The sequence below is a fragment of the Corallococcus sp. CA047B genome (assembly GCF_003612065.1).
GTDB classification, from domain to species: domain Bacteria; phylum Myxococcota; class Myxococcia; order Myxococcales; family Myxococcaceae; genus Corallococcus; species Corallococcus praedator.
Genome location: NZ_RAWD01000030.1, coordinates 1 through 47209 on the forward strand (window position 1 = coordinate 1; position 47209 = coordinate 47209).

Annotated in this window: 33 protein-coding genes and 1 pseudogene; 18 read left to right on the forward strand and 16 right to left on the reverse strand. The window is 69.9% G+C overall.

Features of this window, described 5'->3' with window-relative positions:
• Window positions 1-265 precede the first annotated feature (265 nt).
• The 10 genes from D7X74_RS07810 to D7X74_RS07855 all read left to right on the forward strand — a co-directional run bounded on the left by D7X74_RS07810 (window position 266) and on the right by D7X74_RS07855 (window position 14076).
• The gene (locus tag D7X74_RS07810) at window positions 266-2125 is read left to right on the forward strand and encodes an ATP-binding protein (RefSeq protein ID WP_120532296.1); all 1860 of its coding nucleotides are present in this window, start codon (window positions 266-268) and stop codon (window positions 2123-2125) included.
• A gap of 267 nt (window positions 2126-2392) precedes the next feature.
• The gene (locus tag D7X74_RS07815; protein WP_120532297.1) at window positions 2393-4273 is read left to right on the forward strand and encodes a cytochrome C; all 1881 of its coding nucleotides are present in this window, start codon (window positions 2393-2395) and stop codon (window positions 4271-4273) included.
• A gap of 34 nt (window positions 4274-4307) precedes the next feature.
• Window positions 4308-5468: an FIST signal transduction protein gene (locus D7X74_RS07820; protein ID WP_120532298.1), complete on the forward strand. Its 1161-nt coding sequence runs from the start codon at window positions 4308-4310 to the stop codon at window positions 5466-5468.
• Window positions 5469-5472: 4 nt separating this feature from the next.
• Window positions 5473-8439 (forward strand): response regulator, encoded by a 2967-nt coding sequence (locus D7X74_RS07825; RefSeq protein WP_120532299.1) that lies wholly within the window; start codon window positions 5473-5475, stop codon window positions 8437-8439.
• Complete coding sequence (locus D7X74_RS07830) at window positions 8432-8851, forward strand: response regulator (protein WP_120532300.1); 420 nt, start codon at window positions 8432-8434, stop codon at window positions 8849-8851. Before D7X74_RS07825 ends, D7X74_RS07830 begins: the two co-directional genes overlap by 8 nt.
• A 219-nt stretch (window positions 8852-9070) precedes the next feature.
• Window positions 9071-10039: a tryptophan 2,3-dioxygenase family protein gene (locus D7X74_RS07835; RefSeq protein ID WP_233602016.1), complete on the forward strand. Its 969-nt coding sequence runs from the start codon at window positions 9071-9073 to the stop codon at window positions 10037-10039.
• Window positions 10036-11181: an aminotransferase class V-fold PLP-dependent enzyme gene (locus D7X74_RS07840; protein ID WP_120532302.1), complete on the forward strand. Its 1146-nt coding sequence runs from the start codon at window positions 10036-10038 to the stop codon at window positions 11179-11181. Before D7X74_RS07835 ends, D7X74_RS07840 begins: the two co-directional genes overlap by 4 nt.
• On the forward strand, window positions 11178-12239 hold the full coding sequence (locus D7X74_RS07845; RefSeq protein ID WP_120532303.1) for a methyltransferase: 1062 nt from the start codon (window positions 11178-11180) through the stop codon (window positions 12237-12239). Before D7X74_RS07840 ends, D7X74_RS07845 begins: the two co-directional genes overlap by 4 nt.
• Window positions 12240-12414: 175 nt before the next feature.
• Entirely contained in the window at window positions 12415-13215 is an 801-nt protein-coding gene (locus D7X74_RS07850) for a dienelactone hydrolase family protein (RefSeq protein WP_233602017.1), read from the forward strand.
• A 456-nt stretch (window positions 13216-13671) separates the two neighbouring features.
• A complete protein-coding gene (locus D7X74_RS07855) occupies window positions 13672-14076 on the forward strand; it encodes a response regulator (RefSeq protein WP_120532305.1) in 405 nt (134 codons plus the stop codon).
• A gap of 18 nt (window positions 14077-14094) precedes the next feature.
• On the opposite strand, the gene D7X74_RS07860 is transcribed toward D7X74_RS07855, so the two are convergent.
• The gene (locus tag D7X74_RS07860; RefSeq protein ID WP_120532306.1) at window positions 14095-15405 is read right to left on the reverse strand and encodes an AarF/ABC1/UbiB kinase family protein; all 1311 of its coding nucleotides are present in this window, start codon (window positions 15403-15405) and stop codon (window positions 14095-14097) included.
• A gap of 75 nt (window positions 15406-15480) precedes the next feature.
• Window positions 15481-17409: a serine/threonine-protein kinase gene (locus D7X74_RS07865; RefSeq protein ID WP_120532307.1), complete on the reverse strand. Its 1929-nt coding sequence runs from the start codon at window positions 17407-17409 to the stop codon at window positions 15481-15483.
• Window positions 17410-18131: 722 nt separating this feature from the next.
• Here D7X74_RS07865 and D7X74_RS07870 point away from each other — a divergent pair.
• Together D7X74_RS07870 and D7X74_RS07875 are read left to right on the forward strand one after the other, a co-directional pair.
• The gene (locus D7X74_RS07870; RefSeq protein WP_120532308.1) at window positions 18132-19736 is read left to right on the forward strand and encodes a CocE/NonD family hydrolase; all 1605 of its coding nucleotides are present in this window, start codon (window positions 18132-18134) and stop codon (window positions 19734-19736) included.
• 185 nt (window positions 19737-19921) lie between these two features.
• Window positions 19922-20416, forward strand: coding sequence for a hypothetical protein (locus D7X74_RS07875; protein WP_120532309.1), 495 nt, complete (start codon window positions 19922-19924; stop codon window positions 20414-20416).
• A 32-nt stretch (window positions 20417-20448) separates the two neighbouring features.
• Here D7X74_RS07875 and D7X74_RS07880 read toward each other — a convergent pair whose 3' ends face one another.
• Complete coding sequence (locus D7X74_RS07880; protein ID WP_158622195.1) at window positions 20449-22827, reverse strand: TonB-dependent receptor; 2379 nt, start codon at window positions 22825-22827, stop codon at window positions 20449-20451.
• Between the two features lie 178 nt (window positions 22828-23005).
• On the opposite strand from D7X74_RS07880, the gene D7X74_RS07885 reads away from it, so the two are divergent.
• A complete protein-coding gene (locus D7X74_RS07885) occupies window positions 23006-24532 on the forward strand; it encodes an aldehyde dehydrogenase family protein (RefSeq protein ID WP_120532311.1) in 1527 nt (508 codons plus the stop codon).
• Between the two features lie 2 nt (window positions 24533-24534).
• A complete protein-coding gene (locus D7X74_RS07890; protein WP_120532312.1) occupies window positions 24535-24924 on the forward strand; it encodes a DUF779 domain-containing protein in 390 nt (129 codons plus the stop codon).
• Between the two features lie 27 nt (window positions 24925-24951).
• Here the strand turns inward: D7X74_RS07890 and D7X74_RS07895 are convergent, their stop codons facing one another.
• The 8 genes from D7X74_RS07895 to D7X74_RS07930 all read right to left on the reverse strand — a co-directional run bounded on the left by D7X74_RS07895 (window position 24952) and on the right by D7X74_RS07930 (window position 33040).
• Window positions 24952-28095, reverse strand: a complete 3144-nt coding sequence (locus D7X74_RS07895; RefSeq protein ID WP_120532313.1) for a GAF domain-containing protein — start codon at window positions 28093-28095, stop codon at window positions 24952-24954.
• Between the two features lie 158 nt (window positions 28096-28253).
• Entirely contained in the window at window positions 28254-29210 is a 957-nt protein-coding gene (locus tag D7X74_RS07900; protein ID WP_120532314.1) for an aldo/keto reductase, read from the reverse strand.
• 27 nt (window positions 29211-29237) lie between these two features.
• Window positions 29238-29513, reverse strand: a complete 276-nt coding sequence (locus D7X74_RS07905; RefSeq protein ID WP_120532315.1) for a DUF5985 family protein — start codon at window positions 29511-29513, stop codon at window positions 29238-29240.
• A gap of 14 nt (window positions 29514-29527) precedes the next feature.
• The gene (locus tag D7X74_RS07910; protein ID WP_120532316.1) at window positions 29528-29785 is read right to left on the reverse strand and encodes a DUF5985 family protein; all 258 of its coding nucleotides are present in this window, start codon (window positions 29783-29785) and stop codon (window positions 29528-29530) included.
• On the reverse strand, window positions 29778-30185 hold the full coding sequence (locus D7X74_RS07915; RefSeq protein ID WP_120532317.1) for a hypothetical protein: 408 nt from the start codon (window positions 30183-30185) through the stop codon (window positions 29778-29780). Before D7X74_RS07915 ends, D7X74_RS07910 begins: the two co-directional genes overlap by 8 nt.
• Window positions 30186-30313: 128 nt before the next feature.
• Window positions 30314-31135: a hypothetical protein gene (locus D7X74_RS07920; RefSeq protein ID WP_120532318.1), complete on the reverse strand. Its 822-nt coding sequence runs from the start codon at window positions 31133-31135 to the stop codon at window positions 30314-30316.
• A 31-nt stretch (window positions 31136-31166) separates the two neighbouring features.
• Complete coding sequence (locus tag D7X74_RS07925) at window positions 31167-31553, reverse strand: response regulator (protein WP_120532319.1); 387 nt, start codon at window positions 31551-31553, stop codon at window positions 31167-31169.
• Window positions 31554-31567: 14 nt separating this feature from the next.
• A complete protein-coding gene (locus tag D7X74_RS07930; protein ID WP_120532320.1) occupies window positions 31568-33040 on the reverse strand; it encodes an ATPase domain-containing protein in 1473 nt (490 codons plus the stop codon).
• A gap of 76 nt (window positions 33041-33116) precedes the next feature.
• Between D7X74_RS07930 and D7X74_RS07935 the strand changes: the two genes are divergently transcribed.
• Complete coding sequence (locus D7X74_RS07935; protein WP_120532321.1) at window positions 33117-34463, forward strand: short-chain fatty acid transporter; 1347 nt, start codon at window positions 33117-33119, stop codon at window positions 34461-34463.
• A gap of 98 nt (window positions 34464-34561) precedes the next feature.
• Window positions 34562-35065: a hypothetical protein gene (locus tag D7X74_RS07940; protein ID WP_120532322.1), complete on the forward strand. Its 504-nt coding sequence runs from the start codon at window positions 34562-34564 to the stop codon at window positions 35063-35065.
• A gap of 83 nt (window positions 35066-35148) precedes the next feature.
• On the opposite strand, the gene D7X74_RS07945 is transcribed toward D7X74_RS07940, so the two are convergent.
• From D7X74_RS07945 to D7X74_RS07960, 4 genes are all read right to left on the reverse strand, one after another.
• Window positions 35149-36897: a DUF4397 domain-containing protein gene (locus tag D7X74_RS07945; protein WP_158622196.1), complete on the reverse strand. Its 1749-nt coding sequence runs from the start codon at window positions 36895-36897 to the stop codon at window positions 35149-35151.
• A gap of 89 nt (window positions 36898-36986) precedes the next feature.
• The gene (locus D7X74_RS07950; protein ID WP_233602018.1) at window positions 36987-39620 is read right to left on the reverse strand and encodes a hypothetical protein; all 2634 of its coding nucleotides are present in this window, start codon (window positions 39618-39620) and stop codon (window positions 36987-36989) included.
• A gap of 261 nt (window positions 39621-39881) precedes the next feature.
• Complete coding sequence (locus D7X74_RS07955) at window positions 39882-40925, reverse strand: Virginiamycin B lyase (protein WP_120532325.1); 1044 nt, start codon at window positions 40923-40925, stop codon at window positions 39882-39884.
• Window positions 40926-41043: 118 nt separating this feature from the next.
• Window positions 41044-42033, reverse strand: coding sequence for a substrate-binding domain-containing protein (locus D7X74_RS07960; protein WP_120532326.1), 990 nt, complete (start codon window positions 42031-42033; stop codon window positions 41044-41046).
• A gap of 555 nt (window positions 42034-42588) precedes the next feature.
• Between D7X74_RS07960 and D7X74_RS07965 the strand changes: the two genes are divergently transcribed.
• Entirely contained in the window at window positions 42589-44001 is a 1413-nt protein-coding gene (locus D7X74_RS07965) for a hypothetical protein (RefSeq protein ID WP_233602019.1), read from the forward strand.
• A 314-nt stretch (window positions 44002-44315) separates the two neighbouring features.
• Complete coding sequence (locus tag D7X74_RS07970; RefSeq protein WP_120532328.1) at window positions 44316-46823, forward strand: sodium-translocating pyrophosphatase; 2508 nt, start codon at window positions 44316-44318, stop codon at window positions 46821-46823.
• Between the two features lie 95 nt (window positions 46824-46918).
• Here D7X74_RS07970 and D7X74_RS07975 read toward each other — a convergent pair.
• Window positions 46919-47209, reverse strand: a pseudogene (locus D7X74_RS07975) (hypothetical protein); the annotation flags it as partial.

Below are 47209 nucleotides of genomic sequence, written 5' to 3' on the forward strand. Positions count from 1 at the left end.
CCCCACCGCCGGCCCCGTGAGCGGCGGCCCCTCTCTGGATCTCCGCCCGATTTCCAGGTGTCCACCGGTGGACACCCCGGCAAGAACCCGCCTGCCAGGAACTTTTCTTCTCTGGCGGCGCCGGGCATCCTACCCCGGTATTCCTGGAAAGCATGGGTTAATGACTACCCTGCCCGGGAGTGCGATGTCATTCGCCCTACTTTTTCAGTGATGCTGCGGGTCCTTCTGCACAGAAGCGCTCGGTGCCGTCGGGGGGGAGTGCCACATGCTGCGTCGCTGGACCTTCGCTCAGCGGGTCGGGGCGGGTCTGTCCGTGTGCCTTCTGGCCGGACTCATCCTGCTCGCCACCATGGTGTCCGCGGCCCACACGCTGGCGGCGGGTGACGCCCTCTCCACGCAGCGCGACTCCGACCTGCGCACGCTGCTGGTGGCGCTGCTGGGCCTGGGCTGCGTGGCCGCGCTGGGCATGGTGCTCAGAAACGCCCTGGGCCCCATGCACGCGGAGCGGCTGCAGAGTGAACAGCGGTTGCACCTGTTCATGGATGGCGTGTCCGACTACGCGCTGTGCTTCCTGGAGCCGGACGGCAAGGTGTCCTGCTGGAGCACCGGCGCGGAGCGGCTCACCGGCTGGACGTCCGAGGACATCGTGGGCCAGGACGTGGAGTTGCTGCACGTGCCGGACGCGGTGTCCCGCGCCGTGCCCGCCTCCTACCGCGAGCGCGCCGCCCGCGAGCGGCGGTTGCAGTCCGAGGGCTGGCGGATGCGCAAGGACGGCTCGCGCTTCTGGGCGGAGAGCCTGCTCACCGCGCTGTACGACGACGCGGGCCGCCTGCAGGGCTTCGCGGAGGTGACGCGCGACATCACCGAGCGCAAGCGCACCGAGCGCATGCAGGCCCTGCTCGCCGAGGCCGGCCGCGTGCTGCAGCCCCAGGCCGGCGCGGAGGCCCTGGGCGCCGACCTCACCCGCCTGTGCGTGCCGGAGATCGCGGACGCGTGCGTGCTCTACCTCCCGGGCGAGGACGGCCACGTGCGCCCCGGCGCGGTGACATGCGCGGACGCGGCCACCCAGACGCGGCTGTGGGAGCCCCTCCTGCGCCGCCCCGCGCGCGACGAACCCGGCCCCGCCCGCGTCGTCTACACCGGCCGCGCGGAGCGCTTCGCGGAGGTGGATCCAGAGCGGCTGCCCGCGTCCGTCAACGACAGCACCTACGGCGAGCTGTGGCGCGCGCTGGGCGTGCGCTCCGCCCTGAGCGTGCCGCTCATCGTGGACAACCGCGTGCTGGGCGCGCTGTGCCTCTTGTCCACCCGCCCGCACCGCCACTACGGCGCCGCGGACCAGGCCTTCCTGGAGGAGCTGTCCGCCCGGGCCGCGCTGGCGCTGGACAACGCCCGCCTGCTCGCCGCCACGCAGGGGGCGCTGGAGCTCATCGGCGTCGCGGCGCACGACCTGGGCAACCCGCTGAGCTCGCTCCAACTGCGCCTGCGCCGCCTGCGCCTGCAGTGCGCCCCCGCGAACGCGGAGGACCCCCGCCTGCGCGAAGGGCTGCTGCTGGCCGAGGACGAGACCAAGCGCCTGGGCCGGCTGGTGCACAACCTGCTGGACCTGTCGCGCCTGTCCGGAGGCCGGCTGGAGCTGGAAGCGCGCACCATGGACCTGGCGGAGCTGGCGCGCGAGGTGGTGGCCCGCCACGAGGACCAGGCCACCGCCGCCGGCTGCGCCCTCACCGTCCACGCCCGGGGCGCCGCGTGCGGCCGCTGGGACCGCCAGCGCCTGGACCGCGTCCTCACCAACCTGGTCAGCAACGCCCTCAAGTTCGGCCGGGGCCAGCCCGTGGAGGTGCGCGTGGAGCACGACGCCCACCGGGCCCGGCTCGTCGTGCGCGACCACGGCGCCGGCATCCCCCTGGAAGACCAGCAGCGCCTCTTCGCCCGCTTCGAGCGGGTCACCACCGACAGCCGCGCCCCCGGCTTCGGCCTGGGCCTCTACATCGTCCGGCAGCTCGTGGAGGCCCACGGCGGCACCATCCGCGTCCACAGCTGCCAGGGCGAAGGGGCCGAGTTCATTGTCGAACTCCCGTTCATCCCGGAATCCCCGGCGGATGTCGCCGCCGCGATTCGGGCCTGACCCGTCCGGGTGGGTTGTGCCCCAGGCACCCCTCCCATCCAGTCCCAAACAATCGGGTTCTCCTCTGAGCGGAAATATTCTCAGAAGTTGAATCGATCTGTTCGTTGTGGATATTCTTCGTACGGCTAAAAGTACTCGCTCCCGGTAAAAGCCGGTTTTGAGTCGGACCTCATCCGCCACCGTCCCCCCGACGGAAGGGCTACCGGGTCCCCAGAACGCGACGCTGTGACTGTAAGCGTCCGCAATCAAGCCTTCGAGGAGTCCCCCATGGTCGCAGTTGGAGCTTTCAGGGCGCGGTGTACTCGTACTTCTTCCCGCGTGGGTTCCGCGGGCCGCGCGAGCTTGCTGGCAGCGATGGCGGGCCTGGCGCTGGCGTGCGGCGGACAGGACGCTTCAGGTTCGGAGGACTCCACCTCCCTGGACGGTCAGGTCGCCCCGCTGGAGCTCGCGTCCCAGTCCCAGGCGGTGACGGACGACGACGCCCGCAGGGGCGGCGGCAACGGCGGGTCGGCCCCCGTGGCGCTGGCGCTGGAGGTGGACAACGGCGAGGGCGTGCCCCTGAAGGTGAAGGCCGGGCAGACGTTCTGGGTGAACCAGATCGACCTGCGCGCCTCCATCAACGCGACCGTGGACGAGGGCGTGAACGGCCTGCGCCAGAACAGCGACTTCCTGGCCATCGGGTGGGGCGGTGTGCGCCAGGCGGACGAGGAGTTCGTCGGCCTGTCCAACCCGGACGGGACCTTCACCCGCCGCCGCTTCTACCGCGACGCGGCCTGGATGAAGGCGACCAGCCTCTTCACCGTGGAGCCCGTGGACGCGCGCGGCATCCTCACCGGTCCGCCGGTGCTGCTGAACATCGGCAGCGAGGAGACGCGCCGCACGGAGCGCGACGACTTCTTCATCCGCCGTCTGCGCGCCATCCAGTGGACGCGCGACTGTCGCAGCCTCACGGACTGCTCGGGCGCGAAGGCCTTCGAGGAGGAGGCGCTGGTGGAGGTGCGCAACGCGTACGAGCACGCGAAGAAGCAGACCCTCACCTTCACGTCCAAGACGAAGGGCCTGCGCCTGCGCTGGAGCCTGCGGCCGTTCGCCCCCTACTACATCCCCGTGCAGCAGGTGGCGTCGCCCTCGTACGACTACGGCTTCGCCATCGACATCAAGCCCCTGACGGCGCCCCGCAAGGACGGCACGTATGCCCCCGGGTCGGATGTCACCTTCCAGCTCACCCTGAAGGACGGAAAGGGCAAGCGGCTGCACCCCGCGGGCAGCCTTCCAACCTACAATGAGGTCGCACCGCCGGGTGCTCCCGGCCACCCCGCCGGGATCCAGTACTATCAGGCCTTCTTCGACCCGACCGCCACGTACTACCGCCGCAAGCACCGTGAACGGATGATGATGACGCAGCTCATCGGGCCTGCGCAGGACATCAAGCCCATCCGGAGCATCGTCGACCTGGACGCGTTCCTCGACGACTCCCAGGACGTGCAGACCATCGCCACCCCGGCGCGCGACGGCGTCTACGCCCAGTTCATGACCTTCCCGCCCGCCAACAAGCTCTTCGGCGGCGCCTTCTTCCCCAATGACGGCCGCTGGGACGCGCCCGTGAGCGACACCTGGACCTACCACCTGCCCGCGGACGCCAAGCCGGGCACGTACCTGGTGACGGCCAAGGGCCGCCGCGTGTTCCTGGGCGAGGACCTGCCCGCCTCCCGCACCATCGAAATCCAGGTGGGTACCAAGACCCACACCGAGGCCAGGCTGACCACCGGTCCCTGCAACAGCTGCCACAGCAAGGGCGGCGAGCTGGGCACCGTGCTGCATGCGAACGACAACCGCGCCGCGTGCGCGTCGTGCCATGCTCCGCTGGGCTTCGAACTGGAAGGCCCCATCTTCGTGCGCACGCACTTCATCCACTCGCGCTCCAACCGCTTCGACGCGCCCCTGGAGAAGTGCTCCTCCTGCCACCTGGACAAGGAGACCACCCAGCGCACCAGCAAGGCCGCCTGCCTGTCGTGCCACAAGAGCTATCCGGACAGCCACGTGAAGTCCTTCGGCCCCATCGAAAGCATGTATGTCGGTGGCGGTCGCGAATCGTTCCAGCAGTGCACCGGCAGTTGTCACAAGACACACCCGGGCAGCGGCCTCTAGCCGCCCAAGCCCGGTTCGCAAGGGAAGGTCCTCCATGGCCAGCGTGAAGATGCAGACGGCTCGCTCCACCCTCACGGATCCAGTCGCCGCCGCGGAGGACCTCCTACGACAGCTTCACGGCCCCCCGCCGAAGCTGGTCACGCTGTTCGCCTCCCGCCAGCGCGACCAGCGCGCGCTCAACCGCGCGGTGCGGGAGCGGCTGCCCAAGGACACCCGGCTCGTGGGCGCCACCACGGCCGGGGAGCTGGACAACAACGGCATCCACACCAACAGCGTGGTGCTGGGCGCGCTGTCCGGCGACTTCGAGGTGGGCCTGGGCCTGGGCAGCGGCCTCACCGGCGACGCCATCGCCGCGGGCGCCCAGGCCATCAAGCGCGCGTGCGAGGAGCTGGGCGTGCGCCAGCAGGACCTGGACGCGCGCCGGTACGTGGGCCTCGTGATTGACGACGGCTTCCGCTACAAAAAAGAAGAGCTGCTGCTGGGCATCCTGGAGAAGAACCAGACGCTGGTGCTGGTGGGCGGCGGCGCCAGCGACTCGGAGCCGGACCCCTCGCGCCAGTCCGCGCTCATCCACGTGGATGGCGAAGTGGCCGGCGACGGCGTGCTCGTGGCCCTCTTCAAGACGAACGCGCCCTGGGCCGCGCTGCGCTCGCACTGGTACGTGCCCACCGGCCAGCGGCTCACCATCACCAAGGTGGATGAGACGCACACGCGCGCGCTCGAAATCGACGGTTTCCCGGCCGCCAAGCGCTACGCCGAAATCCTGGGCGTCACCCCGGACGAGCTGGAGTTCGGCAAGCCCAAGGGCTTCGCCGTGCGCCCCACCGCGCTGAAGGTGGGCCGCGAGTACTTCATCCGCGCCGCGTGGCGGCCCCTGGAGGACGGCTCCATCCTGTTCGCCAACCTGCTGGAGGAGGGAAGCGAGCTGGATTTGATGAAGGCAGGCGACCTGGCGGGTATGACGCGCGACTTCTTCGCCGAGGAGCTGCCCAGGCGGGTCCAGAACCCCCAGGCCGCCCTCCTGTTCCACTGCAGCGGACGCATGTGGTACGCGAACGCGACCGGTGTGGTGCCCCAGCTCTCCGAAGCGTTGAAGCTCGCACCGTCCGCTGCTGGGATGAACGTGCAGTTCGAGATCTACTCAGGCTTCCACATCAACACCACGCTGACCGTGCTGGCGTTCGGTTCCAACTAGACACATGGCCAACCAACCGTTCGACGTGGCGCTCGCGGAAGCACCGCTGGGGTACACCTTGTCGTTGCTCCTGGTGGGCAGCGAGCGCGAAACGCGCGCCATGCGCGACGCGCTGGAGCGCGAGGACATCCTCTCCATGCTCACGCTGGAGCAGGCGTGCTCGCAGGCGGCGCTGGAGCAGGCCCTGGCGCGGCCCTACGCGCTCGTGCTCGTGGGCACGGAAGTGCCGGGGCTGTCCTGGGAAGCCGTCCACGCGACGTGGCAGCAGCGCGGGCTGTCGCTTTCGTTCGTGGTGAGTTCGCCCGCGTGGAACCCGGCCACGCTGGACACCGCCATGCGGCTGGGGGCGCTCGACTACGTCACCGAGGACCGCTACGGACACCTGCCCTTCGTCGTCGCGCGCGAGCTGCGCCTGCACGCCGAGCGCGCCCAGCACCAGGCGACGGGCGTGGAGCTGAAGCGGACCAACTACCTGCTGAGCAACATCATCGACGCGCTGCCCTTCGTGCTGTTCGTGAAGGACGCCCAGACGCGCCGGCTGGTGGTGGCCAACAAGACGTTCGCGGACGCCTTCAAGGTCACCAAGGAATGGCTGCTGGGGAAGCTGGACCACGACTACTTCCCGCATGACCAGGCGGACTCGTTCGTCGCCATCGACACGGAGATCCTCGAGACCCGGAAGATGAAGACGTTCGAGGAGGTGGCCCGCGCGGACGGCGAGGACCGCATCTTCGCCACGCGCAAGATTCCCCTGCTGGACGAGCACGGCATCGCGCGCTTCGTGATGGGCGTCACCGACGACATCACCGAGCGCAAGCAGAACGAGGCCATGCTGCGCGCCTCCAAGGAGGAGCTGGAGGCCGCGAACCTCCAGTTGGCCGCCAGCCTGGAGGAGATCAAGAAGACGCGCGCGGTGTCCGCCCGGTCGCTGGCCAGCTACCAGCAGCGCGCGCTGCAGATGGAGATCATCCGTCAGCAGAACGAGGACCTGGACCGTCTGGCCCAGGAGCTCTCCGTCGCCAAGCGCAACGAGGAGGAGCGCGCGCGCGAGGCGGAAGGCGCCGTGCGGCTCAAGAGCGAGTTCCTGGCGAACTTCAGCCATGAGATCCGCACCCCGCTCAACGGCATCATCGGCTACTGCGACCTGTTGATGCGCGAGGAGGGCAGCCGCCTGACGCCGCACGGCCGGCGCGACCTCAACGTGGTGAAGACGAACGCCAAGACGCTGCTGGCGCTCATCAACGACATCCTGGACCTGTCCAAGATTGAAGCCGGCCGCGTGGAGGTCGTCACCGAACCGGTGGACGTGCAGGAGCTGGCCGACGAGTGCATGGCCACGGTGAAGGAGTACCTGAAGGGCAAGGACGTCGCCCTCACGGTGCACGTGGACCCGGAGGCGCACGAGGTGCGCACGGACGCGCTCAAGCTGCGGCAGATCATGCTCAACCTCCTGAGCAACGCGGCCAAGTTCACCGACACGGGCGAGGTCGCCCTCACGGTGGTGCCCGCGGGTTCGGGGGAGATGCTGATGACGGTGGAGGACACCGGCGTGGGCATCCCCGCGGACCAGCTGCCCTTCATCTTCGAGAAGTTCCGCCAGGTGGACGGCTCCACCACGCGCAAGGTGGGCGGCACGGGGCTGGGGCTCGCCATCGTGCGCGAACTGACGCGCGTGCTGGGCGGCACGGTGGATGTGACGAGCACGCTGGGCCGGGGCTCCACCTTCACCGTGCGGCTGCCGGACGTGCTGGCGACCACGGTGGGCGCCAACAGCCCGCATGCGACGGAGCGGCTGGTCCCCATCCAGGACGTGGCGCAGAAGCTCGCGCCCATGGCGCGGCCGGGCAGCACGGTGCTGGTGGTGGATGATGATCCGCTCATCCAGCAGCTCGTCACGGGACAGCTGGAGCCCGCGGGCTTCAAGGTGGTGACGGCGGATGACGGCATCGCCGCGCTGAAGCTCGCGCGGGAGCTCAAGCCGCAGGCCATCCTGCTGGACATCCACCTGCCCCGGATGGACGGCTGGTCGGTGCTGAGCCAGCTCAAGAGCGAGCCGGGCCTGGCGGGCATCCCGGTCATCCTCGTGTCCGTGGAGGAGCAGCGCGCGCGCGGCTTCAGCCTGGGCGCGTGCGAGTACCTGGTGAAGCCGGTGGAGCCGGAGCGGCTGGTGGAGGTGGTGCAGAAGAGCCTCGCCTCCGCGGGCGCCACGGCCGCCACGGGCGACGTGCTGGTGGTGGACGACGACGCGGCCACGCGCGAACTGGTCAGCCGCAACCTGCGCCGCGCGGGCTTCTCCACCAACGAGGCGCGCAACGGCGAGGACGCGCTGCTCAAGGCGCGCGTGTCCCCGCCGTCGCTGGTGGTGCTGGACCTGATGATGCCGAACCTGGACGGCTTCGAGGTGCTGCGCCGGCTGCGCGCGGAGAAGCTGTCCGTGCCGGTGGTGGTGCTCACCGGCAAGACGCTCACCGGCGAGGAAGAGACGCTCCTGCGCGACGGCTTCGCCGGCTTCGTGCGCAAGGGCGGCACGGCCCTGGAGGACGTCATCTCCCAGGCCAAGGGCCTGCTCATGTCCCAGCGGGCCGCGAGCGCCGGCAAGCTGCCCCGCGTGCTGTACGTGGAGGACAGCGAGCAGAACCGCGACATCGTCCGCCGCTACCTGGGCGGGCTGTATGACCTCATCGAGGCGGAGGACGGCGAGCAGGGCCTGGAGCGCGCGAAAGCCGACGTGCCGGACCTCATCCTCATGGATTTGTCCCTGCCGAGACTCGACGGCTGGGAAGTCACCCGCAGGCTCCGGGCGTTGCCGGATGGGCAGAATGTGCCCGTCATCGCCGTCACCGCCCACGCGGGGCGCGAATACCAGGACAAGGCCCAGGCGGCCGGCTGCACGGCCTACCTGACCAAGCCCCTGGATCGCGATCAGTTGATCGAGACGATTCGTCAGTACCTAGGGAGAAGCCATGGCTGAACCAAAACCGCGCGTCCTGGTGGTGGACGACGACCCGGACCTGCTCGACCTCGTGCAGCGCTCGCTGAGCGCGTACGGGTTCGAAGTGCAGACCCATACGTCCGCGTTGGGTGTGTCCAACATCGTGCGCGCGTCCGAGCCGGACTTCGTGCTCATCGACGTGAACTTCCCCGCCCTCAAGGGCGACAAGGTCGTGGGGCTGGCGCGCCAGTACGCCCCCCCCGGCACCCGCTTCATCCTCTACTCCGCGTCAGATGAGGCGAAGCTGCGCTCGCTGGCCATCGCCTCCGGCGCGGACGGCTACATCTCCAAGAGCGTGCAGGGCGCCGACCTGGCCCAGAAGCTCAACGCGATGCGCCTGAAGCCCCGGCCCGCTACGCCGGGCCGGAATCCCTCACCTGTTGAGGGGTGAGCAGCACCCTGGGTGCGCCCGACCCCTCGGGCCACCCTGCCTTGCAGTGCGAGAAAAATCTCGGAAAGTGATAACCAAGTAGGGCTGACATCTTGAACTCTACAGAAAGCCCTGTAAGGTAGTCGCTTCTAGAGTTTTCCGCGCTCACTGTTCCCGCCGAACCGGGGCGCATTCCACCCAGCACTCATACGTTCCTGCACCCCGGAGGGAGCTATGTTCATGTCCACTGATTACAGCCACGCGGAAAAACTGAAGCACGAGCTGACTCAGCCGCTCTTCAACCCGATGCTGAAGAAGTGGGTGGGCAAGGGAGAGCTGGACTACGAGCGCTACCTGCACACGGGGACGCTGCTGGGCCTGCAGTCCGCGGAAGCGGAGCGCGTGTCGCACGACGAGCTGATGTTCCAGATCGTCCACCAGTCCCAGGAGCTGTACCTGAAGCTGGCGTCGCGGGAGATCGTGGAAGTGGTGGCGGAGCTGGACCGGGACGCGCTGTGGGCCGTGGTCGCCCGGCTGGCTCGGGTGCAGCGCATCCTCCAGTGCATCACCTCTGAGATGGCCATCCTGGAGACGATGACGCCGGAGGCGTACCAGGTCATCCGCCGCAGCCTGGGCAACGGCAGCGGGCAGGAGTCGCCGGGCTACAACACGTTCCGGCTGGCGGCCACGGGGCTGGAGTCCGCGATGGAGCGGATGCTGGAGCGGCGGAATGTGACGCTGATGCAGATCTACACGGCCGGGGGGCACGAGGATCTGAAGCACGTCTGCGAGAACCTGGTCACCATGGACGAGGCCTTCCAGGGCTGGCTGTACGCGCACTTCCAGCTGGTGCGCCGCACCATCGGCGTGGACCGTTCGGTGAAGGCGCTGGACGGCCTGCCCACGCAGGTGCTGGCCGGGCGCATGACCCTGCCGCTGTTCCGCGCGCTGTGGGACGTGCGCGTGGAGATGACCAACAGCTGGAAGCGCGAGGGGGGCTACGCGACGGGCGCGGCGCGCGGGACGGATGCGCACGCGGCGCCTCGCGGGGGCGGATGCCCGATGATGCACGCCCACGGCGCGCCGACCGCGATGCACGCCCACGACGCGGCGGCCGCGATGCACGCCCACGGCGCACCGGCCCCGATGCACGCCCACGGCGCGCCGACCGCGTATCCCCATCCCCACGAGCTGAGGAACCAGACGTGAGCGGAGGGGTGCTCCCGGGGGCCCTGCGCGCGGAGTATCCCCTGCTTGAAACCTGCACCTACCTCAACAGCAACTCCACCGGGGCGATGCCCCGGGCCGTGGAGGGCGTGCTCGCGCGGTACTGGACCACGATGCGCACGTGGCGCGACGCCGTCTGGGATGAATGGCTGTCCCAGATGCAGGGCTACGCGGACGCGGTGGCGGAACTCATCAACGCGCCGCCCGCGTCCGTGGCGTTGGACTTGAACCTGAGCGCGCACCTGTCGCGCCTGGGCACCTGCCTGGACTTCAGCGGCGAGCGCCGCCGCGTCGTCGTCACCGACCTGGAGTTCCCCACGGTGCCCTTCATCTGGAAGGGCTTCGCGCGCTACGGAGCGGAGCTGGTGGTGGTGCCGTCGCGCGACGGCCGCGTGGATGAGGCCGCGCTGGAGGCGGCCATCGACGAGCGCACGCGGCTGGTCTGCGTGTCGCACGCCGCGTTCTCCACTGGCGCGCTGCTGGACATCGCGCGCGTGGCGAAGGCGGCGCACGCGGCCGGGGCGCTCATCGCCACGGACGCGTACCAGTCGGTGGGCACGGTGCCCGTGGACGTGCGCGCGCTGGACGTGGACTTCCTCATGGGCGGCGCGCACAAGTGGCTGGGCGGCTCCGAGGCCGCCTTCCTGTATGTGCGTCCGGAGCTGCTGCCCACGCTCCGGCCCGCGAGCACCGGGTGGCTGGCCGGCGCGACGCCGCTGGCCTTCCAGGCCGCGGAGGACTGGGCGCCGGATGCACGGCGGATGATGGGCGGCACGCCCGCGCCGCTGATGGTGCTGCTGTCGCGGCCGGGGCTGGAGCTCCTGAAGGGCGTGGGCATCACCGCCGTGCGCGAGCACTCGTTGAAGCTCACGTCGCGGGTGATGGCCCGCGCGGATGAAGCGGGCCTGCGCGTGGTGACGCCGCGCGAACCGCACCAGCGCGGCGGCATCGTGGCGCTGAGCTTCCCCGGCGACGTGAGCGTGATGCAGCGGCTGGTGGCGCGCGGCTTCATCTGCAGCCACCGGGGCTTCCTGCGCGTCGCGCCGCACTTCTACAATACGCTGGAAGAAGTGGACGGTTTCATGGACGCGCTCCTCCAAGAGCAGCGCAAGGAGGCCGCATGAGCGCGGCGCTGTCATCCTCCCCTTCCGCCCTTCCCCCGCGCGAGCCCACGTCGCCGCGTGCCCTGCTGCACCTGCTGTTCAACGGCGCGCGCGCATTGGACGTGGTGGAGACGGCGCTGGGACTGGGCCTCCTGGACGAACTGGAGCCCGGGCCGGTGACGCTGGGGACGCTGGCCACGCGGCACGGCTTCGTGCCGCAGCGGCTGTACAAGTTCCTCGACTGCCTGGAGAGCCTGGGGCTCGTGCAGCGCGAACAGCCCACCGACGCGCTGGAGGACACGCGCTACCGGGGCGTGGCAGGGCTGCGCGCGGCGGCGGAGGCGGTGCTGGGGCCTCGCGCGCTGGAGCGCGACCGGGAGAAGTACGACTGGAAGGCGCTGCATGGCCGGCTTCCGGAGGTGCTGCGCGGACAGCACTCCATGTCCGCCGCCTCCTTCGACTGGCCTCCGCGCACGCCCGAACAGGTGGAGGGCTTCGAGGCCAGCATGGCCGCGGGCCTGGGCCCCATCCTGGAGACGTTCCGCGCGCACGCGGGCGCGCTGTGGCCTTCCGGGGCGCGGCTGCTCGACGTGGGCGGCGGTGACGGGACGCTCGCGGAGCACCTGCTGCGCGAACACGCGGCGCTCTCCGTGGACGTCTACAACCTGCCCGCCACCGAGGCGCTCGTCACGCGCACGCGCGAGCGCGCGGGGCTGCCGCAAGAGCGCCTGGGCTTCGTGGGCGGGGACTTCCTGCGCGAGCCGCTGCCGCAGGGCTACGACGCGCTGTCGTTCGTGCGCGTGCTCCACGACTGGCCCGCGGAGGTGGCGCGCCAGTTGATGCAGGCCGCCTTCGCCGCGCTGCCCTCCGGGGGCCGCGTGCTCATCTGCGAGGAGTTCCGCACGCCGGAGCGACTGGCGGCGCAGTTCTTCTGGTCCTACTTCCTCATCGGCGTGGACGCGTGCTCCAGCCGGCTGCGCGAGGTGGAGTTCTACCTGGACGCGCTCACCGCCGCGGGCTTCCGCGACGCGCACGTGCGGCCCGGCCCCTTCGAGCTCGTGGTGGCCACGAAGCCCTGAAATCCGACAGCGGCCCCACCCTCCGGGGTGGGTCGTTCCCCCGGGCCTCCTCCCTCCCTACAATGCGGTGTCGGACGGCGGACAACCTGGACCTTCCGACAGGTCACAGCGGCCGGGCGGGTGCTCAACTTGCCCTCAGTCGCAGGTCAGCCAAACGCAGACGGGAGGAGCCTGTATGACAGGTCCCCGGTCACGAACGGGGTTGAGGGCAGCACGGCAGGACCACGCGTCGTCGGAGCAGCAGCGGGAAGCTCCCGCGACACGGGGAGGAACACCGGCGGCGCGCACGCACCTGGAGCGCGAGGTGATGGTGCCGGTGGATGACGCCGTCCTCCTGCGGGGGCGGTTGGCGGTGCCCGCGGGCGCTCGGGGCGTGGTGGTGCTGGCGCGAGGCAGCGACAGCAGCCGCCAGAGTCCCCGGCTCGCGCAGACCTCGCGCCTGTTCCAGGCGATGGGACTGGGCACCCTGCTGTTGGACCTGCTCACCAGCGAGGAGATGGAGGAGCGCCGCACGCGACAGCTGCGCTTCAACATGGGCCTGTTGGGCCTGCGCATGGCGGGCGCGGCGCGGTGGCTGCAACGCGAACCCCACACCACCGGCCTGAGCGTGGGCTACTTCGGCGCGCACACCGGCGCGGGCGCGGCGCTGTCCGCCGCGGCCAGCCGTCCGGAGCTGGTGGGCGCCGTCGTCTCCCGGGGCGGCCGGCCCGACCTGGCCGGCGCGGTGCTCCCCAGGGTGCGGGCGCCCACGCTGCTGCTGGTGGGCGGCGCGGACACGCTGGGCCTGGACATCAACCGCCGGGCCTACGCCGACCTCCAGGCCCAGAAGCACATGGAGATCATCCCGGGCGCGACCCACCACTTCCAGGAGGACGCGGAGCTGGAGCGGGTGGCCGAGCTCGCCGGGGAATGGTTCCTCCAACACCTGGGCCAGCCCCGGCACGACGCGGAGACGGACCCCGCGCTGGCGCCCTGAAGCAGCCCGGCTTCATCGCTTCACGCCAGGGTCCCCCGTGCCAGCCACGGGGGACTCCCGGTGTCTGTCATTGCGACAGCACGGGACGGTCCACGCAGAGGGCATTCGCGTGGGCGCGGCGTCCATCGCCGAGCGCCCGGCCGCACTCCGCGTCATCCCTGGGAGTGCTGGCGGCCGGCCAGGCGCTGGCTGCGTTGGCGCAACCTGGAGACGACGTCCTGGGTGGACATCGGGAGTCCTCGTGGGAGGCGATCCACGAGAAGTGAACGATGAGCGGCACGAACGGCCCGACCCTCCAGGTACAGGGGCCCCATCCAGGATGAAACATTCCAGAAAATTCCAGGGACGCTGGTCAGGCGGGAGACGCTTGGGCGATACTCCGGGGGTGCCTGACGCGCTGGTCTCTGGGGCGGCGTGATCGGGACACCCCAACTGTCGGTTCCAGGGGGAGCCACCATGTCGTCGGAGTCCAAGATTCGCGTCCTCATCGTGGACGATGACCCGGACCAGCTCGCGCTGGCCGAGCGGACGCTGTCTTCCTACAACTTCGAGGTGCGCACGCACCGCTCGTCGTTGGGGGTCTCCAACCTGGTGCGCACCACCGCGCCGGACCTGGTGCTCCTGGACGTGAACATCCCGGCGCTCAGCGGCGACAAGGTGCTGGCGCTGGCGCGGCAGCAGGCCCCGGAACACACGCGCTTCGTCCTCTACTCCGCCTCCGACGAGGCCAAGCTGCGCGCCCTGGCGCTGGCGGCGGGCGCGGACGGCTACCTGTCCAAGAGCACGCAGGGCGCGGACCTGGCGCGCAAGCTGGAGCGGCTGCACAAGCGCCCGCGCGCCGCCGAGGCCCCCGCGAAGTAGCGCCGTCCCCGCGCGCCCTCACGCCTCCACGAGGGCGCCGACCTCCAGGAACACCTGCCGGAAGTCGCCGTGCGCGCCCAGCAGGCGCAGGTTCTGCGCGAGCCCGCCGGTGGCGCGAAAGAACATCATCGCCTCCGGGGGCGGCTTGATGCGCAGGAAGCGCGCGGCGTTGCGCGTGAAGTGGTTGCGCAGGTCGCGGTTGATGTCGCAGGTGCCGTAGTCATACGGCGACGCGCGCATGGGCCGCCCGGCGATGTGCAGCACCTCGCGCAAGAGCGCCTCCGCCTCCGGCTCCGGCAACTCCACCGTGAAGCCGACCTCCCGGCACAGGGCCAGGACGTCCAGCGTCTCCAGTCGCAGCGCCTGGTGGAACATGCGGCGGTTGGAGGCGACGAAGCCCGGACTGAAGCGCTTGATGGAGCCGAAGTCCAAGAGGCCCATGCGCCCGTCCGGCATCACCATGAAGTTGCCCGGGTGCGGATCCGCGTGGATCTCCCCCGCGTCCAGGAAGGGCCCGTAGGTGGCGCGGATGAGCTGGCGCGCGACGCGGAAGCGCGCGGCGTTGTCCGGGGACGTCGTCACCCAGTCCTTGAGCGTCTGGCCTTCCAGGAACTCCAGCGTGAGGACGCGCCGGGCGCTCCGGTCCACGATGACCTGCGGCACGTACAGGTCCGGCAGCTTCGCCACGCTCTGGGCGAAGCCCGCGGCGAGCATCGCCTCGCGGCGGTAGTCCAGCTCCAGCATGAGTTCGTCGCGGAACTCCTGGAAGTACGCGGTGCCGTCCATCATCCGCGACGTCTTCGACACCGTCTTCACGACCAGGCCCAGGTTGTCCATGTCGTGGACCATGGACGCGTCGATGCCCGGGTACTGCACCTTCACCGCCACCGCGCGGCCGTCGTGCAGCACCGCCTTGTGCACCTGCCCCAGCGACGCGGCGGCCAGCGCCTCACGGGAAAACTCGCGGAACAGCTCCTCCGGCGGCGCGCCCAGTTCCTCCTTCACCACGCGCGACACCTGCGCGTAGGACATGGCGGGCGCCTGGTTCTGCAGCTTCGCCAGCATCTGCCGCACTTCGGGCGTGAGCAGGTCCTGGTCCATGGAGAGCGCCTGGCCCAGCTTCATGGCCGCGCCCTTCATCTCCCCCAGCGTGGCCACCAGCTTCTCCGCGGTGCCCAGGCTGAGCAGCTCAGACGGGCTGGAGCCCGCGAGGTGTTTGGCGCCCGTCTTGAGCACCTCCGAGCCCACGTGCATGGAGAGGCCCGCCAGCTTGCGCAGGCGGTTGAACCGCCCCTGGGGCGGAAGCTTGTCGTCGGGTTCGGAAGCCATGGAAGAGGAGAGGATTAACGAGGACTCCCCTCCCATACGCAAGGCGACCCCACTCCAGATGCGGGGCCGGCCCCCCTACCGGGGAGCAGCCGAGCCCTGGACCCGGGCCCGGAGGAAGCGCCAGCGCTTGAGGCCTTCCAGGTCCAGGGGGTCCGCGCGGACGGCCTGTTCGTAGGCGGCGAGCGCCTCTTCCAGCCGGCCCACCGACGCCAGCGCGTCCCCGGACAGCCGGTGCACGGCGGCGCGGCCCTCGCGGCCGGTGTTGCCCGCGAGGAAGCGGCGGCGGCACTGCTCCAGCATCGTGGCGGTGAGGCCCGCGGCGAGGCACCGCTCGATGCCCTCCACGTTGCCCAGCGTCGCGTCGTACTCCACGCGGCGCTCCACGTGTCCCAGCGTGTGGAGGGCCCCTGCGACGCGCTCCAGGGCGCGCTCCACCTGGGCGCGCTGGGCGTCCGACAGCGGGCGGGCCTTGAGCAGCTCCAGGGCCCCGCGCGCGCGCTGGGCGGCGGTGCGCACCGACTCCAGAGTGGCGTCGCGCGGCAGCTCCAGCACCGCGTACGGGTCCCCGGCGAGCCGGCGACGGAAAGCCTGGAGGACGGTTTCCGCCTGGGTGTCCTCCGGCGTGGGCAGGGCGGCGGCCGCCCCGGCCTGCGCGGACAGGGGGCGCGTGGCGTGGCGCAGCTGGGCGAGCGAGGCCTGGAAGCCGGGGCCGCTGTCGCGCAGCTGCACGCCGAAGCCCGGGGACATGTGCCACGCCTGGGCCTGTTCGGCCGTCACATGGCGCACCACCTGCGCGGTGCAGGGCAGCTCGCCGCCGGGCAGCCGGAGCAGCAGCGACACGTCCGACAGGAGCGCGGGCGGAGGGGAGGCCAGCGGGAAGAAGAGGCCGGTGCGGCCCACCCACTCGCCCTGGAGCTCCAGGGAGGCCTGCGCGCCCGTGCCGCGCAGGAGCGCGGACAGCTTCGGCACCTGCGGCGCGGGCGGCGGGGCGAGCGAGGCCTCCAGGGCGGCCTTCAGCTCCGCGGCGGAGGCGAAGCGGTGCTCGGGGCGCTTGGCCAGGGCGCGCAGCAGCACCTTGGAGAGGGCCTGCGGCACGGCGGCGCACACCTCGTGCGGCGGCACCGGCTCCTTCTGCAGGTGGCCGACGAGGATCTCCGCCGCGGTGCGGCCGAAGAAGGGCACCTGCCCGGTCAGCAGCAGGTAGGCCAGCACGCCCGCCGCGTAGATGTCGCTGCGGGCATCCACCAGCCCGTCGCCGCACTGCTCGGGGGCCATGAACTCCGGCGTGCCCAGCAGGACGCCCACTTCCGTGGTCATCTCACCGGCGGGCCGGGACAGCAGCTTGGCGATGCCGAAGTCGAGCAGCTTCACGCGGTGCCGGCCACCGGGGCCAGGCACGAGGAAGACGTTCGCGGGCTTGAGGTCGCGGTGGACGATGCCGTGCGCGTGCGCGGCGCCCAGCGCGTCACACACCTGCGTCATCAGGTCCACCACCAGCGCCGGGGCCATGGGGCCGCGCGCGAACTGGGCCAGGCTGTCCCCCTCCAGGTACTCCATCACCAGGTACGGGCGACCGTCGCGCGAGTCCAGGTCGTAGAGCGTGACGACGTTCTCGTGCTGCACCAGCGTGAGCGTGCGCGCTTCGGACAGGAAGCGCGCGACCAGCTCCGGCGCCTGCGCCAGGTGCGCGTGCAGCACCTTGATGGCCACGCGCTTCTGGATGAGCGTGTGCTCCGCGAGGAACACCGTGCCCATGCCGCCGCGCCCCAGCTCGCGCACCACGCGGAAGCGGCCGAACTCCTGGCCCACCAGCGACGGGACGATGGGCGTGGGCGACGACAGGGGCGAAGGCGTCAGGGGCAGCGCCGCGACCGGTCCCGGAGGAGGCGTGCCCGCGTAGAGCAGGGTGCCACCGGTGTCGAGCCCCCGCATCAGCGTGGGACACGCCTCCGCGTCGGAGTGGGGCTGACCACAGGAACAGGTGAAGGACGACGAAGCGAGCACGGAGGGGGACCGGGACCTGCCGAAGCGAAGCGGGGGTTGGGACAGCGTCAGGAGCGGATGCCAGCGGTGTGCCAGGACCCGGGATTTTCAGGGTTGCGCGGACGGTCGCGCCAAACGGTTGATCCGCTTCGCTTTTCCGACACTCCTTCGCGACCCGTGTTCCAGCGCATCCGGAGACACCCTTCGGTTTCGGGGAGTTTTTACAGCCCCGGGACGGGATAATTTTCCGCCCTGCTACTCAATACGTTCAGTCCGCCCAACCTTGACCGACTTCCGCCTTCACGCCCCTTCAACGTCGCCACCGCGACGCGCAGTCCCACACGATGACAGGCGTGCGTGCGGGTTTCCAGTGTTCATCAACATCACCAACGAGAGCGGAAAACACCTCGTTCACTCGCGAAGAAAGCCGTGTTCGCGCGGCTCCCGGTGGACGCGTGGAAGCCGCTGACGCCGTGCGAGGGGCGCGCGGATCCGCGACCTGTTCGAGGCACGACAAAGCCCGCAGGAATGAAGAGTCTTCCGTGGATGCCGGGGGCTCCCGGGCTTCGGACCGACCAGGACCGACGGTGCCCTGCCATGCCTTGAAACATTTGTCTGCGATTGGGATGGACCCCTGCCGGGGCCTTGATTCGGGAATCAATCTGCTCATACCGTGAGTGCGCCTCTATCTAATCTTAGAGGTCTTCCCCTCTTCTCAAGGCTTCCCCCACTTGAGGTGTCCCATGTCGCAGCGTGTTCCATCGCGGGTCCTCCCGCTGCCGTTCCTCCTGCTGGCCTTGCTCGCGCCGTTCGCGGGCGTCGCGCTTCCCGTCCAGGCCACGGCCGCGCGTGCCGTCGTGGCCGCGGTGCCGACCACCGGCTTCAAGTTCGTGGACATCACCGCGGGCGACGGCACCGTGCTCAAGGCCAACTACATCGCGCCGACGACGCCGGGGCCGCACCCGGCCATCGTCTTCATCTCCAGCTGGGGGCTCAATGACCTGGAGTACCTGGCCCAGGCGAGCGCGCTGGCGCAGCGGGGCTACGTGGCGCTGTCCTATACGCCGCGAGGCTTCTGGGCCTCGGGGGGTGGCATCGACACGGCAGGCCCCGCGGACATCGCGGACACGTCGCGCATCATCGACTGGCTGCTCGCGAACACGTCCGCGGACGGCTCGCGCATCGGCCTCGCGGGGGTCTCGTATGGCGCTGGCATCTCGCTCATCGCGTCCGGGTTCGACCCGCGCGTGAAGGCCGTGGCCGCGCTGTCCGGCTGGACGGACCTGGTGGCCTCGCTGTTCGGCGGGGAGACCCGGCGACCGCAGGCGGTGGGCCTGCTGGACTTCACGTCACGGCTGCTGGGCAGGCCTGGCCCGGAGCTGCGCACGACCATCGACAACTACTACGCCAACCGCGACATCGCGGGCATCAAGGCCTGGGGCCGGGTGCGCTCCGCGAGCACCTACCTGTCCCGCATCAACGCGAACGCGCCCGCCATCCTCATCGCCAACGCCTATGGCGACAGCCTCTTTCCGCCCAACCAGCTGGTGGAGTTCTACGGCCAGCTCACGGGGCCCAAGCGACTGGAGCTCGCGCCGGGTGACCACGCCGTCGTGGAGGCCACCGGCCTGTTCGGGCTTCCCAACCACGTCTGGAGCAGCGTCACGCGCTGGATGGACGCGCACGTCGCGGGCGTGGACCCCAGCATCACCCACGAGGCGCCCATCGTGCTGCGCACGTACAACGGAGCGGTGGAGGGCTACGCGTCATGGGCCGCCGTCGCCTCCAGCACGCAGCGCTACGGACTGGGCGCCATCCGCCTGCTGGATGGCACCGGCACGCTGGGTGGCACGCCCTCTTCAAGCGCCGCGAGGACCGTCTGGGCGTTCGACACCACCGCCGACGCGGGCGTGGCGCTCTTGACCAACGGGCTCCAGGCGCTGACCGGCATTCCGCCCATCGTCTGGCTGCCGGGCGTCAACCGCCTCAACGCGGGCGTCTGGACGTCGGCCCTTTCAACCCGGTCCATCGCCATCCGTGGCTCGGCCACCCTGCGCCTGCGCATCACGCCGTCCGCCTCTTCCGGGACCGTGGTCGCGTACCTGTATGACGTCACCGGCGACTTCGGTGGCCTCATCACCCACGTGCCGCTCACCTGGACCGGCGCCACGCCCGGCACCCCCGTGGACCTGGACCTGAAGTTCCCCGCCACGGCCTATGACGTCGCGGCGTTGCACCAGCTCGCGCTCGTCGTGGACACCCAGGACCCGCTCTACCTGGGCGCCAACAACGTCGGAGCACAGCTGTCGCTCCGCGGCCCGTCCTGGCTGGACCTGCCGCTGCGCTGATGGGAGTCCCGTGCCGGCGCGCGCCGGTGCTGAAACCGCGCGCGTCGGCCTCCGGGCTTGGGCGAAGACACGGCGGATGGTTGCGTCTTGAAGGGTAGTCGTCCCGACCGTGTCCGGAGGCTTGGCGCTTGGGCCCCGCGCCAGGGACAGTCCTGGCGCCACCTTCCCAAGGAAACAGGAACGCCATGAAGCCATCCTTCCGAACCGCCGCGTTGCTGGCATCCACCGTCTTCTCGCTGGCGGGCTCCGGCTGCGCCGCCGTCCGCCAGCAGGTCGCTCAGGAAGACACCGCGCGCGACCACGTGTACCGCAAGCCCCTCGCGGAGGTCTGGCCCGAGGCCCTCGCGCTGATCAAGGACAAGGGCTTCTCCATCAAGACCCTCGATGAGCGCTCCCGCGAAGGCTTCATCGCGCAGACCGAGTGGCTCCTCATCGGCACCCCCACGTCCCTGGGCACCACCTGGGCGCGCTACTCCGTGACGGGCGTCGAGCGCGTCCCCGGCCAGAGCACCGTCCACTTCCAGCGCGATGAGCGCACGCAGACGCGCGAGGCCGACGGCCGCAACGTGTACAAGAACGACGTCATCCAGAACGCGGGGCTGTACCCGACGACCCGCGACACCGACCTGGAGTGGGAGCTCATCCAGAAGGTGGAGTCCGCCACGGTCGCCGCGAAGTAGGACCCACTCCCTCCACGCTCCGCCCTGAAGGCTCAGAAGGTGTACCGGACCCCGATTCGCACCTGCCGGGGAAGCGGGTACCGCAAGGGCGCTCCCGCGACATCCAGACGGGTCTCCGCCTGGCCATTGAGCAGGTTGAAGACATCCAGGCTGAAGGAGGCATTGGCCACGCGGTCGACGCGGTAGCGCACGTCCACATGGACATTGACGGTGTGGCTCCACGGCAGGCGCTCGGCCACACCGTCGACGGGGGTACCGGAGCCTCCGAGATAGGACAGGCCCAGGACCGACTTCAGGCGGTGGGAGTGTTTGAACTCCCGGGAGCCGAACGCCTTGAGGATGTGGGTACGGTCCGCCGGCAGCAGGGCGTCCGGCTCACGGGCCTCGGTGTCGGTGACGAGCCGGGGCACGCCCCGCGCATCCGACAGCAGCATCAGTCCCGCGTCGTTGCCGCGCAGCCGCGACCACGTGTAGCTGACCTGGGCCTGCCAGCCGAAGCGGAGCGTGCGTCGCCACTCCAGCATCACCGCCTCGTAGGTGCGCCGCGCCTCCGGCAGGTCCGCCCCCAGGCCCGTCCCTGGATTGACGAGGACGAGGCCGCCGTCGTCGCGGTTCAACGACCGGAGGCCCGTCTCCAGTCGGCGGTGCGTATAGGTCGCGCCCAGCGTGTCCTCGCTCATGAGGGGCAGCTCCACGCCCGCGAGGAACTCCGTGGAGGACGGCGCCACGAGCCCCGGCGCCAGCGACACACGGGAGGACGGGGGCGTGAGCAGGCCCAGCAGGACCGGCCCCTGGACCTTCGCGACGTGAGCGAAGAACCGCGAGAAGGTCCTGCCAGACGGGTCCAGGACCACGCCCAGGCGCGGGGAGAAGGGGCGCCCGAGCCGAAGCGCGGGCCCGCCGTCCGTGTCCCTCAACCACTGCACGTCGTAGCGAACCCCTCCATTGACCGCGAACCAGTCGCGCACGTCCCAGAAGTCCTGCACGAAGACCCCGACCTGTTGGCTGGTCGCGCTCGCTCCGAGGGGCGCATCACGCAGGAACTCCGCGTCGGCCCCCGCGCGGAAGACATGCGCGCCCAGGGCCTTGAGCCGGTACGTGGTGCGGGCATTGGCCTGGAGGCGCTCCCGTTCATGAGGGAAGGCCGCGTCGGAGCCCTGCTGTCGCAGCCAGCCCACCCGTGCATCCACCTGCACGGGGCCCGGGTACCCTGAATACCCCAGCGCCATCAGCGTGGTGGTGCTGTCGGATCCGCTTCCCGTCCAGGCATCCCCCACGGGGGGACTGGCGCCTCTCAGGGAAGCGGGCGTGGTGACCCAGGACAGCGACAGGACATGGGCCAGGCTGGGCGAATACGTCAGCTTCGCCAGGGCCTGGACGCTGCGCTGGTCGGTGAAGCGTGAGGGTTCGCCCTGCTGCGCGGACCGGGGCGTCGCCACGCGGCTGAGTGCCGGGGTGACGCCCGCGAAGAAGGACAAACGCTCCGGGATGAGCGGTCCACCGACGGTGGCCCCGAAGTCCCCCAGGTGCTGGAGCGTGCCCGTGTCGGACGCGCGCGGGCCCTCCAACACACCCGGCGCCCAGGAGCCGAAGACGGAGCCATGGAGGGATTTGGCGGCTTCGAGGGCGTCGTCGTATTCGACGGTGTCGAGGGTCGCGAGGTCCACGAGGGGAGTGGCGTCCGTGGGGAGCGTCGCCTCGATGAGGCCACCGGAGACGCGGCCCATCTCCGGAGTGTATCCCCCCGTCGTCAGGAGGAAGGACCCGAGCAGCTCCGTGCTGAGCGGAAGGGCATTGGTTCCGAACGAGGGATCGCTGGTGGAGATCCCCTCCAGGACATGGCGATTCTCGAAGGCGGAGGCGCCATGGAAGGAGATGCCCGCTCCTGAGGCGTCCGTGCGCCCCCCCGCCGCGAGCGCGAGGAGTCCGTCGAGCGAGCGCACCGCGCCCTGCACCGGCGTGGACCGTCCCACCGCGAAGCCCCCGAGGTACGAAGGCGTGAGCGACCAGTCCGTCCTCGACCTGTTCACATCCCGGTCGCGCCCCCCAAAGCAGATCATGGTGCCGGACTCCTCCACCAGCGCCGCGTCGACGCGAAGGGTGACTCCGTCCCGCAGCAGGACGTCCTCCTTCCGGAGAACCCGGTAGCGGTGCCGTGACCTGTCCTGCTCCGTGGAGAACAGGAGCGAGTAGGTCCCCGGAGGAAGCTGGGCGAAGTGGAATCTGCCCTGCGCGTCCGTCCGCGCGAACCGGGACACGTCCTGGGAAGGCGAGTGGGCCCAGACCTGGACGTCCTTGAGCGGAGCTTCCTCCCAGACGTCCACCGCGGTGCCGACGATGTCACTGCTCGCTCGAGCCCCGCTCCCGCAGGCCAGCAAGGCCGCCAGTGCAGCCCTGGCGACCCAGGTCATCCCACTCCCATCCACGCTTGCGTCCCTCGGCCCCAGGCAGGCTCTGCGGGCGCCCGTCTGCGCATCCTCGCAGATCATTAACAGACATTAACAGGCCGCGCCCCTCGCATAACGCGGAGCGTCACGTGCCTATCGTCGGTTCGTCTTCAAAACCCACCGCAGGACAGGAGTCGCGCGAATGTCGACGGTCTACGAAGCACCGGGTCAGAAGGGCAGCAAGGTCCAGTTCCAGAGCCGCTATGGCAACTACATTGGCGGGAAGTTCGTGCCCCCGGTGAAGGGCCAGTACTTCGAGAACATCAGCCCCGTGAACGGGCGCCCCTTCTGCGAGGTCCCGCGCTCCACCGCGGAGGACATCGAGAACGCGCTGGACGCAGCGCACGCGGCCAAGGATGCGTGGGGCAAGACGCCCGCCGCCGAGCGCGCGAACATCCTCAATCAGATCGCCGACCGCATGCAGCAGAACCTGGAGATGCTGGCCGTCTCCGAGTCCTGGGACAACGGCAAGCCCATCCGTGAGTGTCTGGCCGCCGACCTGCCGCTCGCCATCGACCACTTCCGCTACTTCGCCGGTTGTATCCGCGCGCAGGAGGGGTCGCTCAGCCAGTTGGATGACAACACGGTCGCCTACCACTTCAACGAGCCGCTCGGCGTCGTGGGGCAGATCATCCCGTGGAACTTCCCGCTGCTGATGGCCGCGTGGAAGATGGCGCCCGCGCTCGCGGCCGGCAACTGCATCGTCCTCAAGCCCGCGGAGCAGACGCCCGTCACCATCCTGAAGTTCGTGGAGCTGGTGGGCGACCTGCTGCCCCCCGGCGTGCTCAACATCGTGAACGGCTTCGGCATCGAGGCCGGCAAGCCGCTCGCGAGCAACAAGCGCATCGCGAAGATCGCCTTCACGGGTGAGACGACCACGGGCCGCCTCATCATGCAGTACGCCTCCGAGAACCTCATCCCGGTGACGCTGGAGCTGGGCGGCAAGTCCCCCAACATCTTCTTCGAGGACGTCTTCGCCAAGGACGACGACTTCGCCCAGAAGGCGCTGGAGGGCTTCGCCATGTTCGCCCTCAACCAGGGCGAGGTCTGCACGTGCCCGTCGCGCTCGCTCGTCGCGGAGCGCTTCTACGACGAGTTCATGCAGAAGGCCGTGGAGCGCACGAAGCGCATCGTGCAGGGCAACCCGCTGGACACCGCGACGCAGATCGGCGCCCAGGCGAGCAATGATCAGCTGGAGAAGATCCTCTCCTACCTGGACATCGGCAAGAAGGAGGGCGCGAAGGTGCTCACCGGTGGCGGCCGCAAGGCGCTGCCCGGCGCGCTGGCGGAGGGCTTCTACGTGGAGCCCACCATCTTCGAGGGCAATAATAAAATGCGCGTGTTCCAGGAGGAGATCTTCGGCCCCGTCGTCGCGGTGGCGAAGTTCAAGGACGCAGCCGACGCGCTCGCGCAGGCCAACGAGTCGCTCTACGGCCTGGGCGCCGGCGTGTGGACGCGCGACACGAACACCGCCTACCGCATGGGCCGGGGCATCCAGGCCGGCCGCGTCTGGGTGAACTGCTACCACCTGTACCCCGCGCACGCGGCGTTCGGCGGCTACAAGCAGTCCGGCATCGGCCGCGAGAACCACAAGATGATGCTCAATCACTACCAGCAGACGAAGAACATGCTCGTCAGCTACGACGCCAAGCCCATGGGCTTCTTCTAGGGATGCCTGTTCCGCGCGTTGAAGTGACGCCGGCCGCCGAGGCCCTGCTCCACAAGATGCAGGGCCTCCACGGTCCGCTGCTCTTCCATCAGTCCGGCGGCTGCTGCGACGGCAGCGCGCCCATGTGCTTCCCGCGCGGCGACTTCCGCGTGGGCCAGGAGGACGTGTACCTGGGTGCGGTGGTCGGCACGCCCTTCTACATGTCCGGGTCGCAGTTCGAGTACTGGCGCCACACCCACCTCACCGTGGACGTGGTGCCCGGTCGCGGCAGTGGCTTCTCCGTCGAAGCCCCCGAAGGCGTGCGCTTCCTCATCCGCTCGCGCCTGTTCACCGACGACGAGTACCGGGCGATGGAAGCCGAAGGGCCTCCGCTCAAGGGCGTCCAGCACTGACGACGCCCCGCGCGCCCCGTCCCCCCCTCACGAATCCTGGGGGGGACGGGACTGCGTGTCGGGCGCGGCGTGACGGGGCAGTCGCAGGGTGAAGGTGGCGCCCTGCCCCGGCTGGCTGTCCACGTCGATGCGGCCGCCCAGCGCTTCGACAATCTGCCGGCTGATGTAGAGCCCCAGCCCCATGCCGCCGTAGTGCCGGTCGGACACGGCGCGCTCGAAGCGGCCGAAGAGGCGGGGCAGCGCGGCCGCGTCGATGCCGATGCCCTCGTCGCGCACCTCCAGCCAGGCTTCGCCTTCCGCTCCGGTGCCCGCGCGCACCGACACCGGGTGGCCCGCGCCGTACTTGGCCGCGTTGGTGAGCAGGTTCACCAGCACCTGATCCAACCGCAGCGCGTCCCACTGGCCCGTCAGCGTGCGAGGCAGGTCCACGCGCACCGGACACCGGGACTGGGCGAACACCTCCTCCAGCCGCTCCACCGCGTCGCGCGTCAGCTGCGCCAGGTCCACCTCCGTGCGCTCCAGCGCCAGCTTGCCCAATGACAGACGGCTGACGTCCAGCAGGTTGTCCACCAGCGCCGTCAGCCGGAGCACCTGCCGCTGCGCCGTGGTCAGCCGGCCAGTCACCAGCCCCGACGCCCCGGCCACCTCCAGCGCCCGGCCAATCAGGTTGTGCTGGAGGATGAGGCTGGTCAGCGGCGTCTTCAGCTCATGGCTCGCCACGGAGAGGAACTCATCGCGCAGGCGCACCGCGGACTGGGCGTCGTGGAAGAGCCGCGCGTTCTCCAGCGCGACGCCAATGCGCAGCGCCAGCTCCTCCACCATCGTCACGTCCGCGGCCACCAGCGCGCGCTGCGGCACGGCGGTGAACAGCGTGATGACGCCCAGCACGCGGCCCCGGGCGCGCAGCGGAACCGCCAGCACCGACGTGGGCGACACACCGTCCACGTGGACGGACAGCGCGTCACCCCGCTGGGCGTCCAGGTGCGACAGGAAGCAGACCTCGCCCGACGCGAAGCACTGGAGCGCCGGCTGCGTGGGCCCCGATTCCCGGTCCGACGGGGTGTCCTTCCACCGCGCGTCGTGCGCGGACGCCCGGTGGGCCGCCGTCACCCGCCGCAGGGTGCCGTCCGGCGATGCCAGGTCCACCCGACATCCGGTGGCCACGTGGTTCGCGACCAGCTTCGCCACCTCCGGCAGCGTCTGCTCCACGTCGTCCAGGCGCAGCGCCAGCACGCGGCTTGCGTCCAGCAGCAATTGCAGCCGCTCCTCGGCCTCCTTGCGCCGCGTGATGTCCGCCATGGCGCCCGTGAGGTACGCGACCTTCCCGTCCGGGCCGGGGAAGGACTGCCCCACGCTGTGCAACCAGCGGACGCCGCCGTCGCGGCGCACCACGCGGAACTCCAGCTCGAAGAAGCAGGGGGGCTGACGCTGGTACCGGTGGAACTCCGCCTCCACGTACGGCCGGTCCTCCGCGTGCAGGCGGGAGAGGAAGTCGCCCACGGCCGAGGAGGAATCCACCGCGGGCAATCCCAGCATGTGGTTGAGCGCCGCGTCCCGCGTCTCCTTCGCGCGCCCCAGGTCCACCCGCCACGTGCCCATGTCGCCGGTGACGAGCGCCTGGCGCAGGCGTTCGGTGCGCTCGCGCAGGGCTTCGTAGAGCGCGGCCCGCTCCAACGCCTGCGCGCACTGGTGCGCCAGCGCTTCCAGGAAGGACCGCTCCGACGGCGAGAAGGCGCGCGCCTCCGGCCACGCGAGCAGCAACAGCCCCTGCACCCGCGTCTCGCCCCACAGCGGCACCACCGCGCGGGCCCCGGGCCCCTGGCTCCGCGCGAACCCGGCGGCCTGGGGGTGCTGGCGGAGGAACTCCTCCTGCGAGCTGAACCACCACGCCTCGCGCCGACAGTCCTGGAGCATCCTCGGGAAGGCGTCCTCGTCCTGGGGGCGGAGGAACCGGGCCAGCGCGTCCTCGGAGTACCCCAGCAGGCGCAGGGGGCGCAGGCCGCCGTCCTCTTCCAGGGCCAGCACCGCGACGCGCGTGGCGCCGCTGGCCTCCCACACCTCGCGCGCCAGCACCTGCGCCACCGCGTCCTCGGTGGCCGCGCGGGACAGGGCCGCCGTCACCGCCTGGAGTCGCGCGGTGCGCGCCTGGGCCTGACGGGCTTCGCCATACAGGGCGGCGTTGTCCAGCGACAGCGCGGCCCGCCGGGCCAGCTCGTGCGCCAGCGCCAGGTCCTGCTCGCCATAGCGGCGGGCGGACGTACCGCGCATCAATGACAGACATCCCAGCACCCGGCCCCGCGCCTCCAGCGGCACCAGCATCACGGAGCGGCAGCCCAGCCTCCAGGCCTCCGCCAGCCGTCCGTCTCCTCGCGCCACGGCGGCCTGGACGTAGGCTTCGGGCACGTCCGGCAGGAGGTAGGGCTGGCCGGTGCCCAGCACATGGGGCACGCCCGTGGGGCCGCCCACCTGCAGGGGCCAGCGCTCCGCGATGGCATACGCGTCAGGCACGAGCGAAGGGTCGCGGTGCGCCGCGGCCCGACGCACCACCGTGCCCGCGGGCGTGATGAGATCCACCACGCACCAGTCCGCCAGCCCCGGCACCACCAGGTCCGCGAGCTGGCGCAGCACCGTGGGCTCATCCAACGACGATGACAGCACCTCCCCCGCGCGGGCCAGGAAGGCGAAGCGGCCCTCCTCCCCGAAGGCATGCGACGGCGCGCCGGCCTCGGGTGGAAGCGCCAGCACCGGCGCGGCCCCGGTCCGGCCCATGGGAGGGTCCTTCACGCCGTCCGCCGCGTCCGTCGTGCTCACGGCCGATGCCGTCAGCTCGGGTGGACCGCTTGAGCGCGAGGCTCGCAGCTCCGACACGTCGCGAGCGCTCGCGACGTCCAGGTCCTTCAGGCTGTTCGCGGAGGCCACCTTCACGTCCTGGTTACGGCCCTCGGGCGAATCATTTCCCTCGCCGGGTCCTCGCGAAGGCGGACTGTCCTCCAGCACACGCTCGGACAGGTTCCGCACCTCCACCCGCGCCGCTGCATCCAGGGGCTCCGGTGCCCTCGCGAAGCCAGACACGCCTCCTGCTTCCGCCAGCCGGACCGCGTTCGTCGCCTCCATGACAGGCGGCGTCTCTCCGGAGGGCTCGGCGGATGGCTCGAGGGAGGGTTCGGGCATGGAGGAGGACCGAGGCACCGCACGGGCAGCGCTTCATTACCGATGGGGTGCTTCGATAATGACGGCCTCCTCCCCCCCACAAGGCCCCATGGAATCCGGAGTCGGGACGAGTGTTCGCCAGCCAACCCGTCCAGGCCCGTCTGCCCTCTCGCGGCGGCTCAGCGCGTGGGCACTTCGGGTGAAGGCGGGTTCCACCACACCGCGCCCTTGCCTTCGATGGCCGCATGGGCCCGCTCCCGCACCGTCCGCAGCGCGGCATCCTCCAGCGGGCGGAAGGCGGCGGCCGCGTGCAGCGCGGCGTCCTGTTCGTTGGGAAAGCCCAGCCCCATCAACATCACGTCCGGATCCAACGTGAGCGTGTAGTGCACGCACTCCGCCACCGACAGGTGGGGCAACACCGGCGTGTCCCGCGCCTCGCCGCCGGAGCCCACCTTTCCGCGCGGACGCGCCTGGAGCGGCCGGCCGTAGCCCTCCGTGTCCCCCAACAGCTTGCCCGCGCCGAACGTCTTGAAGGACACCACGCCCACGCCCTTCTCGCGCGCCAGGGGCAGCACCTGCTCCACGTAGCGCGCGTCCACGAACGGGCCCAGCGGGAACATCACCACGTCACAGCGCCCGGAACGCACCGCCGCCAGCAGCGCGTCCGGGTGGTGACAGGAGATGCCCCGGAAGCGCGCCTGGCCCTTCGCCACGCAAGCCTCCAACTGCTCCAGCGCCCCGCCCGGCCGCGCCACCTGCTCCCACTGCGCCAGCGACTTCACCGCGTGCAGCGCGAACAGGTCCACCGACGGCAGGCCCAGCCGGGAAAGGCTCTCCTCCACCTGCGGCGCCACCGGCGCGTCCAGCACGTCCACCTTGTCGATGACGAAGACGCCCTCGCGCCGGCCGCGCAGGGCCTCGCCCACGACCTCCTCGCTCAGGCCGTCCTCGTACCCGGGCGCCGTGTCGATGACGTTGAGCCCCGCGTCCAGCGCCCGGCGCAGCGTGGCGATCAACTCCTCGCGCGGCACCGTGCGGTCCGCCACGTCACCAATGCCCACCGACGTCGCGGTGAAGCCCGTGCGCCCCAACTCACGGCGCGGGGTGAAGCGGGGCAACGACGATGGGCCGGACATGGATGACGCCTCCAGGCCCCCAACATCTCACCGCGCGCTTCGCCCCGCGCGGTTCTTGTCCCAGATGCCGCCCAGGATGAGCAGGTAGGCGACCAGCCGGACGACGTACAGGTAGTGCCGGTTTTCGGAGTCCAGGTCCTGGCCCACCACCGTGCCCAGCAGGTTGTGCAGGCCCATCAACGCGAAGGCCAGGGCGAAGAAGGCGAAGAGCCGGTCGCGGGACTGCCGGTGGAAGCGCAGGAAGAACAGGGCGCACGCCAGGTACGCCATCATCACCGCGCCATCGAGCAGGGTCTTGAGCATGACCGGTCCGTCCGTCAGGACACGTCCCAGATGAGGCCGAAGAGCAGCACCCCACTGGCCAGGAGCGACGTGACGGTGCGCGCCAACGACAGGTCCCCTTCCGGGATGAGCACCAGGTCCACGAAGAGCAGCACGTTGTTGAGGGTGAAGATGCAGAAGCACAGCCCGCTGTAGAGCAGCAGCTTCATCCGCGTGCGCCGCCACGCGCGCAGGAGCAACACCGCGCACGCCACGCTCGTCAACGCGCACAGGAGGTAGACCGCTTCAGCCATGGTCCTTGCCATCCTTGTCCGGCTTCAACACGAATGCGTCCGCGAACCCCCGCACCCGGTCCATGGGACGGGAGAAGATGAACGAAATCACACTCACGCGCCGCGCCGCGTAGGTGGTCGCCAGCTCCGCCGCGGCCTGCACGTCGTCTGACTGGAAGGGGCTGAAGCGGAAGGCCTCGCCCGGAACCCCATCCTGGAGCAGCAGCCCTCCCGTCTTCAGCTCCGCCAGACGGCGGGCCGCCGAGGCTTCGGTGATGCGCAGTTCCAGGGCCACCTCCGGCGCCTTCCATGCCCGGTCTGTCCGGGCGCGAAGCAGGAGGAGGACCTCCAGCTTCTCGATGGAATCGATGTGCGTCGTGAGGAAGCGCTGGACCCGTGGGGAGAGGCCGGCGTCAGTCACGCCTCCACCTATGGACCCAGATACTTTGTGAATCAACCTTTTCCCCTACAGCGGTTGTTCACAGTTCCACACGAGCCCGCTCCCCTGCCCGGGCAGGGTGCGTCATGGCGGGGGGCGCCTGATTCCGCCTAGTTGCGTACGCGCTGGGCCGGGGCCCGCACCCGGACGTCCATGCGCGCCTCCCCCGCCACCATGCTGCTCAGGGCCTCGGTCTGGGTGGGGGACAGGCGGGCCACGGCGCGCAGGGCGGCCACCAGGATGAGGGACTCCAGGCTGGAGGGGACGCTCACGCCGTGCGGGCCGGACTTGATGGGCAGGGGCAGCCGGGGCACGCGGCCGGCGGCGGACAGGGCCTCCACCGCGTAGGCGGGGCTGGGCTCCAGGGACACGGCGATGGCGGGCAGCGCCTTCGCTTCCTCCCCCTGGCCGTGGACCTGGAGCTCCAGCAGCCGCGCGAGCGCGCCGGGCCGTTCATAGAGGGCCAGTCCCGCGAGGCCGTCGTCCGCGTGGAAGACGCAGCCCTCGTAGGTGTGCTCGTGCGCGCCGGTGACGTCCACCACGAAGGGCTGTCCGTCATCCCAGTGCGTCCAGGGCATCGCGTTCCAGTACTCGGTGGCGGCCTGGACGAAGAGCAGCGCCTTGTCCGACCCCAGCCCGGACACGCCCCGCTGTCCCCACGCGAGGAACGTGGCGATGGCCGCCCGCGAGGAGAGCGCCGCCTGCGGAGGCGGCGCCACGCTCAGGCCCAGCTCCAGGGCGGCCTCCGCCAGCGCGGGCTCGCACAGCGCCTGGGACGTGTCCTCCAGGCCGGCGATGAGGGCCCTCACGCCCGCGACGTCGTCCTGTTCGAAGACGGGGGCGGACGGGTCGCCCGACGCGCCGATGCGCAGGTACACCCCGGTGGTGCCCATGGAGAGGGGCACCGGGCCCAGCTTGAGCAGGTGGAACATGGCGGGCCTCCCAGGCTCGCGGCTGGAATGCTCAGCCTTCCCGGACGCGCGGCGCGTCCAGGGCCTTGCGCACCTGTTTCATCAGGGCGCGGATGTCGAAGGGCTTCTGGAGGAACTCCATCCCGGGGTGCTGACGCCTGAGGCCGTTGGTGTCCACGGCGCTCATGCCCAGCACGGCGATGTGCCGCAGCTCCGGGTCCTTCTGGATGCGCTCGATGAGCGCGGGCCCATCCAGCACGGGCATCATCCAGTCGGTGAGCACCAGGTCCGGCTTCACCTCCGCCATGCGCTCCAGGGCCTCTTTGCCATGGGACGCCGTCAGCACGCGGTAGCCCTCTTCCCTCAAGAGGTCCGCGAGGGCCTCCAGGATGCCCTGTTCGTCGTCCACCACCAGCACGGTCTCGGTCGCGGGAGCCACGGAGTCTCTGGGGGTCAGGAGTGGTTGCCCGGGAAGCGGGCAATGCCGGTGAGCAGCAATTCAGGCGACGGCTGGAACGGAGGCTGCACCTCGATGCCCTGGGGCGTGATGAGGAACTCGCGCAACGTCGGGTCGTAGTCCGCGTCACGCAGCTTGAAGATGGAGAGCAGCCGCCGCAGCCGGCCGTTGAGCTCCAGGTGGCGCATGAACAGCAGGTTCTCCGCCACGCCGGACAGGCCCGTGCCCAGCGGCACGTCCATGTCCGGGCCGAAGAGCCGGGGCGTCTCCAACGTGAAGAACGTGGTGACCCCCAGCCGGCGCAGCTCCTGCGTGAGCGCGGCGAAGAAGGGGCTGATGCGCGCCGGCTCGTGCGTCGTCTCCACCATGGCGCTCAGGCCGTCCACGAACAGCCGCTTCACGCCGCGCTTGCGCACGTCCTCCAGCAGCGCGTGCGCCACCATGTCCAGGTTGCACTCGGCGGGCATGTTCCACTGGAGCGTCAGCCGGCCGTCCCGCACCGCGCTGCCCAGCGACAGCCCCACGTTGGCCGCCTTGTGCAAGAGCCGGTCCGGGCCCTCGTAGAAGCTCACCATCAGGCCGGGCTCGCCCAGGCGCAGCCCCTCCGCCAGGTGGCTGGCGCCCAGGAGGGTCTTGCCGCTGCCAGGAGGCCCCATCACCAGCGTGGTGGACGCGGCGGCCAGCCCTTCTGGAATCATCGCGTCCAGCGTGGGCACGCCAAAGCGCACCCGCTGCGTGCCCCAGTCCGGCGGCTGCGCGCGGCTGACCACCGACTCCAGGCGGGGGAACACCTCCACGCCCGCCTCGGAGATGCGGAAGTGGTGCGACCCGCTCAGGCTCGCGCTGCCGCGGAACTTGCGCACCTGCAGCTCGCGCCAGGAGCGCATGGCCGCCGTGCGCTCGCGCAGCTCCAGGATGCCGTCCACCATCGTGTATTCAGGATGCACGGTGGGGCCCACGCTGCTCGTGAGCAGCAGCGCGGTGAAGCGCGTGAGGCCCGCGGACACCTGGAGCTCGTGGATGAACTTCTTGAAGTCGCGGCTGCTGCCCGCGGCCTCCTGCGCCTGCACCAGCCCGTCCAGCACCAGGATGCCCGCGCCGTGGTTGCGCATCTCCCGGCGCAGCAGCTCCAGCAGGCCCGGCAGCCCCTGCTCCTCCAGCATCCGGAAGCCGCTGACGTAGTAGATGCGCTGGGGAAGCTGCGAGGCGTCGAAGAACGCCATGCTGCGCAGGTTCGCCAGCATGCGCGAATGGGACTCCGCGAGCAGCGTCACATACAGGCAGCGAGTGCCCTGGCGCGCCTGCTCGTAACAGAGCTGGTTGGCGAGGATGGTCTTCCCTGCCCCGGGCTCTCCCACGACGATGTAGACGCCCGATGCCATCAGGCCGCCGCCCAGGATGGGATCCAGTCCGGGCACGCCCGTCGCGATGCGATCGAAGACGGGGGTGTGCTGCTCGCTAGGGGACATGGCGACCGCTCATACCGTAAAACCCGGGGTGTCGCTCCGGAGTTTGTGGAGCGCCTGCCCGCCTGGAGTCCGCCGCGTGGAAACCCTCGTCAGGCTCGCCGAAGGGCTGGGCCGTTTCTCTTCCCGGTTCGTTCCCAGCGCCTTCGCCATCGCCGTGCTCCTCACCCTGCTCACCATGGCCCTCGCCCTGGGGTGGGTGGGGGCTTCACCGCCGGTGGTGCTGGATGCGTGGGGCGGCGGATTCTGGGAGCTGCTCACCTTCTCCATGCAGATGGCACTGGTGATGTTCACCGGCTACCTGCTGGCGCTCACCGCCCCGGTGAAGGCGCTGCTGGAGAAGGTCGCCAGCCTGCCCAGGAGCCCGCGCGGCGCCACCGCGCTGATGGCGGCGGTGTCCATGGCGCTCGCGTACTTCAACTGGGGCCTGTCCCTGGTGGCCAGCGCCATGCTGGTGCGCTTCATCGCGCGCCGCAGGCCGGACGTGGACTACCGGCTGCTGGTGGCGTGCGCGTACTTCGGCCTGGGCGCCACATGGCACGCGGGCCTGTCCGCCTCCGCCCCGCTGCTGGTCGCGACGCCGGGGCACTTCCTGGAGAAGCAGCTGGGGATCATCCCCATCGACCGGACGCTGTTCTCCCCCTTCAACGTGGGCCTGACGCTCTGCGCGGTGGCGCTGCTCACGGCGCTCGCGTGGGCGCTGCACCCATCCCCGGAGCGCACCGTGCGCGTGGAGCCCCAGGTGCTGGAGAAGCTGGGGGACTTCACCCCGCCGCCGAAGCCCTCCGGGAAGCTCAGCCCCGCCGAGTGGTTGGATCACGCGTGGCTGCTCAATGTCATCTTCGGCGTGCTGGGCCTTGCGTGGTTCGCGCGGCACCTGTGGCTGAACGGCGGCTGGCGCGCGCTCAACCTCAACGTGGTGAACTTCACGTTCCTGGTGCTGGCGGTGCTGCTGCACGGCACGCCCGCGCGGCTGCTCAAGGCGAGCGAGGAGGCCGCGAGCGTGCTGCACGGCATCGTGTTGCAGTTCCCGCTGTACGCGGGCATCTACGGCATCTTCAAGGCCACGGGGCTGACGGATCGCATCGGCGAGCTGTTTGTATCGCTGTCCACGCGGGAGACGTTCCCCGCCATCGTGTATCTGTACAGCGGCGTGGTGAACTACTTCGTGCCCTCCGGCGGCTCCAAGTGGGCCATTGAAGCGCCGTACCTGCTGGAGGCCGCGGGCCGGCTGGGCGTGGCGCCGGAGAAGGTGGTGCTGGCGTACGCCTGGGGCGACATGGCCACCGACCTCATCCAGCCCTTCTGGGCGCTGCCGCTGCTGGCCGTGGCGCGGTTGGAGTTCAAAGACATCCTGGGCTTCCTCCTGGTCGCCTTCCTCGTCTACCTGCCACTGGTGACGCTGGGCTTCTTCCTCTTCGGGTAGGGCAGGACGGGGGCGGGGTGTTCCGTGCTAGACACACACTCCTGGAGGCCGGACGTGGGACGGCCTCCTTGAACGTCCAAACGAGGGGATCCCGAATCATGAAGAGCGTGTTCAACGGAAGCGTGCTGTGCGCGGTACTCGGTGTGGCGACGGTCGCGGGAGCGCAGGAGGCGGCGGCTCCGCCGGCGCAGACCGTGAAGGCCCCCAGCGCGGACGCGGTGCGTGACACCTGGAACTTCTTCTACAAGGGCCAGGGCCAGGGTCCGGTGCTGGTGGAAGCCAAGCTGTGTACCGAGGTGGCCAAGGACGGCCCCAACAAGTACGAGTGCACCGCCGAGGTGGGCCCCGAGGGCGTCAAGGCGGGCACCTCCGTGATGCTGTGGCAGAGCTACCTGGTGCCCCAGGGCGACTCCGTCGAGGACCTGCTGGTGCAGGTGAAGCAGGGCGCCACCGTGCGCGAGACGAAGGACGTGAAGGTGAAGGGCGAGGGCTGGCGCGCGCGTCAGTGGACCGGCGTGAAGCTGGCGAAGCCCGGCGCGTGGACCGTCGTCATCATGCGCGGCGACCAGGTGCTCAAGGAAGTGCCCGTGAAGGTCCTGTAGTCCTCCGCATCGAAAGGCAGCACACGACGACGCCCGCCCGGGATGGGTTTCCCGAGCGGGCGTTGGTGTTTCCAGCGATGCGACTACGGCTTGAAGGCTTCGTCGCCCCGGGGCGTCAGGGCGGTCCAACTGTTGTTGCGCAGGTTGAGCGCGCGGAACTTCGGGCCCGTCGTCCAGTCGCCCATCAGCACGAAGAGGTGGGGCCGGGTGATGCGGGTCCCCTTCACGGAGCGCTCCGTGGAGGCACCGCCCTCCTGCCCCCGGATGGCGTACCAGGCGTAGGAGCCCGTCGCGTCCGTCCCCATCGGCGCGGGGAAGCCCTCCCCTTCGACAGAGCCGCCCACCGCGCCATACGTCACGTCCGGAATGACGCTCGTGTACGTGGGGCCGCGACTGGAGTTGTCACCGGCGACATCGAAGAAGCCCAGCCCCACGCCCTGCGCGGGAGAAGATGAACAGGCATTGATGAACCGCACGCGCGCGTCCTGCGCGTCTGGCGCGAAGGTGTCCGGCACGATGAAGGCCCGGGGCCCCTCGGCGCCCGTCTGTCCCGACCTGCCGCTCACGACCACCAGGTAGCGGCGGCCCGCTTCCAGGGGACCCGTCTGGAAGGCGCCCAGCACGGCCGAGCCCGAGGCCAGGGAGAACGTCAGCGCATGTCCCGCAGTGCCCGCTGACACATCACCGACCGCCGGATCATTTCCATAGCCCAGGCCCGTCGCGATGGGCGCGCCCTGGCTGCTCACCTTCAGCGCCCCACCGTCGATGAGCGCATGGAAGAAATAGAGCAGCGGATCCCGCTTGAGGCGCACGGCGCTGCCCTTCCCCGCGGGAATCAGCAGCAGGGAGGAAGCACCCGCGTCGTTCATGGCACGGCGGTCATCCCCCGAGGACAGGACGTAGTAGCCCTGGCCCTTCACCAGCGCGCCGGACGGCAGGGTGTAGCCCACCTCCGCGCTCTGCGAGGGCTCCGGGGCGTCAATGCTGCCTCGCACCAGCAGCCGGCCCGTCGTCGCCGGGATGGCGCGTCCCTTCACCTCCGGATCCGCGGTGAAGGGCGTGACCTCCGGCAGCTCCTCGCCCGAGTCCGTCTTGAGGAGCCGGGGGAAGAAGTCCGCGATCACCTGGTCCGCGGTCACGTGGCGCACGCGGACCTCGTCGGGCGGCACGGCGCCGAACGCGTCGTCCTTCAGCGCCAGGAGCTTCGGCGCGTTGACCTCGCTGGTCCCCACGCTCGCCATCCCGCCCACCGCCAGCAGCGTCAGCCGTTCGCCTTCGGCCAGTGAGACCTTCCCGGTCGTCGCCAGCGCGGGCTCCGTGGCGGACGCCCCTGCCTTGCGCAGGGAGAACTGGAGGTCCGCGCCCGGCGTGACGGGGACGAAGTCCTTCACCCCCGGCTCGCCGGACTCCACCCCCGTGAACAGGGATTGCGCGGGCGTCCCCGCCTGGACATCCATCCGGTAACGGGCCGCGTCCCATGGGGTGTTGGCATCGTCGAAGTTGCCCTCGTAGAGCGCGTTGACGAAGCGGACATAGGCGATGGGGCCCGCATCCACCCCGGCATCGGTGCCCGCGTCCACACCCGCGTCCGCCCCGGCATCCGTACCTGCGTCAATGCCCGCGTCCGTCCCGGCATCCGTGCCCGCATCCACCCCGGCATCGGTGCCCGTGCCCGCGTCCACCTCCGCGGTCGGCGTCGGGGGGACGGCCACGCACTTCTCCTCCTGGCACGCCCACACCTGGCCCGTGGGGGCCGTGCCCTGGTCCCGGCAATCGAACGCATCCCGGCACTCGGTGGAATCACATCCGACCAGCAGCGGGACCACACTCAATCCCACACACCACAGGAGTGCCCTCAAGCTGTGTCTCTTCACGCGACTTCCCCTTTCGGGAATGGGTGTTGCAGGGTCATGAATGGGTTTCAGGGAGCGACGCGCTTCTCGCACTCGTTGCGCAGCGGGTAGATCCAGCCCGGCGGGTTCTTCGACAGCTCATCCCGGAGGAAGAAGTAGGCCATCACGCCCACGTTGAACTCCGCGTGCCTCAGCCACTCCTCAAGCGCCGCCGAGTCCGTGCCCTCGCGGATGCCTTGCGTCAGCGGATTGTCCAGGGTGCAGACCTCCGTCCACATCCGCGTTCCGCCGATGGCCGTGATGTTGGCGCTGGGGGGCGTGGCCGTGCCGAACTTGCCCAGCCGGATGAGGTCGCAGGCACCGCGCGCCGCGCCGAGCATGTTCGCGCCCCACGACGCCCAGTCCCGGGTGTCGGCGGAGAAGTCGATGTCCACCTCGCCGTACTTCACCCAGGCCTGCATGAACTGCTCGGTGAACTGGACCGTGGTGCCGCCGCTCGCCATCCACAGCAGGTAGCGGGCGCCACCGTGCGCGCCGTACTCCTGTTCGAAGGGCACGAGGTTGGGCGTGCCGTTCGTCGCGCCGAAGAGGCCCGCGGTGAGGTTGGCCACCCGTGCGCCGTTGAGGGCCACCAGCGTCTTGGCCGCGCCACTCTGGCCGTCGCCCGCGCGCCCGTGGCAGTTGGCGCAGATGCCCTGGAAGGCGGTGGCGCCCGGCGTGGAGCTGTAGAGCCGGCCCCAGCTGTAGCGGGGCCTGCCCAGCGTATCCAGCATCCACGGTTCGATGGTTTCCGGAGCGGGCTGGTTTGGGAACGAGCAGCCCGGCTTGCCCACCCACCAGTTCGTGGGGAAGGACTGACGGGCGAGCTGTTCGTGCTGGGCGGTGATGGGATAGCGGGTCAGGTGCTCATAGGGAGGCTTCCCGATGGCGTCCTTCCAGCGCGAGTTGCGCGGCTCGTAGGGCACCTTGTCCGTGAAGTCCTCGGTGATCCACCGCACATCGGTGGGGTTCGAACACGAGGCGGCCACGGCCTGCTCTGCCTGGCGCAGGCGCTCCTGCTTCTTCGCCGCCTTGTCCTGCGCGGACAGCGCCTCCTCGCCCTTCCACTCCAGCGCGCCCAGGTAGCGCGCCATCAGCAGCGCGGCGCGGCAGTCGTTGCCGGGCACGTTGGCGGGCATGTGGATGATGCGGGCATCCGTGTCCCGAGCGACGCGCTGATAGAGCGTGCTGCCCGGGGTGCGCAGCAACAGGTCCTTCAGGAAGAAGTCGGGCTGGGCTCCATCATCACAGACGGCATAGCTGCGCTGGCCGTTGCTCTCCTTCACGCCACAGGGGTTCCAGCCGAAGAGGATGCCTCCCGCGGAGAAATCCAGCGAAGCGATGGCGGGGTTGCTCTGCACGGCGAACCCGTTGGGGTTGTGGCACTGCGCGCAGTTGCCAACGAAGTAGCCCTGCAGCTCCAGGGCTTCCTTTCCGGGGACGGGCTGGCCCTCCGGGCCGGCCTGCTGCGCGTACCCCTCCAGCTTCGGGAGCAGGTCCCTCAACTCCTGCCGCGTGCCGGAAGCCGGCAAGCCGGTGATGACGCCCGCGCGGACCAGCCGCTCCAGTTGGCTGAGTTCGTCCTCCTGGATGTTCGCGTTCGCATCCACGCCCGCCTCGCCCGGAGCGCGGCGGTTGAGCTGCAGCGGTGTGAAGCCGAGCACGAAGTTCTGGCCCTCGGAGCCCGTGTGACAATTGACGCACCGGTGCGCGCCGGGGATGGCGTAGTTGCGCGTCTTCCCGGTGCCCTCGTGCTCCGTGTAGACGAGGACGCGGTCGGAGAACGGCTCCCCGTTCCGGTAGCGCAGGTCATGCAGCTCCGCGACCGTGCCCTCCGCGTTCCACAGGTAGGTGCCGAAGAGCGACTGGTTCCAGGGCTCGCGCACGACGATGAGGCGCGTTTCAATCTTCCGGTAGCGCAGGTAGCCATCCTTGCCGGCCACCGACTTGAAGAACGTCTTGTAGAAGCGCGTGTTGGGAGGGATGTGGAACGCCTTCGTTTGCGCGTCGTACCGGATGGACTGACCGGCCGGCACGTGCACCAGGCGCAGCTTCTTCGCGTGGTCGGAGAAGAGCGGATAGGTGGGCGCGAAGGCGAAGGTGCCGCGCGCCGCCAGCTTCTCCACGTCGAACGTCATGATGTCCGTGTCCGTGTCGGACAGCCTGGGCGGCAGCTTCGTGAGCGCCGCGAAGGCCGCGTCCTTGTCCGGGTCGCTCCCGAACAGCTCCGGCTTCGTGACGTCCGGGACGCAGTGGCCCAGGTCGGTCATCGCCGCCGCCACCCCGGGCTCCACGGAGACACCACCCGTGACCGCGTCGTCACAACTGCCGCTGAAGCTCCCCGTCGGAGACCCCTGCGCCAGCCAGGCGTCGATCGCGCACGCCAGCTCCACCGCCTTCTTCGTCTGTTCGGGCGTGGCCAGCGGAGGCATCTCTCCCTGGGAGGCCTTCAGGGCCATCCTCGCGCCGTCGTGCTTCAGCCCTTCCAGGCCGGCGCCGTACTGGAAGCCCCCCACGGCGTTGGGCGCCGCATGACACTGGGCGCACTGGGCATCCACGCGGGCCTTCAGCCCGTCGAAGGTCTCCGTGAAGGTCGCCGCGGGCGCACCGGCGTGCATCGGGATGCGCTCGCCCGAACGCGCGGGCGGACAGGCCGTGGCCACGGGCGGTGGCGGCACCGGAAGCGGCGGGGGCGGTGACTCGGAACAGCCCGCCGCGAGCACCCCAGCCCATAACAAGACACCCCGGGCCAGGCCGGGCACAAACCCCTTCCGTGTCATCCACATGTGTTCGGGACCCCGTTCGTCGAATGGCGTCAGCCGGGCCCCGCCTTTGAAGAACCCCCGCGGTAGGGCGCCAACCATGAAGGGCACCCTACCGCGCAGACACTGTCTTGCTTTGACAAGTCCTTGCAACACCTGACGTCACGGCGTCGTGACGACCTGAAGCTTTCCAAGCCGGTCACCGAAGCGCTCGGCAAACCAGACATTGCCATCCAGACAGAAGAATCCAGCGGGTCCAAAGGAGATGCCGGAAGGGAAGCTGTCGGGGGTCTGGAGGGGGAACTCGGTGATGGCGCCGGTGCGGGTGATGCGGCCCAGCTTGTTGCCGAACTGTTCGACGAACCAGACGTTGCCGTCGGCGCCGACCGAGAGCGCGGCGGGTGAGCTGTCAGGGGTGGGGATGGCGTACTCGGTCACGACGCCGGCCGGGGTGATGCGGCCCACCTTGTTGCCGAACTGCTCGGTGAACCACATGGCGCCGTCCAGGCCCGGGGTGATGGCGCTGGGGCCGCTGTCCGGCGTGGGAATGCTGAACTCCCGCAGCGTGCCGTCGGCGGGGGAGATGACGCCAATCTTGTTGCCGGCCAGCTCGGTGAACCAGATGTTGCCGTCCACGCCCAGGGCGATGCCCCGGGGCTGGGACGCCAGCGTGGGAATGGCGAATTCGGTCACCACGCCCGCCGGGGTGATGCGGCCAATGCGGTTGCCCGTCACCTCCGTGAACCACACGTTGCCGTCCAGGCCCGCGGTGATGCCAAACGGGGACGAACCCCGCTCCGGGAGCGGGAACTCCGTCACGACGCCGGCCGGGGTGATGCGCCCCACCTGGTCCACGCTCAATTCGGTGAACCAGAGGTTGCCGTCCAGGGCCGGGGTGATGTTCTGGGGAGAGGCATACGGCGTGGGCAGGGCGAACTGGGTCACCTGCCCGTCCCGGGTGGCGCGGCCAATCGTGTTGCTGCCGGTCTGGGTGAACCAGACCTTGAGGTCCGGCCCGACGGTGATGCCCACGGGCTCCGAGCCCGGGGCGAGCGGGATCTCCCGCACGGTGCCCACGGTGCCAGCCGGTTGGCGGCAGGCCCAGGGCGGGCTTCCCTTGAGAGCATTCTGGGAGGTGGAGTCGGCGAGCGCGGGCGCGCTGATGAAGGTGGTGGATGCGACGAGCAGCGTGACGATGGAGCGCATGGGTCCGGGTTCTTTCGGGTGACAGTGGGGGGACAGCGGCAGCCCCACGGCGCAAGGGGGCCAGGAGGGGTCTTCCCTCCCGGCCCGGTGCGACGTGCTGCCTGGGTTCAGCGCGGGACTACTGGCAGAGGCCGGCGCCCTTGCCGTCGTTGTTCACGCCGCCGCACTTCAGGGCGCCCGTGGTGTCGCAGGCGATGAAGCCCTGGTTGACCAGGATGTTCTCGAAGGCCTGCTTGTTCGCGGCGCTGTAGGCCCACGCGTAGAGGATCCGCTCGTTGGTGGAGCGCGTGTTGGTGGTGCTCTCGTTCAGGAACAGCCCGCGGGAGAGCGGGTAGGCATTGGCCTTGTCCGTGAGGAACTTGCGGACGTTGGTGACGCTGGGGGCGATGCCATTCACGCTCAGCGCCCGGTTGCCCGTGCGGGCGGCGGAGTCACCGGAGTAGCCGATGGCGTTGGCGTCGGTCGCGGTCAGCTTGCCGATGCACTTCGTCGCGCTCGTCTCCCCCGCGCAGGCCGCCGGCAGGGCGCCGTCGGCGATGACGGTGACGTCGGAGCAGAAGGTGCCGCCGCCCACCAGGGACTTGAAGGTGTCCGTGGTGCCGGACAGGTCGTCGCGGCGGTACTTCGTGAGGGTGCTGGTGCAGGAACCGGGGATGGCCACGCCCGCGCTGTCCGTGGCGAAGAACAGCTTGCGCAGGTCGGCCAGGGAGATGTCGGTCAGCGCGTTGCTGGTGTTCACGAACGCGTTCACCGCGTCCAGCGCGATGATGTTGCTGCGCTCGCCCGTGCGGCAGGGCGCCTTGAAGTCACGCGACATCGGAGAGAGCGCCTGCTGGCCGGCGGTGCAGTAACCGGCGGAACCGGTGCGCACACAGCCCTCGCCCACGCCGGAGCCCTTGCCCTGGACGTTCAGGTTGGCGCTGGAGGCGAGGCTCGCGGCGATCATCGCGTCCTTCAAGGTGTCCGAGCCGTAGAACTCCCGGTTCGGGCCCAGGTCCTGCTTCGCAGTCGCCATGTCTTCCACCGTGGCCTCCGACGCGCCACCGCAGCCCACGGCCGACATCGCGAACACCGCGGCGGACATCACCCACTTCATCGTCGTCTTCATGGACAACTCCTGGTTGGTGCCTGATGCAGGTTGGACAGCCTCATCGCCACCCCTGTCCTAGCTTCAGGGCAGACCCCGGCCCTTCCGCCTTGCGCGGTCGGGAGGACATGGAGGTGGCGGAAGAGTCATCGGACCCGGCGTGCCCGGATTCGACGACGGGCAAGATGCCTCAATGCCAGACAACGACATGACTCAAACGCGTCAAATCTCTGCCACGCCAGGTCACACCGCGTGGGAGGAATGTTCCGCGCGGCGGGATGCCCAATCCCTCACGTTCCCGTGACGGAGGCGTGGCGGCATTCCTGTCACCCATTGGACACAGCGCGTCCCCTGCCCTCGCCCGCCTGGTGCTCGGGAGGGCAACCCGCGCGGCGACTTTCTTTACCGCCGCCCCCCGCCCCCGAGGCGGGAGGATTTACCGGCTGGCGGACACGCAACCCGCCCTTGCGCCGCGTTCCCAGGGCGCTCTCAGAGGGAGCACCTTCGCGTGAGGACCTTGGCCGCGCGCTTGCAGAAGGGTCACTGCGCGGTTGAAGGGTGGGGGAGTCGGGGTTGGTGGGTCGAGACCGGGACGGGGTGGCGACGGTGGCGTGGTTTCGGATGGCGGTGTGCGTGGGGGGGCTGCTGTTCCTCGTGGGGTGCGAGGAAGCCCGGGCTACGACACCGCGCATCCCGGTGCTCGGCGAGGTGGGTGGACAGGTGGGGCAAGAGGGCGTGGAGGCCCATGCGTGGTCGCGGACCCTGATGATTGGGGACCAGCAGGCGCCGCACGCGGTGGTGACCTCCAACGGGGACGTCCTCGTGGCCGCCACCTATCAGGAGCCCATCAATCTGGGGGCGGGGCCCCTTCCCTTCGACCGCGATGTCGTAGCGCCCCATCTGTTGGTGGCGCGCTTCTCTTCGGAAGGCACGCTGCGCTGGGCACGGGGCTGGACGCCCAAGAGCCAGGCGCGGGCGCGCGTGGGCGGGCTGGCGGTGGATGCCAGCGACCACGTCTTCCTCGCGGGGACTTCCGCGGGCTTCACGCAGGACACCGCCACGCTGCCGGAAGGGCCGTTCCTGGCCCGGCTGAGCGGCGAGGGCGCCCTGGACTGGGTCCGCTCGCTTCCGGGTGAAGGCCCCGTCGCCGTGAACGCCGTCACGTCCGACAACGACGGTGGCGCGGTGCTGGTGGGTGACTTCACCGGCCAGCGCGACTTCGGTGAGGGTTTGAAGTCGGCGCCCAATGGCAGGCACGCGGGCTTCGCGCTGCGCGTGGGCCCGAAGGGTGAACAGCGCTGGAGCCGCGTGTGGACGCCCGTGGGCGAAGGTGAAGTCTCCGCGCGAGCCGTGGCGGTGGATGTCTTCGGCGACGTGCACGTGGTGGGCGGCTACGCGGGGGCGGTGTCCTTCGGCGACGCCACGTTCCTCACCGTGCGCCAGCACACGCCCTTCGTGGTGAAGCTCACCCACGACGGCGACCACGTGTGGAGCCACGACGTGCGCGGCACGGATGGCAGCGCGCTGTCCGTGGCCGTGGGCCCGGACCGCGTCTTCGTGGGCGGCGGCTTCAGCGGCCGGCTCTACTTCCAGAATGCCTGGCACCGGGCGGACTCACGCGACGGCTTCCTGCTCGCGTATGACGCCCAGGGCAGCCAGCGCTGGGCGCGCACCTTCCCCACCGGCGCGCCCGTGGTCGCCACCGACGAAGCCGGTCAGGTGACGGTCGCCGGCAGCCACGATGGCGGCCGGGCCCTGGGCGGCGCGGACCTGCCTCCCGGCTTGTATGTCGCGAAGCTCTTGCCTGACGAAGGCACGTCGCTCTGGGTGCGTGGCTTCGCCAGCGCTGGCACCGCCTCCAATGCCCGGAACGTGTCCGTGGACTCCACCGGTGGCGTGCTGCTCGCGGGAGGATTGAACCGGCCCGCCTCCGAGGACGGACCGTCGCAGCGGCTGCAGGATGGTTTCCTCCTGCGCCTGAACCCCTGACACCGCGGGGCATCCCGCAGTTCAATTCCAGACGCGACAGGCCTCCCGACCGGAAGACATACGGGTTTCCCCCAAGTCTTTCCGTTGACGGGATGCAACATGGAATCCTGGAATTAGACTTCGTTTCATCCGCCGTGATATTCGCCAGCCGCCTTCAAGATTCGTCGTGTCTTGAAGGGCGAGGCTGCGCTGAAGCGTCTGCGCTCGGAAGTGCTCGCACGCAGGCGGCCAACCCCTCGACATCACTCGCTGCGAACCGTGCACGCGGTGCAGTGGGCCGCGCGCCCAATGAGTCACTGTGAGAGGTTGAACCCATGACATCCACCGTTCCACGGATGGACACGCTCCTGAAGAGTGTCACCGGCACGGCCCCGCGGGTCTTCGGATTCCTGGCGCTGCTGGCCGCGACCACCGCGAGCGCGAGCGAGGCGGACCTGGTCCTCCCCGATTTCCGCTCCGTCACCTTCTTCGCTGGCCTCGATGGACGGCAGCTGCTGATGTCCGGCATCGCCGTCTGTCTCCTCGGCCTCGTCTTCGGCTTCCTCCAATACGCGAGCCTCCAGAAGCTGCCCGTGCACCGGGCGATGCTGGAGATCTCCGAGCTCATCTATGAGACGTGCAAGACGTACCTGATGACGCAGCTGAAGTTCATCATCGTCCTCTGGGTGCTCATTGGCGCGGTGATGGTCGGCTACTTCGGCTTCCTGCGACACATGGAGGTCGGCCGCGTGGCCATCATCCTGTTCGCCAGCCTCGTGGGCATCGCCGGCAGCTGCGGCGTGGCCTGGTTCGGCATCCGGGTGAACACGTTCGCCAACAGCCGCACGGCGTTCGCGTCCCTGCGTGGCAAGCCCTACCCCACGTATGCCATCCCGCTGCAGGCGGGCATGTCCATTGGCATGGTGCTCATCAGCACGGAGCTGCTGCTGATGCTCTGCATCCTCCTGTTCGTTCCGGCGGACTTCGCGGGGGCGTGTTTCATCGGCTTCGCCATCGGTGAGTCGCTGGGCGCGTCCGTGCTGCGCATCGCGGGCGGCATCTTCACGAAGATCGCCGACATCGGGTCCGACCTGATGAAGATCGTCTTCAAGATCAAGGAGGACGACGCGCGCAACCCCGGCGTCATCGCGGACTGCACCGGCGACAACGCGGGCGACAGCGTGGGCCCTTCCGCGGATGGCTTCGAGACCTATGGCGTCACCGGCGTGGCGCTCATCACGTTCATCCTGCTCGCGGTGGGCGCCGAGTACCGGGTCCAGCTGCTCGTGTGGATCTTCATGATGCGCATCGTGATGGTGGTGGCCTCGCTGGTGTCCTATTGGATCAACAACGCCATCCAGGGCGCCCGCTACATGAACGCGGACCACATGAACTTCGAGACGCCGCTCACCGCGCTGGTGTGGCTGACGTCCATCGTGTCGGTGGTGCTGACGTTCGCGGTCAGCTACCTGCTCATCCCGGACATCGGCGGGGATGACTCGCTGTGGCTCAAGCTGTCGGCCATCATCACCTGCGGCACGCTGGCCGGCGCCATCATCCCGGAGGCCATCAAGGCCTTCACCTCCACGGAGAGCCGGCACGTGCGCGAGGTCGTCACGGCCAGCCGCGAGGGCGGCGCGTCGCTCAACGTCATCTCCGGCCTGGTCGCGGGCAACTTCTCCGCCTACTGGATGGGGCTCATCATCGCGGGCCTGATGGGGCTGGCCTACGGGTTCAGCACCCTGGGCGTGGGCACGCTGATGATTGCCCCCGCGGTGTTCGCGTTCGGCCTGGTGGCCTTCGGCTTCCTGGGCATGGGCCCGGTCACCATCGCGGTGGACTCCTACGGACCGGTGACGGACAACGCGCAGAGCGTCTACGAGCTGTCCCTCATCGAGAACGTCCCCAACGTGAAGCAGGCGGTCCATGAGGAGTTCGGCTTCACCCCGGACTTCGACAAGGGCAAGCAGTACCTGGAGGAGAACGACGGCGCGGGCAACACGTTCAAGGCGACCGCGAAGCCGGTGCTCATCGGGACGGCCGTCGTGGGCGCCACGACGATGATCTTCTCCATCATCGTGCTGCTCGTGGGCATCACCACCAACAGCGCGGGCGCGCAGGTGCTCAACGCGGCCAACACGCAGAACCTGTCGCTGCTGCACGCCCCGTTCCTGCTGGGCCTCATCACCGGCGGCGCCATCATCTTCTGGTTCTCCGGCGCCTCCATGCAGGCGGTGTCCACGGGCGCCTACCGCGCGGTGGAGTTCATCAAGGCGAACATCAAGCTGGAGGGGGTGGAGAAGGCCAGCGTGGCGGACTCCAAGAAGGTGGTGGAGATCTGCACCCAGTACGCGCAGAAGGGGATGATCAACATCTTCCTGGGCGTCTTCTTCAGCACGCTCGCCTTCGCCTGCCTGGAGGCCTACTTCTTCGTGGGCTACCTCATCTCCATCGCCATCTTCGGCCTGTACCAGGCCGTGTTCATGGCGAACGCCGGCGGCGCGTGGGACAACGCGAAGAAGCTGGTGGAGACGGAGCTGAAGGCCAAGGGCACGCCGCTGCACGACGCCTGCGTCGTCGGCGACACGGTGGGTGACCCGTTCAAGGACACCTCGTCGGTGGCCCTCAACCCGGTCATCAAGTTCACCACCCTGTTCGGCCTGCTCGCGGTGGAGCTGTCCGTGGAGCTGGAGGCCGCCGGCCAGGGCACGCTGCTGCGCATCTTCGCCGCGGTGTGCTTCATCCTGTCGATGCTCTTCGTCTACCGCAGCTTCTACGGCATGCGCATCGAGAGCGCCGGCACCAGCGAGCTGAAGTCCCCGGCCCAGGTGAAGACCGCCTGAGCGGCCGCGTCGCTGACGCGACCTGGAAGCCCGCGGCGGGGTTGCTTCCACGGAAGCCCCCGCCGCTGTCTCCTGTCACATGTTTCAGGCGTGTCTCACGCCCCGATGCCCTCCGGGTCCGTGGCCAGCTCCCCGCCCAGGTGCATGCCCGTCTGGCACCGGTAGTCCGTGTAGAGCGACGCCGCCACGGTGAACACCCCCACCAGCACGTGCACCGCGGCCGCCACGGGCCTGCGCTTCGCGTAGCCCAGCAGGAACGGCGCCAGCACCGCGCCCGCCCCATAGGCGTAGTCGGACAGCTCGTGCGCTTCGATGGGGATGAGCTTCGCGAGGCTCAGCCGGTAGTCGGTGAACAGCGACACGCCCAGCGCCGCCCCGCCCAGGGC

What these genes read in the sequence shown, in the direction of transcription:
- D7X74_RS07810 (WP_120532296.1), top strand. Translation starts at nt 266, where the DNA reads ATGCTGCGTCGCTGGACCTTCGCTCAGCGGGTCGGGGCGGGTCTGTCC.
- D7X74_RS07815 (WP_120532297.1), top strand. Translation starts at nt 2,393, where the DNA reads ATGGTCGCAGTTGGAGCTTTCAGGGCGCGGTGTACTCGTACTTCTTCC.
- D7X74_RS07820 (WP_120532298.1), top strand. Translation starts at nt 4,308, where the DNA reads ATGGCCAGCGTGAAGATGCAGACGGCTCGCTCCACCCTCACGGATCCA.
- D7X74_RS07825 (WP_120532299.1), top strand. Translation starts at nt 5,473, where the DNA reads ATGGCCAACCAACCGTTCGACGTGGCGCTCGCGGAAGCACCGCTGGGG.
- D7X74_RS07830 (WP_120532300.1), top strand. Translation starts at nt 8,432, where the DNA reads ATGGCTGAACCAAAACCGCGCGTCCTGGTGGTGGACGACGACCCGGAC.
- D7X74_RS07835 (WP_233602016.1), top strand. Translation starts at nt 9,071, where the DNA reads ATGTCCACTGATTACAGCCACGCGGAAAAACTGAAGCACGAGCTGACT.
- D7X74_RS07845 (WP_120532303.1), top strand. Translation starts at nt 11,178, where the DNA reads ATGAGCGCGGCGCTGTCATCCTCCCCTTCCGCCCTTCCCCCGCGCGAG.
- D7X74_RS07850 (WP_233602017.1), top strand. Translation starts at nt 12,415, where the DNA reads ATGACAGGTCCCCGGTCACGAACGGGGTTGAGGGCAGCACGGCAGGAC.
- D7X74_RS07855 (WP_120532305.1), top strand. Translation starts at nt 13,672, where the DNA reads ATGTCGTCGGAGTCCAAGATTCGCGTCCTCATCGTGGACGATGACCCG.
- D7X74_RS07860 (WP_120532306.1), bottom strand. Translation starts at nt 15,405, where the DNA reads ATGGCTTCCGAACCCGACGACAAGCTTCCGCCCCAGGGGCGGTTCAAC.
- D7X74_RS07870 (WP_120532308.1), top strand. Translation starts at nt 18,132, where the DNA reads ATGTCGCAGCGTGTTCCATCGCGGGTCCTCCCGCTGCCGTTCCTCCTG.
- D7X74_RS07875 (WP_120532309.1), top strand. Translation starts at nt 19,922, where the DNA reads ATGAAGCCATCCTTCCGAACCGCCGCGTTGCTGGCATCCACCGTCTTC.
- D7X74_RS07880 (WP_158622195.1), bottom strand. Translation starts at nt 22,827, where the DNA reads ATGACCTGGGTCGCCAGGGCTGCACTGGCGGCCTTGCTGGCCTGCGGG.
- D7X74_RS07885 (WP_120532311.1), top strand. Translation starts at nt 23,006, where the DNA reads ATGTCGACGGTCTACGAAGCACCGGGTCAGAAGGGCAGCAAGGTCCAG.
- D7X74_RS07890 (WP_120532312.1), top strand. Translation starts at nt 24,535, where the DNA reads ATGCCTGTTCCGCGCGTTGAAGTGACGCCGGCCGCCGAGGCCCTGCTC.
- D7X74_RS07895 (WP_120532313.1), bottom strand. Translation starts at nt 28,095, where the DNA reads ATGCCCGAACCCTCCCTCGAGCCATCCGCCGAGCCCTCCGGAGAGACG.
- D7X74_RS07900 (WP_120532314.1), bottom strand. Translation starts at nt 29,210, where the DNA reads ATGTCCGGCCCATCGTCGTTGCCCCGCTTCACCCCGCGCCGTGAGTTG.
- D7X74_RS07905 (WP_120532315.1), bottom strand. Translation starts at nt 29,513, where the DNA reads ATGCTCAAGACCCTGCTCGATGGCGCGGTGATGATGGCGTACCTGGCG.
- D7X74_RS07910 (WP_120532316.1), bottom strand. Translation starts at nt 29,785, where the DNA reads ATGGCTGAAGCGGTCTACCTCCTGTGCGCGTTGACGAGCGTGGCGTGC.
- D7X74_RS07920 (WP_120532318.1), bottom strand. Translation starts at nt 31,135, where the DNA reads ATGTTCCACCTGCTCAAGCTGGGCCCGGTGCCCCTCTCCATGGGCACC.
- D7X74_RS07930 (WP_120532320.1), bottom strand. Translation starts at nt 33,040, where the DNA reads ATGTCCCCTAGCGAGCAGCACACCCCCGTCTTCGATCGCATCGCGACG.
- D7X74_RS07940 (WP_120532322.1), top strand. Translation starts at nt 34,562, where the DNA reads ATGAAGAGCGTGTTCAACGGAAGCGTGCTGTGCGCGGTACTCGGTGTG.
- D7X74_RS07955 (WP_120532325.1), bottom strand. Translation starts at nt 40,925, where the DNA reads ATGCGCTCCATCGTCACGCTGCTCGTCGCATCCACCACCTTCATCAGC.
- D7X74_RS07960 (WP_120532326.1), bottom strand. Translation starts at nt 42,033, where the DNA reads ATGAAGACGACGATGAAGTGGGTGATGTCCGCCGCGGTGTTCGCGATG.
- D7X74_RS07970 (WP_120532328.1), top strand. Translation starts at nt 44,316, where the DNA reads ATGACATCCACCGTTCCACGGATGGACACGCTCCTGAAGAGTGTCACC.